The sequence below is a fragment of the Thauera aminoaromatica genome, from assembly GCF_000021765.1.
Taxonomy (GTDB): Bacteria; Pseudomonadota; Gammaproteobacteria; order Burkholderiales; family Rhodocyclaceae; genus Thauera; species Thauera aminoaromatica.
Window position 1 is genome coordinate 3,210,782 of record NC_011662.2, and the last position, 56,165, is coordinate 3,266,946.

General features: G+C 70.4%; 48 protein-coding genes, 1 tRNA gene and 1 pseudogene (2 of these 50 running past the window's edge). 26 read left to right on the forward strand and 24 right to left on the reverse strand.

Going from position 1 to position 56,165, the window contains the following annotated elements; genetic code table 11:
- The 3 genes from paaK to TMZ1T_RS14165 all read left to right on the forward strand — a co-directional run.
- Positions 1-890, forward strand: partial view of a phenylacetate--CoA ligase PaaK gene (gene paaK / locus TMZ1T_RS14155; RefSeq protein WP_012585761.1) — the 3' portion only. Its footprint begins 430 nt before the window's first position; the window shows 890 of its 1,320 coding nt (coding positions 431-1,320); the start codon falls outside the window, past its left edge; its stop codon occupies positions 888-890.
- A 50-nt stretch (positions 891-940) separates the two neighbouring features.
- Complete coding sequence (locus TMZ1T_RS14160; protein WP_012585762.1) at positions 941-3,031, forward strand: CoA-binding protein; 2,091 nt, start codon at positions 941-943, stop codon at positions 3,029-3,031.
- A gap of 64 nt (positions 3,032-3,095) precedes the next feature.
- Positions 3,096-3,503, forward strand: coding sequence for a thioesterase family protein (locus TMZ1T_RS14165; RefSeq protein ID WP_012585763.1), 408 nt, complete (start codon positions 3,096-3,098; stop codon positions 3,501-3,503).
- Between the two features lie 211 nt (positions 3,504-3,714).
- Here the strand turns inward: TMZ1T_RS14165 and TMZ1T_RS14170 are convergent, their stop codons facing one another.
- The 7 genes from TMZ1T_RS14170 to TMZ1T_RS14200 form a co-directional block, all read right to left on the reverse strand.
- Complete coding sequence (locus TMZ1T_RS14170; protein WP_012585764.1) at positions 3,715-4,746, reverse strand: WD40/YVTN/BNR-like repeat-containing protein; 1,032 nt, start codon at positions 4,744-4,746, stop codon at positions 3,715-3,717.
- 13 nt (positions 4,747-4,759) lie between these two features.
- Positions 4,760-7,153, reverse strand: a complete 2,394-nt coding sequence (locus TMZ1T_RS14175; protein ID WP_012585765.1) for an efflux RND transporter permease subunit — start codon at positions 7,151-7,153, stop codon at positions 4,760-4,762.
- A gap of 75 nt (positions 7,154-7,228) precedes the next feature.
- The gene (locus tag TMZ1T_RS14180) at positions 7,229-8,956 is read right to left on the reverse strand and encodes a DUF1302 domain-containing protein (protein ID WP_004303214.1); all 1,728 of its coding nucleotides are present in this window, start codon (positions 8,954-8,956) and stop codon (positions 7,229-7,231) included.
- Between the two features lie 92 nt (positions 8,957-9,048).
- The gene (locus tag TMZ1T_RS14185) at positions 9,049-10,416 is read right to left on the reverse strand and encodes a DUF1329 domain-containing protein (protein WP_004303212.1); all 1,368 of its coding nucleotides are present in this window, start codon (positions 10,414-10,416) and stop codon (positions 9,049-9,051) included.
- A gap of 223 nt (positions 10,417-10,639) precedes the next feature.
- On the reverse strand, positions 10,640-11,014 hold the full coding sequence (locus TMZ1T_RS14190) for a c-type cytochrome (protein WP_012585766.1): 375 nt from the start codon (positions 11,012-11,014) through the stop codon (positions 10,640-10,642).
- A gap of 14 nt (positions 11,015-11,028) precedes the next feature.
- Positions 11,029-12,471 (reverse strand): flavin monoamine oxidase family protein, encoded by a 1,443-nt coding sequence (locus TMZ1T_RS14195; RefSeq protein WP_012585767.1) that lies wholly within the window; start codon positions 12,469-12,471, stop codon positions 11,029-11,031.
- A gap of 165 nt (positions 12,472-12,636) precedes the next feature.
- Complete coding sequence (locus TMZ1T_RS14200) at positions 12,637-13,674, reverse strand: helix-turn-helix domain-containing protein (RefSeq protein ID WP_012585768.1); 1,038 nt, start codon at positions 13,672-13,674, stop codon at positions 12,637-12,639.
- Positions 13,675-13,872: 198 nt separating this feature from the next.
- Between TMZ1T_RS14200 and TMZ1T_RS14205 the strand changes: the two genes are divergently transcribed.
- The gene (locus TMZ1T_RS14205) at positions 13,873-14,349 is read left to right on the forward strand and encodes a MarR family winged helix-turn-helix transcriptional regulator (RefSeq protein ID WP_004303204.1); all 477 of its coding nucleotides are present in this window, start codon (positions 13,873-13,875) and stop codon (positions 14,347-14,349) included.
- Positions 14,350-14,372: 23 nt separating this feature from the next.
- Here TMZ1T_RS14205 and TMZ1T_RS14210 read toward each other — a convergent pair whose 3' ends face one another.
- From TMZ1T_RS14210 to peaA, 5 genes are all read right to left on the reverse strand, one after another.
- Complete coding sequence (locus tag TMZ1T_RS14210; protein WP_004303202.1) at positions 14,373-15,407, reverse strand: M12 family metallopeptidase; 1,035 nt, start codon at positions 15,405-15,407, stop codon at positions 14,373-14,375.
- 135 nt (positions 15,408-15,542) lie between these two features.
- Positions 15,543-16,673, reverse strand: coding sequence for a quinohemoprotein amine dehydrogenase subunit beta (peaD, locus tag TMZ1T_RS14215; RefSeq protein WP_012585769.1), 1,131 nt, complete (start codon positions 16,671-16,673; stop codon positions 15,543-15,545).
- Between the two features lie 15 nt (positions 16,674-16,688).
- Positions 16,689-17,015, reverse strand: a complete 327-nt coding sequence (gene qhpC / locus TMZ1T_RS14220) for a quinohemoprotein amine dehydrogenase subunit gamma (protein ID WP_004303198.1) — start codon at positions 17,013-17,015, stop codon at positions 16,689-16,691.
- Complete coding sequence (gene peaB / locus TMZ1T_RS14225) at positions 17,012-18,445, reverse strand: quinohemoprotein amine dehydrogenase maturation protein (protein WP_004303196.1); 1,434 nt, start codon at positions 18,443-18,445, stop codon at positions 17,012-17,014. Before peaB ends, qhpC begins: the two co-directional genes overlap by 4 nt.
- Before the next feature lie 16 nt (positions 18,446-18,461).
- Complete coding sequence (gene peaA, locus TMZ1T_RS14230) at positions 18,462-20,054, reverse strand: quinohemoprotein amine dehydrogenase subunit alpha (protein WP_012585770.1); 1,593 nt, start codon at positions 20,052-20,054, stop codon at positions 18,462-18,464.
- Between the two features lie 252 nt (positions 20,055-20,306).
- Between peaA and torR the strand changes: the two genes are divergently transcribed.
- The 5 genes from torR to TMZ1T_RS14255 all read left to right on the forward strand — a co-directional run bounded on the left by torR (position 20,307) and on the right by TMZ1T_RS14255 (position 31,015).
- A complete protein-coding gene (gene torR / locus TMZ1T_RS14235; protein ID WP_004303192.1) occupies positions 20,307-21,035 on the forward strand; it encodes a two-component system response regulator TorR in 729 nt (242 codons plus the stop codon).
- Between the two features lie 19 nt (positions 21,036-21,054).
- Positions 21,055-27,384, forward strand: coding sequence for an AAA family ATPase (locus TMZ1T_RS14240; protein ID WP_012585771.1), 6,330 nt, complete (start codon positions 21,055-21,057; stop codon positions 27,382-27,384).
- 168 nt (positions 27,385-27,552) lie between these two features.
- Complete coding sequence (locus tag TMZ1T_RS14245) at positions 27,553-28,974, forward strand: aldehyde dehydrogenase family protein (protein ID WP_004303188.1); 1,422 nt, start codon at positions 27,553-27,555, stop codon at positions 28,972-28,974.
- A complete protein-coding gene (locus TMZ1T_RS14250) occupies positions 28,975-29,949 on the forward strand; it encodes a hypothetical protein (RefSeq protein ID WP_012585772.1) in 975 nt (324 codons plus the stop codon).
- 10 nt (positions 29,950-29,959) lie between these two features.
- A complete protein-coding gene (locus tag TMZ1T_RS14255; RefSeq protein ID WP_004303184.1) occupies positions 29,960-31,015 on the forward strand; it encodes a U32 family peptidase in 1,056 nt (351 codons plus the stop codon).
- Here TMZ1T_RS14255 and TMZ1T_RS14260 read toward each other — a convergent pair.
- Positions 31,009-31,617: a NifU family protein gene (locus tag TMZ1T_RS14260; protein ID WP_004303183.1), complete on the reverse strand. Its 609-nt coding sequence runs from the start codon at positions 31,615-31,617 to the stop codon at positions 31,009-31,011. The genes TMZ1T_RS14255 and TMZ1T_RS14260 overlap by 7 nt on opposite strands.
- A gap of 186 nt (positions 31,618-31,803) precedes the next feature.
- On the opposite strand from TMZ1T_RS14260, the gene rsxA reads away from it, so the two are divergent.
- From rsxA to TMZ1T_RS14295, 7 genes are read left to right on the forward strand one after another with little or no spacing between them, the layout of a single operon-like run.
- Positions 31,804-32,385, forward strand: a complete 582-nt coding sequence (rsxA, locus tag TMZ1T_RS14265; protein WP_004303181.1) for an electron transport complex subunit RsxA — start codon at positions 31,804-31,806, stop codon at positions 32,383-32,385.
- Between the two features lie 32 nt (positions 32,386-32,417).
- Entirely contained in the window at positions 32,418-32,957 is a 540-nt protein-coding gene (locus tag TMZ1T_RS14270) for an RnfABCDGE type electron transport complex subunit B (protein ID WP_004303179.1), read from the forward strand.
- Positions 32,958-32,992: 35 nt separating this feature from the next.
- Positions 32,993-34,438, forward strand: coding sequence for an electron transport complex subunit RsxC (rsxC, locus tag TMZ1T_RS14275; RefSeq protein WP_004303177.1), 1,446 nt, complete (start codon positions 32,993-32,995; stop codon positions 34,436-34,438).
- Positions 34,435-35,508 carry an RnfABCDGE type electron transport complex subunit D gene (locus tag TMZ1T_RS14280; protein ID WP_012585773.1) on the forward strand — a complete coding sequence of 358 codons (1,074 nt, stop codon included), beginning with the start codon at positions 34,435-34,437 and terminating at the stop codon, positions 35,506-35,508. The genes rsxC and TMZ1T_RS14280 overlap by 4 nt, the downstream gene beginning before the upstream one ends.
- The gene (locus TMZ1T_RS14285) at positions 35,505-36,161 is read left to right on the forward strand and encodes an RnfABCDGE type electron transport complex subunit G (RefSeq protein WP_012585774.1); all 657 of its coding nucleotides are present in this window, start codon (positions 35,505-35,507) and stop codon (positions 36,159-36,161) included. Before TMZ1T_RS14280 ends, TMZ1T_RS14285 begins: the two co-directional genes overlap by 4 nt.
- Complete coding sequence (locus TMZ1T_RS14290) at positions 36,158-36,838, forward strand: electron transport complex subunit E (protein ID WP_004314920.1); 681 nt, start codon at positions 36,158-36,160, stop codon at positions 36,836-36,838. Before TMZ1T_RS14285 ends, TMZ1T_RS14290 begins: the two co-directional genes overlap by 4 nt.
- A 38-nt stretch (positions 36,839-36,876) precedes the next feature.
- Positions 36,877-37,191: an RnfH family protein gene (locus tag TMZ1T_RS14295; protein ID WP_012585775.1), complete on the forward strand. Its 315-nt coding sequence runs from the start codon at positions 36,877-36,879 to the stop codon at positions 37,189-37,191.
- 29 nt (positions 37,192-37,220) lie between these two features.
- Here TMZ1T_RS14295 and TMZ1T_RS14300 read toward each other — a convergent pair whose 3' ends face one another.
- Positions 37,221-37,679: a MerR family transcriptional regulator gene (locus tag TMZ1T_RS14300; protein ID WP_004314923.1), complete on the reverse strand. Its 459-nt coding sequence runs from the start codon at positions 37,677-37,679 to the stop codon at positions 37,221-37,223.
- 213 nt (positions 37,680-37,892) lie between these two features.
- On the reverse strand, positions 37,893-38,534 hold the full coding sequence (locus tag TMZ1T_RS14305) for a TetR/AcrR family transcriptional regulator (RefSeq protein WP_012585776.1): 642 nt from the start codon (positions 38,532-38,534) through the stop codon (positions 37,893-37,895).
- 455 nt (positions 38,535-38,989) lie between these two features.
- Between TMZ1T_RS14305 and paaY the strand changes: the two genes are divergently transcribed.
- Positions 38,990-39,598, forward strand: a complete 609-nt coding sequence (paaY, locus tag TMZ1T_RS14310; RefSeq protein ID WP_004314927.1) for a phenylacetic acid degradation protein PaaY — start codon at positions 38,990-38,992, stop codon at positions 39,596-39,598.
- Between the two features lie 27 nt (positions 39,599-39,625).
- Here paaY and TMZ1T_RS14315 read toward each other — a convergent pair whose 3' ends face one another.
- Positions 39,626-40,564 carry a LysR family transcriptional regulator gene (locus tag TMZ1T_RS14315; protein WP_083768703.1) on the reverse strand — a complete coding sequence of 313 codons (939 nt, stop codon included), beginning with the start codon at positions 40,562-40,564 and terminating at the stop codon, positions 39,626-39,628.
- A gap of 210 nt (positions 40,565-40,774) precedes the next feature.
- Here TMZ1T_RS14315 and TMZ1T_RS14320 point away from each other — a divergent pair, with 210 nt between their 5' ends.
- Positions 40,775-42,208: an AMP-binding protein gene (locus TMZ1T_RS14320; RefSeq protein ID WP_012585778.1), complete on the forward strand. Its 1,434-nt coding sequence runs from the start codon at positions 40,775-40,777 to the stop codon at positions 42,206-42,208.
- A gap of 33 nt (positions 42,209-42,241) precedes the next feature.
- On the opposite strand, the gene TMZ1T_RS14325 is transcribed toward TMZ1T_RS14320, so the two are convergent.
- Positions 42,242-42,565: an MTH1187 family thiamine-binding protein gene (locus TMZ1T_RS14325; RefSeq protein ID WP_012585779.1), complete on the reverse strand. Its 324-nt coding sequence runs from the start codon at positions 42,563-42,565 to the stop codon at positions 42,242-42,244.
- 36 nt (positions 42,566-42,601) lie between these two features.
- Positions 42,602-43,198, reverse strand: coding sequence for a pseudouridine synthase (locus TMZ1T_RS14330; protein ID WP_041589678.1), 597 nt, complete (start codon positions 43,196-43,198; stop codon positions 42,602-42,604).
- A gap of 184 nt (positions 43,199-43,382) precedes the next feature.
- Between TMZ1T_RS14330 and TMZ1T_RS21810 the strand changes: the two are divergent.
- Together TMZ1T_RS21810 and TMZ1T_RS21815 are read left to right on the forward strand one after the other, a co-directional pair.
- Positions 43,383-43,691, forward strand: a pseudogene (locus TMZ1T_RS21810) (IS66 family transposase); the annotation flags it as partial.
- Complete coding sequence (locus TMZ1T_RS21815; RefSeq protein ID WP_407083908.1) at positions 43,677-43,859, forward strand: transposase domain-containing protein; 183 nt, start codon at positions 43,677-43,679, stop codon at positions 43,857-43,859. The pseudogene TMZ1T_RS21810 and the gene TMZ1T_RS21815, both read left to right, overlap by 15 nt.
- Positions 43,860-43,938: 79 nt before the next feature.
- Here TMZ1T_RS21815 and TMZ1T_RS14340 read toward each other — a convergent pair.
- Together TMZ1T_RS14340 and rlmD are read right to left on the reverse strand one after the other, a co-directional pair.
- A tRNA-Ser gene (locus TMZ1T_RS14340) sits at positions 43,939-44,026 on the reverse strand.
- 117 nt (positions 44,027-44,143) lie between these two features.
- Positions 44,144-45,469 carry a 23S rRNA (uracil(1939)-C(5))-methyltransferase RlmD gene (rlmD, locus tag TMZ1T_RS14345; protein WP_012585781.1) on the reverse strand — a complete coding sequence of 442 codons (1,326 nt, stop codon included), beginning with the start codon at positions 45,467-45,469 and terminating at the stop codon, positions 44,144-44,146.
- A 243-nt stretch (positions 45,470-45,712) separates the two neighbouring features.
- Here rlmD and TMZ1T_RS14350 point away from each other — a divergent pair, with 243 nt between their 5' ends.
- Complete coding sequence (locus TMZ1T_RS14350) at positions 45,713-46,138, forward strand: hypothetical protein (protein WP_004314941.1); 426 nt, start codon at positions 45,713-45,715, stop codon at positions 46,136-46,138.
- A gap of 125 nt (positions 46,139-46,263) precedes the next feature.
- Here TMZ1T_RS14350 and bamC read toward each other — a convergent pair whose 3' ends face one another.
- The 3 genes from bamC to TMZ1T_RS14365 all read right to left on the reverse strand — a co-directional run bounded on the left by bamC (position 46,264) and on the right by TMZ1T_RS14365 (position 49,377).
- Positions 46,264-47,409: an outer membrane protein assembly factor BamC gene (bamC, locus tag TMZ1T_RS14355; RefSeq protein WP_004314942.1), complete on the reverse strand. Its 1,146-nt coding sequence runs from the start codon at positions 47,407-47,409 to the stop codon at positions 46,264-46,266.
- A gap of 26 nt (positions 47,410-47,435) precedes the next feature.
- Positions 47,436-48,314 carry a 4-hydroxy-tetrahydrodipicolinate synthase gene (gene dapA, locus TMZ1T_RS14360; RefSeq protein ID WP_004314943.1) on the reverse strand — a complete coding sequence of 293 codons (879 nt, stop codon included), beginning with the start codon at positions 48,312-48,314 and terminating at the stop codon, positions 47,436-47,438.
- Between the two features lie 136 nt (positions 48,315-48,450).
- On the reverse strand, positions 48,451-49,377 hold the full coding sequence (locus TMZ1T_RS14365) for a histone deacetylase family protein (RefSeq protein ID WP_004314944.1): 927 nt from the start codon (positions 49,375-49,377) through the stop codon (positions 48,451-48,453).
- Between the two features lie 153 nt (positions 49,378-49,530).
- Here TMZ1T_RS14365 and TMZ1T_RS14370 point away from each other — a divergent pair, with 153 nt between their 5' ends.
- The 5 genes from TMZ1T_RS14370 to TMZ1T_RS14390 are packed head-to-tail and all read left to right on the forward strand — an operon-like array spanning position 49,531 to position 55,322.
- Positions 49,531-50,448 carry an AAA family ATPase gene (locus tag TMZ1T_RS14370; protein WP_041589882.1) on the forward strand — a complete coding sequence of 306 codons (918 nt, stop codon included), beginning with the start codon at positions 49,531-49,533 and terminating at the stop codon, positions 50,446-50,448.
- Complete coding sequence (locus tag TMZ1T_RS14375) at positions 50,448-51,449, forward strand: DUF58 domain-containing protein (RefSeq protein ID WP_004330407.1); 1,002 nt, start codon at positions 50,448-50,450, stop codon at positions 51,447-51,449. Before TMZ1T_RS14370 ends, TMZ1T_RS14375 begins: the two co-directional genes overlap by 1 nt.
- Complete coding sequence (locus tag TMZ1T_RS14380) at positions 51,446-53,464, forward strand: transglutaminase family protein (RefSeq protein ID WP_012585783.1); 2,019 nt, start codon at positions 51,446-51,448, stop codon at positions 53,462-53,464. The genes TMZ1T_RS14375 and TMZ1T_RS14380 overlap by 4 nt, the downstream gene beginning before the upstream one ends.
- Complete coding sequence (gene mltB / locus TMZ1T_RS14385) at positions 53,461-54,525, forward strand: lytic murein transglycosylase B (protein ID WP_012585784.1); 1,065 nt, start codon at positions 53,461-53,463, stop codon at positions 54,523-54,525. The genes TMZ1T_RS14380 and mltB overlap by 4 nt, the downstream gene beginning before the upstream one ends.
- An 11-nt stretch (positions 54,526-54,536) precedes the next feature.
- On the forward strand, positions 54,537-55,322 hold the full coding sequence (locus TMZ1T_RS14390) for a DUF2189 domain-containing protein (protein ID WP_004299109.1): 786 nt from the start codon (positions 54,537-54,539) through the stop codon (positions 55,320-55,322).
- A gap of 34 nt (positions 55,323-55,356) precedes the next feature.
- Here the strand turns inward: TMZ1T_RS14390 and rpoS are convergent, their stop codons facing one another.
- On the reverse strand, positions 55,357-56,165 hold the 3' portion of the coding sequence (rpoS, locus tag TMZ1T_RS14395) for an RNA polymerase sigma factor RpoS (protein ID WP_012585785.1). Its footprint extends 130 nt past the window's final position; the window shows 809 of its 939 coding nt (coding positions 131-939); its start codon lies beyond the right edge, outside the window; the stop codon is at positions 55,357-55,359.

A 56,165-nucleotide genomic window follows, 5' to 3' on the forward strand; every position in this document is an offset into this window, starting at 1 on the left:
TCGGCGCCCACTACGGTGGCGAGGCGCTCGGCGCCACGGTGATCCCGATGGGCGGCGGCAACACCGAGAAGCAGATCCAGCTCATCCAGGAGTTCCGCCCCACGGTGATCATGGCCACGCCGTCCTACATGCTGACACTGGCCGACACGATGCAGCGCATGGGGCTCGACCCCTCGGCGACCACGCTGCGGCTGGGCATGTTCGGCGCCGAGCCGTGGACCAACCAGATGCGCGCCGAGATCGAGCGCGTGCTGGGCATCGACGCGATCGACGTGTATGGCCTGTCCGAAGTGATGGGCCCGGGGGTGGCCTGCGAGTTCGTCGGTCACAAGGACGGCCCGCACATCTGGGAAGACCACTTCTATCCCGAGATCATCGACCCGGTCACCGGCGAGGTGCTGCCCGACGGCGAGCGTGGCGAGCTGGTGTTCACCTCGCTCACCAAGGAAGCGATGCCGGTGATCCGCTACCGCACCCGCGATCTCACCCGCCTGCTGCCCGGCAGCGGCTGCGCGATGCGCCGCATCGACAAGATCACCGGGCGCAGCGACGACATGCTGATCATCCGCGGCGTCAACGTCTTCCCGACCCAGATCGAGGAGGTGCTGCTGCGCCACGACAAGCTGTGCGGCCACTACCAGCTCGTGCTCACCCGCGAGGGTCACCTCGACCAGCTCACCGTCCGCGCCGAGCTGCGCCCCGAGCTCGCCGACGGCATCGGCCAGGGCCTGCGCCGCCAGATCGGCGAGGAGGTCCGGCACGCGATCAAGAGCTTCGTCGGCATCAGCGCCGAGATCGAGATCCTCGACCCCGACAGCATCGAGCGCACCCAGGTCGGCAAGGCAAAGCGCGTGATCGACCGCCGCAACGCCGCAACCAGCACCGCCTGAGGGCGCGCCGGGAACGCATCACCCCACAAGAACAGACACGGAGACACCCGATGACCGAAGTCCGAAGCCATGCCGCCAGCCGCGCAGCAGGGGAGGCCGCGCAGCACTACCGCACGGCCCTCGCAACCGGGCGCGCGACGCTGGACGCCGACGAGCTCGCCCGCCTGCTCGCCGCCGCAGACCTGCACACCACGACCGCGCCAGCGGACGCGATCGAACTGTCGATCCGCGTCCATGCCACGCGCGAGTTCGGCCTGGTGCTCAGCGCCGGCGCCGGCGGCCTCGACGGCGCGCTCGACCCCGCCAACTTCGCGCGCGACCGCGCGGCAGTGCATGCCGCGGTCGAGCTCACCGACGGCGAGGACTTCCTCGAGCGTTTCCGTCGCACGATCGCCTGGCAGCGCATCACCGCCCTCGCCGCCCGTCGCGGCGTGCAGCCCCCGGACGCGGCGCTCGCCCGCCTCTTCGAGGCCGCGCTGCAGCTGGCCGCGGGCGGCCTGCCCGACGCCCCGGGCGCGCAGGCCGCGCTGCAGGAGCTGGCGCTGGACTGCGCCTGCGACGGCGAGGCTGTCCGGGTTGTCGCGGCACGCTGCAGCGTCGGCGCCCCTCCGCCGCTGCGCGTGGCACGACCAATCCACAAGATCGACCGCCTGCTCCACCCCGAGCGCATCGGCATCGTCGGCGCTTCGGCCAGCGGCATGAACTTCGGTCGCATCATCCTGCGCAACCTGCTCGGCAGCGGCTGCGCGCCCGAGCGCCTGTGCGTGATCCGCCCGGGCGGCGGCGAGATCGACGGCGTCGCCTGCATCGAGAACCTCGCCGCGATCGAGGGCAAGCTCGACCTGCTGATCGTCGCGGTCGCCGCCGACGCGGTCTACCCCCTGGTCGACGAGATCATCGCGGCCGGCACCGTCGAGGCCGTCATGCTGATCCCGGGCGGCCTCGGCGAGACCGCGAAGAGCCGCGCGCCCGCCGCCGACCTGGCGGCCCGCATCAACGCCGCGCACGCGTGCGGCGACGGCGGGCCGATCTTCCTCGGTGCCAACTGCCTCGGCGTGGTCTCGCACCCGGGGCGCTACGACTCCTGGTTCATTCCGCTCGAGCGCCTGCCCAAGCCGCAGAAGGCACCCGAACGCCGCGCGGTCATGCTGAGCCAGAGCGGCGCCTTCATGATCACCCGGCTCTCGCACAACCCCTGGCTCGACCCGCGCTACATGATCGCGATGGGCAACCAGACCGACCTCACCCACGGCGACCTGCTGTCCTGGTTCGCCGCGCGCGAGGACGTCGACAGCATCGGCATCTACGTCGAAGGCTTCCGCGACCTCGACGGCCTGGCCTTCGCGCGCGCGGTGCGGCGCGCGGTGCTCGCCGGCAAGCAGGTCGTGGTGTACAAGTCGGGCCGCAGCGAGGCCGGCCAGGCCGGCGTGATGGGCCACACCGCCTCGATCGCGGGCGACCCGGTGCTGTTCGCCTCGGTGCTCGCCCAGGCCGGCGCCACCGTCACCGACGACGTCGAGGTCTTCGACGACCTCTTCTACATGGCCGGCACCCTGCACGCCAAGCGCATCGGCGGCGACCGCCTCGCCGCGGCGAGCGGCGCCGGCTTCGAGGCGGTGAGCGCCGCGGACGCGATCGTCGGCGAGACCTTCTCGATGCGCATGGCCGCGCTGTCCGCCGACACCGTCGGCCGCATCGAGGCGGTGCTGGCCGAGAAGAAGCTCGCCGCCCTGGTCGAGGTGCGCAACCCGCTCGACATGAACCCGGGCGCCGACGACGACGCCCACGTGCGCATCACCGCCGCGATGATCGAGGATCCCGAGGTCGACGCGGTCGTGGTCGGCCTCGACCCCACCGCCCCCATGGTGCGCGCGCTCGAACAGAGCAGGCTGCGCCCCGGCTACGACCTGTCGGACCCCGAGAGCACGGTGCACACCCTGCCGCCGCTGGTGGCGCGCACAGACAAGCCGATCGTCGCGGTCGTCGACGCCGGCCGCCTCTACGACGCCATGGCCGCCGGCCTGATGGATCGCGGCGTATGCGTGTTCCGCAACGTCGCGCGCGGCACCCGCGCGCTGGTGCGCCACGTCGAGGCCCGCCTGGACGCCGAGCGTATCCGCCGCCATTTCGGCCAATCGTGATTCCAGCCCGCAAGCACCCCGCAGCACGAACACACACCCAACCACCCGCAGACGGAGACAGACGATGAGCGACACCCTTCAACCCGGCCTCAGCCTCACCCGCAAGTACGATATCGACGCCGCCCGCACGATCGCCTTCATGGGCGACGAGTGCCGCGTCTATTCCACCCCCGCGCTGCTCTACGACATCGAGGTGTGCTGCCGCGACCTGCTGCTCCAGCACATCGGCGAAGGCAAGGACTCGGTGGGCACCCGCATCGAGCTCGACCACGTCGGCGCCACCCTGCTCGGCATGTGGATCGAGATCACCGTGAAGCTGGTCGAGGTCAACGGACCCGCGGTGGTTTTCGAGTTCAGCGCGCGCGACGCCCTCGAGGAGGTCGCCCGCGGCCGCCACAACCGCTTCGTGGTCGGCGTCGACAAGACCCGCCAGCGCCTGCTCGGCAAGCTCGCCAAGGCGCAGGCGGCCTGAGCGGGCCAGCGTTCGCGCCTTGCGGCGCTCCTACAGGGCGTAAGCGGTTCTCCGTAGGAGCGGCGCAAGCCGCGATACGGCGCATGGATCCCGCGTCATCGCTGCTGCAAGCCACCGTTCGCGCCCTGCGGCGCTCCTGCACGGCGGAAGCGGTTCTCCGCAGGAGCGGCGCGAGCCGCGATACGGCGCCTGAATTGCGCGCCCACCCGTTTCAGCGCACCAGGCCAGCGCGTGAAAAATGCAGCACACCACCGGCCGTCGCCACCGCGGCGGTCAGCGACAGGCGATCCGCCCGCCGCTCCACCGCGAAGCTCGCCCCGCCATCGCGGCTGTCGAGGCTGACACCGTCGAGGCCGACCGCATGCACGCGACCGTCGAAGGCGACGAGGTCGGTGACCGAGCTCTGCGAGCCGGTCTCGACGCGCTGCCAGTGTTCGCCGTTGTCGGTGCTGCGATAGACGCTGCCGCGCAGGCCACCGACGATCAGCGTGCCGTCGGCGAGCGCGGTGCCGCTCCAGAACGTGCCGCGATAGCCGGTCGGATGATAGCTCCAGGTCGCGCCGCCATCGAGCGAGCGCAACACCAGGCCGCGCTCCCCGGCGATGAATAGTCGCCCCTCCCCATCGCCGAACACGCTCATCAGGTTGGCGTCGGCGCGCGTGTCGCCCGGCGGCGGCGGCAGCTCCGCCGCCTCCCAGGTCCGGCCGCCGTCGCGGGTGCGCAGCATCAGCGACCACAGCCCGACCGCGACTCCGTTGCGTGCGTCGGTGAACGCCACAGCGAACAGCGGCCTGTCCTCGACAGGGTCGATGCGCTGCACGCTCCAGGTCTCGCCGCCGTCGGCGCTGTGCAGGATCACGCCGAGATGCCCCACCGCCCAGCCCTCGCGCGCGTCGGCGAAGCTCACCGCGGTCAGGGTCGCGTCGACCGGCACCGTGCCCGCCTGTCGCCAGTGCGCGCCCTCGTCATCGGAGAGCAGCACGACGCCACGCTCGCCCACCGCGACCAGGCGTGTGCCGGCCCGGGTCGCGTCGAGGATCATGCTGTGCTCGGCGAAGGGCGAGCGCACCGCGGGGCGCGGCACGAAGGCGGCAGGCTCGGCGGCCGCACCCTGGGCGAGCACATCGCCCACCGCCAGCACGAGGCTTGCGGAGAGCGTCATGGACAGCGTCGCGGAGAGGGTCGAGCGGCCGGTGGGGGAGAACAGCGCGCGCAGCGGGCGCGGCGTCGGCAAGGGGTTCATTTCCACTCCAGACTCAATGCGCCAGGATGCCCGGCGCACGCACCGGCCCCTTGCGCGGGAAAATTCGCTCCAGCCACACCGCGAAGGCCGGCAGCGCGGTCATGGCCATCACCATGTTCACCATGAACATGAAGGCGAGCAGCTTGCCCATGTCGGCCTGGAACTTGAGCTCCGAGAACATCCAGGTCGCCACGCCAGCCGCGAGCGTGATCGCGGTGAAGATGGTCGCGGTGCCGACCTCGAGGATGGAGTGCTCGAGCGCCTTGACGATGTTCTCGCCGCCCGCCAGGTGAAGCTGCAGGCGGTTGTAGATGTAGTAGGCGTAATCGACGCCGATGCCCACCGCCAGCACCATCACCGGCAGGGTCGCCACGGTGAGCCCGATCTCGAGCTCCTTCATGAACCAGTAGCCGATGAAGGTGCCCACGGTGAGCGGCAGGCAGCACGCGATCACCGCACGGAAGTCGCGGTACATCAGCGCCACCAGCACCATGATCGCCGCGTACACATAGAGCATCATCGGCAGCTCGGACTTGTGCACCTCCTCGTTCACCGCGGCCTGCACGCCGGCGTTGCCGGAGGCCAGCCGGATCGTCAGCCCGGGCTCGCGGTCGCGCTCGCGGAAGGCCTTCACCGCCGCGATCACGCGGTTGATCGTGGTCGCCTTGTGATCGGACAGGAACAGGTGCACCGCGGTCATGCTGCAGTCCTTGTTCATGAAGCCGCGCACGCGGCCGATCTCGGTGGCGAGCGCGGCGTAGTTGCCGGGGTCGCCCGGTACCACGGACATCTTCGGGTTGCCCTCGTTGTAGCCCTCGTTGTAGGTGCGCAGCTGGCCGGAGAAGGACAGCGCCGACAGCACGCCCGGCACATACTGAATCTCGGCGACGAAGCGGTCCTGATAGCGCCCGACCGCGACGTCGTCGCAGGCGTCGGGCGGCGCCTCGAAGATGACCGTGAGCCAGTCCAGGCCGGTGTCGTAGCTGGAGGCGATCGACACCGCGTCGCGGTTGAAGCGCGCCTCCGCACGCAGCTCCGGGGCGCCCGGCTGCACCGTGCCGATGACGCGGTCGTGGCTCTGCCACACCGCCACCGCGAACACCGCCAGGGTCGCCAGGATCACGATCGCCGCGTTGCGCGGCTCGGCCACGCGCGCCAGCGTGCGCAGCCAGGCCGAGCGCTGCTCGCGCTTGAGCACGGCCTTGTCGGCGTATTCCTTGGTGAAGGTGAACAGCGAGGCCGCCAGCGGCAGCATCACCAGGTTGGTGACGATCTTGTAGCCGACGCCGAGCGAGGCGGTGATCGCCAGCTCGCGCACCATCGGGATCGGGATCAGGATCAGCGTGATGAAGGACACGAAGGCGGTGACCAGCGCCAGCGTGCCCGGGATCAGCAGCCCGGTGAAGCTGGCGCGCGCGGCCTCGTCGCTCGATTTGCCGTGCGAGAGCTCGCGCACGATGAAGTTGATCTGCTGCACGCCGTGCGAGACGCCGATCGCGAACACCAGGAAGGGCACCAGCACCGCGAGCGGGTCGAGCCCGTAGCCGAGCAGCCTGAGGGTGCCGAACTGCCACACCAGCGAGGTCAGCGAGCAGGCGATCGGCAGCAGGGTGAAGCGCACCGAGTGGCAGTACCAGTACACCGCGAGCGCGGTCAGCAGCAGCGCGATCGCGCAGAACTCGAGCACCGCCGAGGCGCCGTCGGCGATGTCGCCGATCTGCTTGGCGAAGCCGATGATCTGGACCTCGAACTGCGCGTCCTCGAATTTCGCGCGCAGCTCCTCGAGGATGCGGTTGTAGGCGACGTAGTCGAGCGCCTTGCCCTCGCGGTCGCGCTCGTGCAGCTCGGCGACGATCATCGCGCTGGTCTGGTCGCGCGCCACCAGGGTGCCGATGAAGCCGCCCTGGCTGGCCGCGCGCTGGATGCCGGCGATGATCTCGGGCGTGAGGTCGCGCGGCATGATGGTGCCCGAGATCAGCGGATCGGCGCGAAAGCCCTCCTCGGTGATCTCGTTGACGAAGGAGTTGGGCGTCCACAGCGACTGCACGCCGAGGCGGTCGACGTTGGGCAGGAAGCTCACCGCCTGGGTGACCTCGTACAGGCGTTCCAGCCCGGCCTGGGTCCAGATGTCGCCGCTGCGCGCCTTCACGACGAAGTTCAGCCGGTTGGCGCCGAGCACGTCCTCGCGATACTTGTCGAAGGTCTGGATGTACTCGTGGCCGATCGGCATCTGCTTCTCGAAGCCGGCGTCCATGCGCAGCTGCAGGGCAAAGTAGCCCATCAGCGCGGTGAACAACATGAGCGCGACCAGGATGGTGCCGCGGAAGCGGAAGCACACCGCCTCGAGCAGGCGCAGGTAGCGGGTCAGGAAGGTGTCGACCTCGCTGACGCTGAAGGGATTGAGCATGGGCGGGTGCTACCGATCGGGATTGGAACGGGACAGCGGGCCGGAGGCGGCGCTCGCCGCCCCCGGGGGTGCTCCTCAGAAGTTGCGCGAGATGAAGCCGCCGACGAAGTCGCGATCCTTGTAGGGCGCGCTGAAGCTGTAGTCGCCGCCCCAGAACCGGGTGTAGTTGATGCCGGCCTGCCAGGTCATCGGGTTGCGGTTGAACAGCACATAGAAGTTGGCCGACTTCGCCCCCTCCATCCAGTTGGCCATGAAGTTGGGCGTGTTGCCATTGACCGCATGCGAGAAGAACACCCCCGGGATCACCTGCCAGCCCGGGATCAGGGTGCTGTCGTAGGTCAGGCTGAAGTCGAACATGTAGCCCCAGGACAGCTTGTCGCCGACGCCGCTGTCGTGCGTCCATGCGCCGGCGGCGGGGAGTTGCTGGTAGGTCACGCCGTTGCGGGTGCGCACGTAGGCCTTGTCCTTGCTCACCCCCGGATAGGCGATCGCCACCGCCTCGCCAAGGAAGGTGCCGGTCTGCGCGCCCATCAGGTCGAGGAACCAGCCGTGGTCGCCGGGCGTCAGGCTGAGGATGCCGGTGAGGTGGAACTGGTAGCGCTCCTCGTCGATCGAGCCGTCGCACTGATCGGGTGACCCGAAGCCGATGTCCTGGCAGGCCCCGAGCGAAACCGCATCCTCCGGCCGATACGACAACTCGGCGCCCACCGCCCAGTTGCCCACCGAGGTGTTGGCGCTGATGCCGTAGAGCTCGCGGTCCTCCAGAAAGTACATGCGAGCCGCACCGTTCGCGTTCCAGTATTGAAGGTTGGGGGTCTTGTCGTGGAAGCGCTGGTAGTAGAGGCCGAGATCGACGTCCATGCCCTCGGGCCGGTACTTCAGCGAGACGCCGAACTGGCCGGAGTCGCCCGGCTCGTCGTCGGCGTCGACCGGGATCGCCGTGAGTTCACTGTTCAGCATTTCTTCCCGAGCCGCGGCGAGGGTCTTGCCGTAAAGCGGATCACCCGGCGTACGAATCCGGCTGGCGGCATCCGGCGTGAAATAGATCAGGCTGTCACGCCCCTTGTCGAAGAAATCGCTCTGCGAGAAATACGTCCCCGCCGGCGGGAAGCTGTACGGCTTCCACTGGAACTGGTAGTAGGCCTCGACGTTCACTCCGCTGCCGAGGTTGGCGGCGACCGACAGCGCCGGCGAGGGCAGGAAGGCCTCCTTCAGCTGCACGCCGGGCGAGGACAGGCGCTGCAGGTCCATCGCCACGTTGGAGTTGATGCCGCCGATCATGAACAGGCTCTCGCCCCAGCTCACCACCTGGTTGCCGAAGCGCACGCGGCCGCGGCGCTCGCCGAGGTCGAATTCCTTGCTCACCCACAGGTCGTAGAGGCGCACGTACTGGCCGACCGCCTGCTTGGCGTCGCCGTCGAGCGGGGTGCGCGCGGTGTCGTCGGCGACGAAGTCGTACAGCCAGCCCACCCGGCCCATGAACTTCCACTCGTCGGGAAAGCTCAGCAGCAGCTCGTGCGAGCCCTTGAGGTGGGTGGTGAACAGGTCGCCCTTGTCGTAGTTGAGATTGCCGTCGTCGCCGTTGCCCCATACCGCGGTGTTGGCATCGGCGCCGCAGGGGGTGGATTGATCGCCGTGGTGGCTGCACTCGCGGCCCTCGACGCGCTTGCCGAAGCCCGCGGTCAGCGTGGAATCGAGCGAACCGCGCACCGAGCCGGCCTCGAACTGGAAGGCGTACGCCGCCGGCGCACAGATGCCGGCCATGGCCAGCCCCAGCACCAGTTTCTTCAGATGTGTCGTCATGATCGTTCTCCGCAGGACGCCCCGCCCGGGCCGCATGACGGCCCGGCGCACGCGCCCGGGTGATGGTCGGGAAGAAAGAGGAGGGAGCGGGCTCAGCGGTCGCTGATCGCGCGCAGGTTGTCCGGGGTGTAGAAGGCGTCCTTGTACTTCGGATCGTCGGCCTCGACCGCCCAGACCATGTCCTTGCCGGCACCCATGCCCGCCTGGTCGAAGAGCACACGGCCGGAGACGAGGTCGTACTGCACGAAGGCCGGGTTGTCGCAGGCGCCCGTTTCGGCGACCGGAATCAGGAAGCTCTCGCGGACCTTCCACAGCTTGCCCTGGGCGTCGTAGTCCTCCGCGCCCATCAGCGCCCAGGAGTCCTCGTCGAAGTAGAAGCGGCGCTTGGGCGCGACGTGGCGCACACCGTCCTTGGCGGTGGCCTCGACCACCCAGACGCGGTGCAGCTCGTAGCGCGTCGCCTTCGGATCCACGCCGTCGGGCGTCACCACCTTGCGGCGGTCGGCAGCGGGGTCGTACATGCCGAAGCTGCCGTAGCCGATGAACATTTCCTTCTTGCCCACCAGCTTCCAGTCGAAGCGGTCGGGCGTGCCGTTGAAGACGCGCGGCTCATCGAGCGTGTACTGGTTCTCGAAGCCGACCTGGGGGGCGTCGTAGGAGTAGCTCGGCATGCGGCGCACGCGGCGCTGGCCGGGGAAGTAGTAGAAGGTGTCGCTGGTCTTGTTCAGGTACGAGGTGATCACCAGCGCCTGGCCGGCCAGTGCGGTGGGCGAGGTGTAGTTGAAGTAGGTGTGGTACTCGACCGGCGGCAGCTCGCTGAGCTTGTTCGAGCCTTTCTTGCCCCAGGGGTAGTAATAGGTCTGCGTGGACCCGGCCTCGATCCAGTCGCTGCCGCCGCTGCGCGGCGACAGCATCACCCACAGCGCCTTCATGTCGAGGGCGACGCCGGCGTACTTCATCTTGGCGTTCCACAGCACCTCGATGCCGCTCTGCGGCAGCGGGAAGGGAATGCCGGGCACGGTGGCCTCGGCCAGGCTCCAGCCGTCGGCGCCGATCTTCGCCATGCCCACGTTGGCCTTGGTGTTGGCCTGCACGAAGTCGGGCGCGGAGCAGTAGCGGCGGCTCGGATAGACCTCGAGCTTGTAGTTCTTGAAGCCCTTGATCACCGCGACCTGGCCCTCGGTGAGCTTGCCGGCGTATTTGTCGACGTTGGCGGCATCGATCGTAAACAGCGGCTTGTCGCCCTTGTGCTTGAAGTAGTCGGCGCGCGGCTTGCCGTAGCTCCAGCCCGGCTCGAGCGCCGAGCCTTCCGTCCAGGCCGGGATGCTGCCGTCGGCGTTGCCCGCGCGTTCGCCGCCGAGCGGGGTCAGCGTGGTGCCCAGGCTCGCCGCGTCGGCGGCCAGGGCGGCGTGGCTGGCCAGCAGGGCGCCGGCGAGCGCAGTCAGCTTGCAGAACCTCATGAGTGTCTCCTCCACGTTTCTGATTTTGTCGGCAGCGGCAGGCGGTCACCGAGGACGCCACCGCTGCGCAGCGGCCGACCGGGCCCGCCTTCCCGCCAGCCTTGCAGGCCTATGGTGTGTCGAGCATAGCGACGCGGTGTAAACCGCATTTCCGCGAAATGTGCCGATTTGTGCGCAGTTGTAGCGGAGGCCACCACGGCCCTGCCCCACCGGCCCGCCTTCCTCAGCGCAGCGTCTTCAGGTACTCGATCACCGCCCGGCGCTGGGCCGGGTCCTTCAGGCCCGCATAGGCCATCTTGGTCCCGGGCGCGTAGGCCTGCGGATCGGCGAGCCAGCGGTCCAGCTCCGCCTCCGTCCACACCCCCTCGCGCTTCCGGAGTGCGCGGGAAAAGACGAAACCCGGGGTGCCCGCGATCGCCCGTCCGAAGCGACCGTGCAGGTTGGGCCCCACGCCGTGGGGCTGCCCTGCAGCGGCGGGATGGCAGGCGGCGCACTGGACGAAGCCGGACTCGCCGATGTCGGCGGCAAGCGCCGGTGCCGGCACGGCGAGCACGCCGAGGATCGCGACCACGGCGCGCAGCGGGACGGATCTGCTCATGATGCCGGCTCCCATCACGCGCGACCGCGCAGCTCGGCCGCGACCGCCTGTCCGACCTGCAGGCCGGACTCGATCGCACCGTCGATGAAGCCGCGCCAGCCGGTGGCGATGTCCGCCCCGGCGAAGAACACCCGGCCTTCGCGGGCACGCAGGTCCTCCAGGTGCTTGCCGAACTGCCCCGGACGCAGCGTGCACCAGGTGCCGCGCGAATACGGATCCAGCCCCCAGTCGTAGCCGAGCACCTGTTCGACCGCAAGGTGGGGCAGGAAGCGGCGCACGAAGGGCTCGACCGCCTTCGGGTCGTTGAGATCGACCCTGCCGTCGACTGGCGGACCGAAGGCGACCAGCACGCCGCCGTCCTCGCCCGGCTGGTCGGTGAACACCATCGTGAACAGCTCGGTCTCGGGCGCGAAGAAGATCAGCGTCTCCAGCCGGCCCTTCACCTTCAGATAGAGCTTGTGCCCCTTGCCCGCGTGGTGCTCCTTCGCCATCGCGGTCTTGCCGGGCAGCAGCGGCGGCGAGAACTCGATCTGGCCGGTCGTGTTCACCGGCACCGCGACGACCGCGAAGCGGGCGGAGATGCGTTCGTCCGCCTCCGTCACCAGGCTCACGCCTGCGGCGTCCTGACTCAGCTCCACCACCGCGGTCGACAGGCGCACGTCGAAGCCGCCGTCCTCGGCCATGCGCTCGATCAGCGTCGAGGTCCCGTCCTTGAGCTTGTAGCGCGCGCAGCTGTAGAGCAGCCGCGCCGCATCGCCATCGACCAGCGACCACCAGCGCAGCATCTCGGTGTAGGCGCCGCTCGCGATCGGGCCGTGACAGTTGGTGGCCATCATCGCGTTCATGAGGTCGCGCTGCGCCGGACTCATCTCGATTGCCGCCATGCGGTCGGCGATCGACAGGTGATCGAGCTTGCGCCCGGCGGCCGACAGGCCCGCCATGAACGGTCGTTCGAAGACCTCGCCCGCCTCGGCATGGAAGCGCTTGAGCGCGTCCTCGAGCAGCGCCCAGTTCTCCATCACCGGGATCTCCAGCACCTTGCCCTCGGACATCCACAGCACGCGGTCGGGATGGGCGACGCCCGGCGTCTCGGCGATCTCCATGCCGTAGCGCATCACCTCGGCCCACACGTGGGGCTGGGTGTAGTGGATCCAGGTGCCGCCCAGTTCCACCTTGCGCTCGCCGAAGTTCGCATGGAAGGTGCGCCCGCCGAGACGATTGCGCGCCTCGAGCAGCAGCACCCTCGCGCCACGGTGGGCGAGTTCGCGCGCGGCGGTGACGCCGGCGAAGCCGCCGCCCACCACCACCACGTCGTAGCCGGGCTGCGCGGGCGCCGCCGCGCCGACGCCCACCGGCAACACCGAAGCGGCCGCAGCCGTCGATGCCAGCTTCAGGAACCGTCGCCGCGCACTGTCGTCGGCGCCCGCGGCCGACGCCGCAGAGGTCTTGTATTCCATGATCTCCGATCTCCTCCGTCGCCGCTGTCCATGCTCTGGAATGAGCGTCCGCGGCGTGTTGCGCTCGCACCAGCTGGCCGAGTCGTGATGTGGAGATTAGGAAGACCGATGCATGGGACGGTATCCGCAATCGGCATGGAAATGCCGACGCAGTGCAGCAAACGCTCAACCGGGACCGTGCGGCGTGCTGCCACCCTCTCGCCGACGCGTCTCCGAGGGCAGCTCTCCGAACAGGGCCCGGTAGTACGCCGCGAACCGCGGCATGTGCCAGAAGCCCCAGCGCGCCGCGATCGCGGCGATCGGTTCATCGGGGCTGCCGGTCGCAACACGGAGCTCGCGCCGCACGGCGTTCAGGCGCACGTTGCGCAGGAACTCCACCGCCCCCATCCCGACGAGGTCCTCGAACGCGTACTGCAGCGAGCGCCGCGACACCGCGAGGCTGCGGCAGATGTCGGCGATCTGGAGGGGCTCGCTCGGGCGCTCGAGCGCCAGCTCGCGCACCTTGCGCACGATCCAGGCCTTCACGCTCGGACGCAGGTCCGCCGTCGGGCGCTCCGAGGCCCGATCCAGCGTATCGAGCATCAGCGACAGGACGCAGTCGCGCATCGCCGCCCTGCTCGCCGGAATCTCCAGCAGGCCGGGCTGGCGGCGGGCCACGACGACGATCTCGATCAGCGCGCGGCGCAACATCCCGGCACGCCTCGGCTGCTGCTGGAGAAACGGGCGCTGCAGCGATGCCTCCGCGGTCCGCGGCGAGTCGCTGGCGGCAAATCCGCACAGCAGGGATTCGGACACCGTCGCCGAGACGATATCCATGCGCTCGCGGGAGAAGATCTCGAAATCTCCGCCGCCCGGAAGCCACGACACCGCCCCGTCCTGGATCGGAACGCCGCAATACATGCCGGCGCCGCCGCCTGCCACCGGAATGCCGAGCGACACCATGCCCGCCCGATTGCTGCCTGCGGTCCACACCGAGCGGTTGCCCGTCTCCCACAGGACCTCGAGGCCGTCGTCGATCCACAACTCCTCCGCGCCGCCCTCGAAGCAGCCCGGTGCGAGCTGCTCGTAGGTCGCATTCCAGGCAAGCAGCCCCCTGCCGAAATCGCTCACGTCGCCCACCTGGACAGGCCCGGGCAGGCCCGCCGATACCGGGGCCGCATCGGGTGCCGCGGGCGGCAAGGGCGAGCAAGCGGGTGTGGGCATCGGCGCTCACCAGGCGGTGGGGCGAACAGACGGTGGCGGGGCGGGATGAGGTGCGCCGGCGGGCCGCGTCCCCACGCCTGCCGCGCATCGGCAAGCGATCCGCGCGCCCTCGTCCTGGCGCGGGCCGCCAGGTTTGCCCGCGCCGCGCGCTCCGCCTGTTAGAATTTCACGCTTGTTCAACCCCGAGTCGAGCGACCGATGGGCCGTGGCAACGACGAAACGAGCGCGCAGACCCCGCCGGAGGGCATCCGCTTCGGGATGCTCCCCGAGCTGATCGGCTACCGCCTGCGCATCGCGCAAATCGGCATCTTCCGCGACTTCTGCACGAGCATGGACGAAGCCGAGATCACCCCCACCCTGTTCGGCGTGCTGGTGTTGATCGATGCCAATCCGGGCATGAAGCAGACCCAGCTCGCCGACGCGATCCAGCTCGACCGCTCCAGCGTGGTGTCGGTGCTCGACAAGCTCGAGGCACGCGGCCTGGTCGAGCGCGTGCGCGCACCGGACAACCGGCGCGCCAACGCCCTGCATCTCACCGCTACCGGCCGGCACTTGCTGCAGCGCCTGATTCCGCAGGTCCGGACCCACGAGGAACGCGTGCTCCAGGATCTCGATCCTGCCGAACGCGTGCAGTTGCGCAAGCTGCTCGGCCGCCTGCTGCTCGCGGCCGGCTGAAACGGCCGGCCGCGCATGCGGACTCAGTTCGCCGTGCGCACCGCCACGGTGTAATCCCCGACGCCGCTGGCGCGATTCCAGTGACGCACCTGCACGAAATACTCGCCTTCGACCAGATCCGTCGCGATGCGCGCGTTGCTGCCCAGGCCGGAGTCGTCGTCCTCCGCGATCAGCGCGGTCGGTGAATCGGGGCCGAAGAGTTTCATGTACACGTCGGTCGGACCGCGCGTGTCGACCACGTAGCGCCCGGGCTGCGTCACGCGGAAGCGGAACACGTCCTCCTCGCCGAACTTGCCGATGCTGGCGGCGGTGCGCCGGCGTGCGTTGACCTTCAGCTCGGTCACCTCGCCCGTTACGCCGGGCTTGGCGCGCGGATACATCTTCGCGCCGGCGATGAACTGCTTGTCGAGCTCCGACAGCACCTCGTTGCGCGAGGTCGCCACGCCGTTGAGGGTCCACTCCGCAGGGAAGAAGTACAGCATCACCGACTTGGGGTCGAAGTCGGTGCCGTTGACCTGGTTTGCGGCGTACTTGCGCAGGATGTTGTGCCGGGTCTGGGTCTCGCTCCAGTGATTGGGCGGCCCCGCCATGGCGCGGATCACCGCCTGCTCGTTCCACTGGATGCCGCCGGCGGGGTTCTGGTGCTCGTGCGCGAGCCCGATCGCATGGCCGAACTCGTGCGCCGCCGTACCGCCGTCGAGGAAGCCGAGGTTCATCGTCGGCTCGTTGACCGGTATGCTCTTCGCGTCGGTGCCGATGTAGCTCCAGGCTCCGTCGTTCTCGTCGAAGGTGATGCGGATCTCGGCCGCGGGGGCGTCGTCGAACACGAACTGCAGGTTGGCGTGCGCCGTCCACCACGCGGCCTGCTCCTGCACCTTCTTCTTGTGCTGCGCGCTTCCACCCATGAAACGCACATGCAGGGTGGAGCCGTTGATCCAGGTCTTGCCGATCGGCGATAGTCCGCGCACCTGGCCCGGCCGGTCGGGCATGGTGGTCTGGAAGCGCATCAGGTCCCGGGGCAGCACCCGGTCGAAGCACACCTTGGGCGTTCGGGTCATGGCGGATCCCTCCCTGACGTGGCCGCGACTCGCCGCAGCAAGCGGCGTTCGCCGAATCCGGTCGCGGCAGCGGCCGGCTCCTGCTGAACATATAGTACGGGCCCCCGTCAGGCGCCAGGGAAACACGCACCGCGACTACGGGCGCCGCCAGGCCACGCGCACGTCGGCGGTCGACATGTCGCCCGGGAGCTGGATCGTGCCGATCTTCTCCAGCGTGCCGCTGTCGTGGATGCTGATCGTGCTGCCCGCCCCGCCGACGTAAACACGCGAGGCGTCGCGCGACAGTTGCAGGCTGTAGTAGGTGTGGTCGAGCTCCACCACCTTCAGCGTCTCGCGCTTTTCGATGTCGTGCCTGGAGAGCGTATTGAAGGCGCCGTAGAGGATGTTGCGATCGCGCGGATCGGCGACAAGCGAGAAGATCACGAACTCGAAGGGGAAGATCTCGCGCGCCTCGGCCTTGCCGGTCGCGAGGTCCACCCGGCTCATGCCCCACCACCATTCGGCGCTCGCCATGTCCTGGCGGTCGTCGGCGAACTTCGCGGTCACGTAGGGCATCACGTACTCGTTCAGATGCTCGCCCTGCGAGTGCATCGCGAACGCGTCCGGCGTCAGCCAGCGCGGACCGCGGTCCCAGCTCGCCAGCGCCGACACGGTGCGCACCGCGCCGCTGCGCACGTCGATCGCCTCCACGTCGGCACCGCCGAGGATCACCTCGCCGCCGGCGGTGGCGGCGATCTTGGTGATGCGGCGCTTGACCGGGAAGCTGCGCACCGGCTTGGCGTCCAGCCCGTCGGCGATGCGATATACCGCGAGGCGCGGCGGCAGCACCTCGAAGCGGTCGGCACCGCGGCGCACCGGGTTCTGCACGGTGTACAGCTCGCTGCCGTCCGCGCTCACCGCGAGCGACTGCACCGTCTTGACGGTGACGTCGCCTTCCGACTGGCGGGCGGAGAACACCAGCTTGCAGGTCTCGAGCTCGAAGCCGTACACGTCCTCCCACAGGTTGCCGAGCACGAAGGCGTGACGGCCGTCGCGCGTCGGCACCAGCGCGCCCGAGCCGAACTTGCCGGGCAGCTCGCAGCTGCGCGCGATGCGGTCGGTCTTCATGTCGATGACGTGGAGCAGGCCGGGCCGGGTGACGGTGAGCAGGTACTCCGCGTCGCTCGTCGCGGATTTCTGCGCCGGGGTCGCGCACGCGGTCGCGAGCGCCGCGGCGGCGATCGCGCCGGCTGCCCGCAGCGCACGCAGGTCGGGGATGAGGCTCATGAGGATCGCTCCCATTCAGATCTTGTCCTCGAAGATGCCGTCCAGCTTGCGCCAGTCCCTGGTCGCATCGGCCTTGCCGTCGCCCCAGTCCGGGTAATGGCTCATGGTGTCGGGCACCTGCGCCGGCCACCAGCACGAGTCGGCGCAACCGTAGAGGTCGGCCTCCATCGGCTGGCACAGCGAGGCGGCGCCGCCGAAGGCGTCGATCTCCCAGCCCGGGTCGGTGGTCGCGGTGCAGCCGACCACCGTCTGCATGGCGACGACCTCCTCGATCGCCTCGGGCTTGCCCTCCGCGGCGTCCAGGCGCTGCGCCTTCTTGTTGAGCGACTTCAGGTGCTTCATGCGGTCCTCCGCGGGGAAACGTGTGCGGCGAAAAAGCCGGGGTTCTCGGTGACGATGCGCGCGTAGGTCTCGATGCCGAAGTCGATCCAGTCGCGCAGCAGTTCGCAGTAGTGATAGGAAGGCGCGGCGGCATCGCCGTACTTGGCGTAGCTCTCGTGGTAGCAGCCGCCGGAACAGAGGTTGCGGATGCGGCAGGTCGCGCAGCCGGTGCCGTTGCGGTCCAGGCGGCGGCCGATGAAGGCGCCCAGGCGGGCGCGGTCGATGCCGGCATCGACGTCGCCGAAGGTGGGCAGCGCGGAGCCGGTGAAGCGATGGCAAAGGTTGAGCCCGCCCTTGCCATCGACCGCGAGCAGCCCGACCCCGGCGCCGCAGGGCAGCCGCTTCTTGTTGCCCTCGTGGAGGTCGGTCATGAGCTGGTGCAGATTGCCGAAGCCGAGGCTGCGGTTGCGCAGCGCCGCGTCGAGATAGCGCCGACCGAGCGCCTTGAGGCCGTGGAACACCTCGGCGAGCTCCTCGGCGGTGAGGTTGAAGGCCTGGATGTCGCCCGAGGTCACCGGGCCGAAGCCGACCTCGGCGAAGCCGACCTCGTGGTGCAGGTGCTCGAAGATCGGCACCACCCCGGTGATGCCGCGGGTGAGCGTGACCCGGCAGCCGACCGGGCGCGCACGGTAGCGCGCGAGCAGCAGGTCGACCTTGCGCCGCACCACGTCGTAGGTACCCTCGCCGCCGAAGCTGCGCCTGTTGCGGTCATGCACCGCGGGCGGCCCGTCCATCGACACGGTGACCCCCACGCGGTGGGCGTCCAGCCAGTCGATGATCTCGGCGGTGAGCAGGGTGGCGTTGGTGGTGAGGGTGAAATCCACGCGCGCGCCGACCTCGGCGAAGCGGCGCTCGGCGAAGTCGACCACCGCGCGGATCAGGCCCATGTTCGACAGGGGCTCGCCGCCGAAGAAGACGAGGGTGTATTTCGGCTTGCCGGGCGACTCGACGAGCATCATCTCGATCGCCTTCGTCGCCGTCTCCAGGCTCATGCGCAGGCCCTTGGCCGGCGCGCTGAGGTCTTCCTTGTAGCAATAGGTGCAGCTCAGGTTGCAGCCCGTATTGACGTTGAGCACCAGGGTGTCGAGGGGAAAGCGCGTCGGCGGGTCCGGCGGCGGCTCGATCGGGCCGTCCTCGCCGTGCTCGGCGAGCACGTGGAGCTGGCGCAGCTCGTCCACCGTCTCGCGCAGGGCGAGCGCATCGTGGCGGCCACCGAGGCGATCGGCCAGGGTCGCGGTCTCGAGCGTGGCCTGCTCGTCGAACAGCGCCAGCACGTCGCGCGCGGCGCCATCGAGCTCGAACAGGCTGCTGCTCGGCACATGGAACAGCAGCTGCCGGCCCGCGCTGTCGACGCGGTGCAGGTTGGGCCGGATCAGGGTCAGGGTCGTCATCGGATCCGCCCCGCGCTCAATCGAGCGCACGCTGAACGAAGTCGGGCACCGCGACGTCGAGCTTGCCGCGCCCCTCGACCGTCGCGCCCGCGGCCTCGACCGTGGCGACCACATTCACCCGGCCGGTGTTGCCGAGCGACTTCGGCCGCGCCGGGTTCGGTCCCGCATCGCCCGGGACGAACACGCCGTCGGCACCGATATGGCCGACGAAGTCCGCATCGTGTGCCTTCTCGGCCTCCTCGTCGGCGGCCTCGATCGACCAGCGTGCAGGCAGGTAACCGAGGCGCAGGTCGTCGGCGGTACCCGCCTTGCCGTCGCGCCCCGCCGCCCAGCCGATGGCGCGGTAGGCGACGCCCACCTTCTGCATCTGCGCATCGCCCGGCCCGCCCACGCGCGCGATCGCGTTGGCCGGCTCGACCTCGACGCGCGCCACCCGCCCATAAACTGCGAGCAGCCCCTTGCCGCGCGCGCTGCCCACCGCCACGTCGTTCAGCCCGTCACGGCCCTCGGCACGCGCACGCACCACCACGCGGTCGGGGCTGCGCGAGACCACCTCGAGCACGCGCACGCCCTTGCCGAGCGACACCGCCCCCGCCAGCCCGCTGCCGACCACGGTCAGCTCGGCGGTCTCGCCGCGGCGCAGCTGCGCGGGCATCACCGCCATCACCATCGGCGCGGCACCCTCGCGCAGCGCGCTCAGCGCCCCGCCCATGCGGCGCGAATCGGCAAAGTGCTGGCGCCCATGCATGCGCTCGCCGCGCGCATCGGCCGCCATCACCTGGCGCAGCGCGACGCCGTCGATGTCGACGCTGCCCCGCCACTCGTAGCCGGTGTACACCGTGGCCACGCCACGCCCCGAGAGCAGGGCCCCGTCGGCGTAGCGGCCCTCGATCGCCAGTTCGTAGCGGTCCTCGCCGGCCGCGCTCGCGCGCATCCGTCCCTCGAACGCGCCCTTGCCGGGCAGGAAGCCGGCGATCCGCCAGCTGCCGTCCAGCGCCGTGCGCGGCGCGGCCTGCCACGCCTTCCATGCGCGCGCATCGAGCGCGAAGTCGCGCGCCAGCGCGGGGGCGACCTCGTTCACCGCGAGCGGGAACCACTGCCGGTCGCGTGCCAGCGAGTGGAACTCGAGCGTCGGGTTGAGGCCGATGTGCGTGTGCATCAGCAGCTTCCACTCGTCCTCGCTGCGCCGCTGCAGCGCGAAGCGGGCGCCGGAGTGGCAGCGCGCGCACATGTCGCGGTAGCGCCCGTCGATGGTCTCGACGCGGTTGTTGTCGTGCTCGAGCAGATAGCGCCAGCCCGCCGTCTCGGCCGGGGCCAGCCCGCGCGTGTCGGCCAGGTACTTGATCAGGCGGCGCTTGTCCTCGGCCGAGACCTTCGCGCCGTGCTGTTCCTGCATCCGGGTGATCGTCATCTGCCAGCCTTCAGGGGTCTTGCGCTGGCCCTCGACGCGGGAAATGCTGCCGCCCTGCGCGCTGTGGCAGGACAGGCAGTTCGCGGCCAGCAGCGCCGCGCCGTCCGCCGCCAGCGCCCGCTCCGGCGCGCCGACCACGGCCGCCAGGGCGAGCAGCCCCGCCGCGATCATCGACGTGATGTTCCTTTCCTTTTCCAAGGCCTTCGCTCCTCGCTCCGTTGCGCATGCGGCCCGGGCGGGTGCCGTGGCGGCCCGCCGGACTTCCGATGACGGACACGATAAGGCCGTCCGGTAAACGAACTTGGCGGCCGATGTGCCGAGTTGTGCGCGAATGTAAACGCCGCGCAACATCCCACGCACGCCCTCTCGCGACGGATTGCCGGTGACGGGGATTCGGGGGATCATCCGCGCACGACAAGCGAACGTTCGACCCCAAACGAAGGAGGATCGATGTCGAAGGAGACACCCGCGATGCCGCACATCATGGTGGTCGAGGACGACCCCGTCTCGCGCGCATTGCTCGTCGGCTATTTCGAGAAGGAAGGCTATCGCGTCTCCGCGAGCGACAATGCCGACGACCTGCTGCAGCGCGTCGAGCAGGAGCGCATCGCGCTCGTGCTGCTCGACATCCGCCTGCCCGGCAAGGACGGGCTCACGCTCACCCGCGAGCTGCGCGCCGCCTCGCGCGTCGGCATCATCCTGGTGACCGCGCGCGACGACGAGATCGACCGCATCGTCGGGCTCGAGCTCGGCGCCGACGACTACGTCACCAAGCCCTTCAACCCGCGCGAGCTGCTGGTGCGCGCGCGCAACCTGCTGTGGCGGGTGGCGCAATGCGCCGGCAGCGAGACGCGCGAGGCCGAGCAAGGCTGCTTCCGCTTCGAAGGCTGGACGCTGAACCCGCACAAGCGCCAGCTGGTCTCCCCGGACGGCCGCATCGAGCGCCTTCCCCAGGGCGAGTTCAAGCTGCTGATGGCCTTGCTGAGCCACGCCGGCCAGGTGCTGTCGCGCGACCAGCTGATGGATGCGATCCACGACCGCGAGTGGACGCCCAACGACCGCACGGTCGACGTGCTGGTCGGGCGCGTGCGCCGCAAGCTCGACGACAACCCCGCCGACCCGCGCCTGATCCTGACCGCGCACGGCGCGGGCTACCTCTTCGCCGGCGAGCTCGACTGAACCCGCGCCGGCCGCCGCGATGAACGCGCCCCCGCTGCAATACCGCCTGCTCAAGCGCCTCTACCAGGGGCGCTGCAGCACGGTGAGCCGCGTGCTGCTGCCGGGACGCGACGCGCCGGTGATCGTCAAGCAGCTCGATCGCGGACGCTGCGCGCCCGGGGCGCCCGCACGCCTGCAGCACGAGTTCGAGCTGCTCGGCACGCTCGAGCTGGAAGGCATTCCGCAGGCGCTCGAGCAGCTCGAGTTCGAGCGCGGCCCGGCGCTGGTGTTCGCCGACCGCGAGGCGCATTCGCTGCGCCAGGCGATGCGGCCCGGCAGCCGCGAATGGCACGACTGGCTGGCGCTGATGATCCGGGTGTGCGAGCTGCTCGGCAGGCTGCACGAGGCCCGCGTCATCCACAAGCAGATCAATCCGGACCACATCCTGGTGACCCCGTCCGGCGCGCCCCTGCTGGTCGATTTCGGCATGGCGACGCGCTTCCTGCGCGAGCAGGCGGACTGGAACACGCCGCAGCTGGCGGGACATCGCCTGCCCTACCTCGCCCCCGAGCAGAGCGGGCGGATCAACCGCGAGATCGACTACCGCACCGACTACTACAGCTTCGGCGCCACCCTGTACGAGCTGCTCACCGGCCAGCCGCCCTTCGCGGGTCGCGAAGGGCTCGAACTGGTGCATTGCCACATCGCCCGCAAGCCGCGCCCGCCGCACCACATCAACCGCCTGCTCCCCGAGGCGGTCTCCGCCGTGGTCCTGAAGCTGCTCGCCAAGGACGCCTCCGAGCGCTACCAGTCGGCGCACGGCATCGTGCACGACCTGCGCGAGTGCCTGCAGCGGCGGGAACAGCCGGCGGCGCACGACTTCGTGCTCGCCAGCCGCGACGTCTCCGCGCGCTTCCAGGTGCCCAGGCGGCTCTACGGCCGCACGGCCCAGCTCGCCGAACTCGAGGGTCGGGTCGAGGCGTGCGCCGCCGGGGGGCGCGCGATCGTGCTGATCAGCGGCTACACCGGGGTCGGCAAGTCCAGCCTGGTGCACGAGTTGCGCCGTGCCGTCCTCGAGCGCCACGGCCACTTCGCCAGCGGCAAGTTCGACCAGTACCGCCGCAACCCACCCCACTCCGCGCTGCTGCAGGCGCTGCGCGAGCTCGTCCGTCAGCATCTCACCGAGCCGGGCGAACGCCTCGCGGCCCTCGGCAGCCGTCTGCGCGAGCAGCTCGGCGGCTACCTCGGCACGCTGGTGCGCCTGCTGCCCGAACTCGGCCTCGTCGTGCCCGACGCCGGCACGTCGCCGGCCGGCCAGCACCGCTTCGACGAGCAGGGCCGCCTGCATCTGTTCTCGCGCCTGATCGACGCGCTCACCGAGCCCGGACAGGCGCTCACGCTTTTCCTCGACGACCTGCAATGGGCCGACCCGGCCTCGCTCGGACTCATCGAGTCGCTCGCGACCCACGCCGGGCTGCCGCGCCTGCTGCTCGTCGGCAGCTACCGGCACAACGAGATCGGGCCGGGCCATGCGCTCGCCGGGTTCATCGAGCACCTGCGCAGGAGCGCGCTGCCGCCGGTGGAACTGCGCCTGCAGCCGCTCGACCTCGCGCAGGTCCGCCAGCTGCTCGCCGACACCTTGCGCTGCAGCCCGATCGAATGCGCGCGCCTGGCCGAAGCCTGCCACGAGAAGACGCAGGGCAATCCGTTCTTCCTCAACCAGCTCCTCGACGCGGTGCACGAGGAAGGCCTGATCCGCTTCCACGGCCAACGCTGGGAATGGGACGAAGCGGCGATCCGCGCGCGCGCGCTCAGCACCGACGTGGTCGAGCTCATGGTCGAGCGCCTGCGCCGCCTGCCCGAACGCACGCGCGCGGTGCTGCCGCTGGCGGCCTGCATCGGCGGCACCTTCGACCTCAAGACCCTGTCCATCGTCGCCGAGGGGCGCGCGCGCCAGCTCGCGCACGACCTCGTGCCGGCGCTCGGCGAGGGCCTCGTGGTGCCGCTCGACGACGGCGACCGCCCCGAGCGCGACCGTCTCGGGCGCGCGCGCTATCGCTTCGCGCACGACCGCGTGCAGCAGACGGCCTACTCGCTGCTCGCGGACGACGCGCGCGAGCAGCTCCATCTGCGCGTCGGCCGCCTGCTGCGCCAGAACCTCGACACGGGCGCGCTCGACCGCCGGGTCTTCGAGATCGCCGGCCACCTCAACCTCGCGCGCAGCGCCATCGACGACCCCGACGAACGCATCGCGCTCGCCACCCTCAACCTGTGCGCCGGGCTGCGCGCGCGCGAATCCGCCGCCTTCGAGTCGGCCCTCGACTATCTCGACAGCGGCCTCCACGCGCTGCCCGCGGACGCCTGGCGCACGCAGCACCGGCTGTGCCTCGACCTGCACCTCGCCGCCGCGGATGCGGCCAACAGCCGCGGCGACGGCGAGCGCATGCAGGCCCTGCTCGATGCCGCCCAGGAGCACGCGCACGCTCCGCTCGACCGCGTACGCTGCGAGCAGATCCGCATCCAGGCGCACGTCGCGCACAACCGCTTCGGCGCCGGGCTGGAGATCGCGCGCGACACCCTCGCGCGTCTGGGCGTACATCTTCCCGCGGCGCCCGGCCGCCTGCGCATCGCGGCAGAACTGCTGCGCACCCGCCTGCTGATCCGCCACACCGCGCCGGAGGAACTGCTGCACATGCCCGCAGCGACCGAGCCACGCGTGCTCGCCGCGCAGGCGCTGCTCGGAGGCATGTTCGGCATCGTCAAGTTCTCCAGCTCCGCCCTGCGCCCGCTGGTGATGGCGCGCCAGGTCGAGCTCGCGCTGCGCCACGGCCACACCGACGCCAGCGCCCAGGCCCTCGCCGGCTTCGGCGGCGTGCTCTGCGGCGTGCTCGGCGCGATCGACGAGGGCTACCGCGCCGGCACGCTGGCACTCGCACTGGAGGCGGCGCGCCCTTCGCGCCAGGGGCGCCAGCGCACCTTGTCGCTGTTCAACTGCTACGTGCGCCACTACCGCGAACCGCTGCAGTGCGCCCTCGACGGCCTGCGCGAGGCACACGCCGAGGCGCTCGCCTGCGGCGATCTCGAGTACGCCGCGTACAGCCTCGCCGCCGCGATCCAGTACGCGGTGCCGCTCGCCGACGATCTCGAGGCCCTCGCCCGGCGCATGCGGGGGCAGTTGGTGCAGCTCGAACAGACCGGGCAGCAGCAGTCCCTGCAATACAGCTACATGGCGCTTCAGGCGGTCACCCGGCTGTGCGAGCCGTCGGCCTCGCCCACCGCGCTCGACGGCGAGCATTACCGCGAGGCGGCGATGCTCGAGGCGCATCGGCGCGGGAACCACCTCACCGCGGTCTGCCTGCACCACTTCTACAAGGCCTTGCTCGCGCTGGTGCATGCGGACTATCCCGCCGCACTCGCCGAATGCACCCTGGGCGAAGCCCACCTGCCCTACGTCGGCGGCACCTATACCGCGACCTGGTTCCGCAGCCTGCATGCGCTCGCGCTGCTGCGCACCCTGCCGCCACCGGGCAAGGCGCGCCGGCGCGCGCTGCACACGCTGCGACGCCTGGTGCGCCACGTGCGCATGCAGGCGAGGCATGCGCCCGCCAACCACGCCCACCGCGTGGCGCTGATCGAGGCCGAACGCCTGCGCGTGCGCGCCCGCCCCGGGGCAGCGGCGGCCTACGATCGCGCCATCGCGCTCGCGGAGCAGGGCGGCTTCTGGCTCGACGCCGCGCTCGCCTGCGAGTTCGCCGCGCGCTTCCACCTCGATGCCGGCGAACGCGCGGTGGCGCGCAGCTGCTTCGACGACGCCTGCCGACGCTACCAGCGCCTCGGCGCCCACTCCCCCGTCGTCCATCTGCACGAGCAGCTCGAGGAATACGGCCTGTGGCCCCGACCGCCGGGGCTCGCGGGCGCGGGCGAAATGCAGGGCGGCCTCGACGAGACCAACCATTCCTTCGACCTCTCCTCGGTCATCGAGGCCTCGCAAGCGATTTCGGACGAGATCGTGCTCGAGCGCCTGATCGAGCGCCTGCTGCAGCTCGCGCTGACGAGCGCGGGCGCCCAGCGCGGCGCGCTCGCCTTGAGCCGCGACCGGCATCTGCGCGTCGAGGCGATCGCCGGGCTGGAAGAGGGCTCGACGCTGATGTGCAGCCTCGCCCTCGAAGCCGCGACGAGCCGCGTGCCGGTCAGCGTGCTCAACTACGTCGCCCGCACCGGCGAGGCGCTGGTGCTGGGCGACGCCCCGCGCCAGCAGATGTTCGCGCACGACCCCTACATCCGCAGCCAGGCGCCGCGCTCCTTGCTGTGCATGCCCATCCTCTACCACGGCGAGCTCACCGCCCTGCTCTACCTCGAGCACCGCCTCGGCCGCGACATCTTCGACCAGCAACGCCTGAAGACGCTGCGCATCCTCGCCGCGCAGGCGGCAATCTCGATCGAGAACGCCAAGCTCTACCTCGGCCTGCAGCAATCCGAGCAGGCCTACCGCTCGCTGTACGAGAACGCGATCGAGGGCATCTTCCGGGTCGATCCCGACGGGCGCTTCCTGTCCGCCAACCCCGCGCTGGTCCGCCTCCTCGGCCACGACAGCGCGGCAGAGTTCCTCACCGGCATCACCGACGTCAGCACGCAGTGCTTCGCCCGCGCCGAGGACCAGCGCCGCTTCCTCGGCCGCCTCAACATGGAGGAGAAGGTGGTCGGCTTCGAGACGCGCTGGCGCCGGCGCGACGGCAGCGAGGTCGAGGTCTCCATCTCGGCCCGCCGCGTGCTCGACGACGGCGGGCGGCTGCGCTGCTACGAGGGCTCGCTCACCGACATCGGCGAACGCAAGGCCAAGGAGCGCGCCGAACTCGCACGCGAGCGCGCCGAGGCCGCCAGCCGCGCCAAGAGCGACTTCCTCGCCGCGATGAGCCACGAGATCCGCACGCCGATGAACGGCATCCTCGGCATGGCGCAGCTGCTCGCGCGCTCCGGGCTGGCGCCGGGCCAGGCCGAATGGGTGGACGCGATCCGGGCCTCGGGCAGCACGCTGCTCGGGATCCTGGACGACGTGCTCGACTTCAGCAAGATCGAGGCCGGGCAGCTCACGCTCGAGTCCGCGCCCTTCTCGCCGGCCGAGGCGCTCGCCGCCCTGCGTCCGATGCTGGCGACGATGAGCGCACAGAAAGGGCTAGTGCTGCGCCTGGAGATCGATCCGGCGCTCCCCGGAGGGGTGCTCGGCGACCGTCGCGCACTGCACCAGATCGTGCTCAACCTGGCCGGCAACGCGGTGAAGTTCACCGCGCGCGGCTTCGTCGCGGTGCGCGCGCGGTGCCTGCCGGCGCGCGCGGGGCGCTGCCGCCTGGGCCTGGAGGTCGAGGACAGCGGCATCGGCATCGCCGAGGAGGCGCAGCGCCGCATCTTCACCGAATTCACCCAGGCCGACGGTTCGATCACCCGCCGCTTCGGCGGCACCGGCCTGGGGCTGGCGATCTGTCGGCGCCTCGTCGACCTGCAGGGTGGAAGCCTGGGCGTGCGCAGCCGCCCGGGAGAGGGCAGCACCTTCTCCTGCGAACTGGAATACCCCCTCGCAACCCCGGCGCCACGGGCATCGCCGCGTCCGCACGCTGCCATCGGCGAGGCGCGCCTGCACGTGCTGGTGGTCGAGGACGTGGAACTGAACCGCTGCATCGCCGGCACGCTGCTCGAGGACGAGGGCCACACCGTGCGCTTCGCGTCCGACGGCTACGGCGCGCTCGAGCTGCACGAGCGCGAGGATTTCGACACGATCCTGCTCGACATCCACCTTCCCGACCTCGACGGCATGGAGGTCGCACGCCGCATCCGCCGCCACCCCGACGCGCGCAAGGCGCGCGCGCGCATCGTCGCGCTCACCGCTTCGATCACCACCGACGAGGTGGCGCGTTACCGCGCGGCCGGCGTGGACGCGGTCGTCGGCAAGCCCTTCGACTTCGACGAGCTGATCCGCAGCCTGCGCGAGCCCCCCGTACCGCCCGCCGCGGCACCGGGGAGCGCCCTGATGGACACGCGCCTGCTCGCCACCCATTTCGCCCGCCTCGGCGACGAGCGCGTGCGGCCGATGATGGACATGCTCGCCACCCAGGGCCGCGCCGGGCTCGCCGAGTTCGCCGCGAGCGCCGACCCCGCGACCCAACGCGAGCGCCTGCACCGGCTCGTCGGCATGGCCGCGAACCTGGGCCTCGCCGCCTTCGCCACGCGTTGCCGGGAGCTCGAGGCGACGCCCCTCCCGGCCGACCTGCGCGCACAGGCCGGCGCGCTGCGGACGCTGTTCGAGGACAGCATCGCGGCGCTGCACGCGTTCGCCCCCCGGGACGCGCAAGCTGCGCTCGAAGCCGCGGCGCGCTGAGGCCGCCCGCCTCGCGCCGCGCACGCTACAACTGCGCACAATTCCGCACAAATCGTGAAAAGCTGGTTTACAGCGCCGGGCTAGTCTTCCCATCGACGCAGGCAGGGCCGCGGCAGCCGACCCGCGAGCCCGTCACCACGCCTTCCAACTCCTGCCAGGATCCGATCCATGAACAAGACGCCCTCCCTCGTCATCGGCGGCCGCAAGGTCGCCGGCGACCGCGGCACCCTGCCGGTCATCGACCCCGCGCTCGGCGAGGCCTTCGCCGAGTGCCCGAACGCCTCCCCCGCGCAGCTCGACGAGGCGGTGGCGGCGGCCGCGCGCGCGTTCGAGCAGTGGCAGCACAGCTCCTGCGCGGAACGCCGCGCCCTGCTCGAAGCGATCGCCGCGCGCATCGAACAGAACGCGCCCGAGCTCGCCGAGATCATCGTCCGCGAGCAGGGCAAGCCGCTCGCGCTCGCGCACATGGAGGTCGGCGGCGCGGTCGCATGGACGCGCGCCACCGCCGCGCTCGAGCTGCCGGTCGAGGTGATCGAGGACCGCCCGGGCAAGCGCATCGAGCTGCACCGCAGGCCGCTCGGCGTGGTGGGATCGATCACGCCGTGGAACTGGCCGCTGATGATCGCGGTGTGGCACATCATGCCCGCGCTGCGCGCCGGCAACGCGGTGGTGATCAAGCCCTCGGAGCTGACCCCGCTCAACACCCTGCGCCTGGTCGAGCTGATCGACGAGGTGGCGCCGCCCGGGCTGGTGAATGCGGTGGCCGGCGGCGCAGCGCTCGGGCGCGGGATCTCGGGCCACCCCGGCATCCACAAGATCGTGTTCACCGGCTCGACGCGCACCGGCCAGGACATCATGCGCAACGCCGCCGACACGCTGAAGCGGCTCACACTGGAACTGGGCGGCAATGACGCCGGCATCGTGCTGCCGGGCACCGACATCGGCGCGATCGCCGAGGGGGTGTTCGGCAGCGCCTTCCTCAACATGGGACAGACCTGCGCCGCGCTCAAGCGCCTCTATGTGCACGAGTCCCAGTACGAGGACATGTGCCGGCACCTGGTCGCCATCGCCGCGCGGCAGAAGCTCGGCAGCGGCCTGGACGAGGGCACGAGCTTCGGGCCGATCCAGAACCGCGACCAGTTCGAGCGCGTATGCGAGCTCGTCGAGGATGCACGCGCCGCCGGCGCCCGCATCCTGTGCGGCGGCGAGCCGCTGCCCGGCAAGGGCTACTTCTACCCGCCGACCATCGTCGCCGACATCGCCGACGGCACCCGGCTGGTCGACGAGGAGCAGTTCGGCCCGGTGCTGCCGGTGATCCGCTACCGCGACGTGGACGAGGCGCTGCGGCTCGCCAACGCCAGCACCAACGGTCTCGGCGGCTCGGTGTGGTCGGGCGACCTGGAGGCCGCGCGCGCGCTGGCGAACCGCCTCGAGTGCGGCACGGTGTGGATCAACGGCCATGCCGAGGTATTGCCGCACTGCCCCTTTGGCGGCTGCAAGATGTCGGGCTTCGGCGTCGAGTTCGGCCTCGAGGGGCTGCTCGAATACACCCGCCCGCAGCTCTTCAACATCAACCTCCCCGCCGCCTGAATGTCCGCACCGCTCGGCTTCCTGCGCCGCCCGTCCGCGCCGGCAAGCGCGAGCGTTGCTGCGAGCACGGCGTCGCCTCCGTCCCTGGCTGCGCTGCCGGCGACCGGGGTGGCGATCGCGGTGGCGATGGTGCGACCGCGCGCACTGGAGCACCTGGGTGCGGACACGCCCGCACGCGCGGCATTCTGGTCCGCCACCCTGCACGACGAGGCGCTCGCGGCCTGGCTGGCACCGCTGCGCCCGACGCGGCTGCGCGTCGGCAGCGAATTCTGCGAGCGCCTGCTGCCCGAGCCCGCGCAGCTCGCGCGCACGCTCGCCGAGGCGTCCGTGGCCGGGCTGGAGGTCTGCCTGCTCACGCCGGTGGCCTCGCCCGAGGTCCTGCGCGCCCTCGATGCGCTCTTCGCCCTGCTGCCGCCGGGCGCGGAGGTGGTGGTCAACGACTGGGGGGTGGCGCTGCGCCTGCGCGAGCGCCATCCGCTGCTGCAGGCCGTCGCCGGCCGCATCCTGTGCCGCATGCTCAAGGACCCGCGCCTCGGCAACCCGCAGTACGCACCGCCCGCCGCGCACGGCTTCGCCTCGCCCTGGACCCGGCGCCTGCTCGCCCGCCTGGGGATCGCACGCGTCGAGATCGACCTGCCGCTCTTCGCGTCCGCCGACAGCTTCGCGGGCGTGCCGCTGCCGCTCGGGGTGCACCTGCCCTTCGCCTTCGTCGCCAAGGGACGCATGTGCCGCACCGCAGGTCTCGCGCGCGAGGGCCCGGAGCGGTTCGCGGCGCGGCCCTTCTGCCACCACGAATGCCTCGGACTCGCCGCCCGCACCGAGCGCACACGCGACGGTACACACGACGCCTGGGAGACCCTGCACGTGGGCAACACCGTGTTCTGCCGCCACTCCGCCGCCAACCTCGCCACGCTCGCCAGCGCGGTCGCGGCGGGCCGGGTGGCGCGCCTGATCGTGCCCGGCGAGACCTTGTGAGGAAACGCGCATGAAGATCGTCGCCCCCATCCGGCAACTCGACGAGATCGCCGCGCTGGCGCGCGCCGGGGCGGACGAACTCTATTGCGGGGTGACGCCGCGCGAGTGGGCCGAGCGCTTCGGTGGCGCCAGCGCCAACCGCCGTCCCGGAGGCAACCTCCCCTCGCTGGCCGCGCTCGCCGAGGCGGTGGCGCTCGCCCACCGCAATGGCGTACAGCTCTCCCTGGTGCTCAACGCACAGCAGTATTCGGTCGAACAGATCGAGTTCGCGCTCGCGATCGCGCACCGCTACGTCGACATGGGGGGCGATGCGGTGATCGCGAGCGACCCCGGCCTGCTCCTGGCGCTGGCCGAAGCCGAGCCGGAGCTGCGCATCCACGTCAGCTCGGTGGCCACCTGCCGCAATGCCGACGGCGCCCGCCTCTACCGCGAGCTCGGCGCGCGCCGGCTGATCCTGCCGCGCGACATCACCCTCGACGAGGCCGCGGAGATCGCCGCCGCAGTGCCCGACCTGGAGATCGAGGCCTTCGTGCTCAACGACGGCTGCGTCTACGAGGAAGGCAGCTGCAACACCCTGCACCTCCCGGGCGCGCTCGGCGGGCCGATCTGCCTGGACCGCTACGCCTACGCGCACCGCCACCGCGACGGCCGGCCGCTCTCGGCCGCGCTCGCGGCCCGCCTGCAGGAGAACGACGAGGCCTATCGGCGCTGGCTGTGGTACCGCTTCTCCTGCGGCTTCACCACCACCGCCGACGGCCTGCCCTTCGGCCCCTGCGGCCTGTGCGCGATCCCGGCGTTCGGGCGCGGCGGCATCCACGCGCTCAAGATCGCCGGCCGCGAGGGTCCGCCCGAGCGCAAGCTCGCCAGCGTGCGCATGGTCCGGCGGATCCTCGACGCCCACGACAACGGCGAAGCCCCCGCGGCGGTGATGGCCCGTGCGCGCAACCTGCGGCCTGCGCACGAACACTGCGCGACCGGCTTCATGTGCTACTACCCGGAGGTCGTCTCCCGCGCATCCGAAGCGGCGCAGCCGCTGTGCGACGGTCGCGCAGCAGGTGCTCAGTAGATCGGCTCCACGAGCAGGCGGTCGTCCACATAGTTCTGCAGCAGGTTGTTGATCGCGAACAGCGTCCCGGTCGAGGACGACGGACAACCTCCGCAGGCGCCCTTGTAGCGCACCGTCAGGGTGAATTCCTTGAGCTTGACCACGTCGAGGCCGCCGCCGTCCTGGTCGAGGAAGGGCCGGATGTGCTCGTCGAGGATCTGGTTGATGCGCATCAGCAGTTCGGCATCGTCGGCCTCGACCTCCACCGGCTCCTCGGCCACGGCCTCGCCGGCGCCGATCGCGGCGCCCGCCGCCCCACCCGGTCCTGCCGGGTTGGCGATGCCGATGACGCGGCGCGCCTTGTGCCCCTCGATCAGCTCCGTGACCGCGGGCTCGATCGCCGACCAGGGCGTGCCCGGGTCGCGGGTGATGGTGATGAAGCCACCGGTGCAATAGATGTCGACGACGCCGGGCACCGCCAGCAGGCTCTCGCCCAGGGTGTCGCCGACGACCGCGACACCAGCGCTGAAATGACGCGGCGCGCCCGTATACAGCGGCGCATCGAGCATGAACTTGTTCGCCAGCGGGTTGGGCGTGGACATGACGGCGGTGACATTGGGCATGGCGGACTCCTCCGGCTTGGTAGGGCTGTGCTGCGACTGGGGGAAGCGATCCGTGAGCACCGGGACAAGGCGGAGTGCGGGACGGATTGCGACACTGCGGAACGAATTCTACTTGTCGTTAACGTCAACGTCAATTAAGATGAACTTGCATGCCACTCGAACCGCTTGCAGGAACCTGATCCCGACATGAAGGAATATCTGCTGCTACTGCTCGGCACGGCCCTGGTGAACAACGTGATCCTGGTCCGCTTCCTCGGCCTGTGCCCCTTCCTCGGGGTCTCGGGCAAGCTCGAGACCGCGCTCGGCATGGGGCTCGCCACCACCTTCGTGCTCACCCTCACCTCGGGCGCGGCGTGGGTGGTCGAGCACGCCCTGCTGCAGCCGCTCGACATGCTGCACCTGCGCATCCTGACCTACATCCTGGTGATCGCCGCGGTGGTGCAGTTCACCGAGATGGCGATCCAGAAGGCCAGTCCGGTGCTGCACCACACCCTGGGCATCTACCTGCCGCTGATCACCACCAACTGCGCCGTGCTCGGCACGGCGCTGCTCAACACCCAGCAAGGCAACGGCCTGGTCGCAAGCATGCTCTATGGCGCCGGCTCGGCGCTCGGCTTCACGCTGGTGATCCTCCTCTTCGCCGGCCTGCGCGAGCGCATCGCGCTCGCGAACGTGCCCGCCGCCTTCGCCGGCGCGCCGATCGCGCTGATCACCGCCGGCCTGCTGTCGCTGGCCTTCATGGGTTTCGCCGGCCTGCCGGTGCGCTGAAACCTCCCCACGAACGCGCAAGGAGCACGACGATGACGATGATTCTCTCGGTAGTGGCGGTCGCCGCCCTGGGCCTCGCCCTGGGCTGGCTGCTCGGTCTCGCCTCGCAGTGGCTGGGAGCGACCACCGACCCGGTGGTGGAGCGCATCGCCGAGGCCCTGCCCGGTTCGCAATGCGGCCAGTGCGGCTTCGCCGGCTGCGCACAGGCGGCCGCCGCGGTGGCCGCGGGCGACGCGCCCGTCACGCTGTGCCCCCCGGGCGGGCGTGCGGTCGCCGAGAAGCTGGCGCAGATCCTCGGCGCCACCTTCGACCCGGGCAACCTGCCCGACCGCGGCCCGCTGCTGGCGCGCGTGCGCACCGACGCCTGCATCGGCTGCTCGCGCTGCATCAAGTCCTGCCCGACCGACGCCATCCTGGGTGCGACCAAGCAGCTCCACGTGGTCCTCGAAGAGGCCTGCATCGGCTGTGGCGCCTGCGCCGAGGTCTGCCCCACCGGCGGCATCGATCTCGAGGGCATCCCGGTCACCCTGCGCAACTGGCGCTGGCACAAGCCGGGCGTGGGACACGCCTGAACGCCCGCCGCAAGCACACCGGAACCCCACGCACCATGAAGATCTTCCGCTTCCGCGGCGGCATCCATCCCGAAGGGAACAAGGACCCCACCGCCTGCCATCCGATCGCCCGCCTGCCGCTGCCGCAGCGCCTGTACATCCCGCTGCAGCAGCACATCGGCGAACCGGCCGCACCCGAGGTCGAGGTCGGCGACCACGTCCTCAAGGGCCAGCGCCTCGCCCGCCACCAGGGTTCGGTTTCGGCGCCGGTGCATGCGCCCACGTCGGGCAGGGTGATCGCGATCGGCGACCACATGGCGCCGCACCCCTCCGGCCTGCCGGTGCAGACGATCACGCTCGAGCCCGATGGCGAGGAGCGCTGGATCGAGACCGAGCCGGCGGTCGACCCCTTCGCGCTCACCCGTGCCGAGGTCTCCGCACGCGTGCGCGACGCGGGCATCGTGGGCCTGGGCGGCGCGGCCTTCCCGGCCGCGGTCAAGCTGGACGCCGGCAACCGCCACCCGATCGACACGCTGATCCTCAACGGCGGCGAGTGCGAGCCCTATCTGACCTGCGACGACCGCCTGATGCGCGAGGGCGCCGGCTACGTGGTCGAGGGTGTGCGCCTGATCGCCAACGGCCTGGGCGCGAAACGCACCGTGATCGCGATCGAGGACAACAAGCCCGAGGCGCTCGAGGCGATGCGCGCGGCCGCCGCGGCCCATCCCGGCATCCACGTGCTGCGCGTGCCCTCGCGCTACCCGATGGGCTCCGAGAAGCAGCTCGTCACCACCGTGACGGGGCGCGAGATCCCCGCCGGCAAGCTCTCCGCCGAGATCGGCGTCAGCGTGCACAACGTCGGCACCGCGCTCGCGGTGTGCCGCGCGGTGCGCTTCGGCAAGCCGCTGGTGTCGCGCGTGGTCACCGTGGGCGGCGGCGCGATCCGCAACCCGCGCAACGTGGTGGTGCCGATCGGCACGCCGGCCGGGGACCTCATCGACTTCTGCGGCGGCTTCACCGAGCCCCCCACCCGCGTGCTGATGGGCGGGCCGATGATGGGCCAGGTCCTGCCCGGTCTGGAGGCGCCGGTGGTCAAGGGCACCAGCGGCATCATCGCGCTCACCGCCGCCGAGGCGCATGCGGCGAGCGAACGTGCCTGCCTGCATTGCGGGCGCTGCGTGGATGTCTGCCCGGTCGGCCTGGTGCCGCTCGAGCTCGCCGCGCGCGTGCGTGCCGGGCGTATCGACGACGCCGCCGAGCTCGGCATGGGCGACTGCCTGTCCTGCGGCTGCTGTGCCTACGTGTGCCCGGCCCACCTGCCGCTGGCCCACCTGTTCAACTATGCCAAGGGCGAGATCGCCGCCCGCCGCGAAGCCCAGCGCAAGGCCGAGGAGACACGCAAGCTGGCCGAGGCGCGCCGGCTGCGGCTGGCCGCCGAAGCCGCCGCCAAGGCCGCGCGCCGGCCCGCCCGTCCGGCCGAGACGGTGGAGACCGAATCATGACGAGCTGGACCCCGAACCGCTCCCCGGTGGCGGCGCCCCACGTGCATGGGCGCAGCAATATTCCGCAGGTCATGCGCACGGTCCTGCTCGCCCTGCTGCCGGCGACCGCGACCGGCGTGTTCCTGTTCGGCTGGCCGGCGCTCGCCACCGTGCTGCTGGCGATCGCCGGCTGCGTGGCGGCCGAGGCGGCGGCCCTGGCGATCGGCAAGCGCCCGCTGCGCCACACGCTCGCCGACGGTTCGGCCGTGGTGACCGGGCTGATCCTCGCGCTCTGCCTGCCGCCGTGGGCACCGTGGTGGCTGCCCCTGCTGGGCGGCGCGTTCGCGATCGTGGTCGGCAAGCAGGTGTTCGGCGGCCTCGGCCAGAACGTGCTCAACCCGGCGATGCTGGCGCGGGTCGCGCTGCTGGTGTCCTTCCCGCTCGAGATGACCGCCTGGGTGGCGCCGCAGCCGCTGTTCTCGCCCACGGCGCCCGGCCTGCTGGACGGCCTCGCGATCACCTTCGGCGGTGGCGCGGTGCCGGACGCCATGAGCGCGGCGACCGCGCTCGCCCCGCTCAAGCACGGCGGCGACTTCGCCGCCGGCGAGGCGCTGCTCGCGCTCGCGCTCGGCACGGTGCCGGGCAGCCTGGGCGAGACCTCCGCGCTCGCGCTGCTCGCTGGCGGCGCCCTGCTGGTGGCGCGCCGCATCGTGCCCTGGCAGATCCCCGCGGCCTTGCTCGGCACGCTCGCGCTGCTCGCGGCATTGTTCAACCAGATCGACCCCGCGCACTACCCGCCGCCGCTGCTCCACCTGCTCGGCGGCAGCGCGGTCATGTGCGCGTTCTTCATCGCCACCGATCCGGTGGGCGCCCCGGTCACCCCGCTCGGGCGGGCGATCTTCGGCGCGGGCATCGGCGCGCTGATCTACGTGATCCGTACCTGGGGCGGCTATCCCGAGGGGGTCGCCTTCGCGGTCCTGCTTATGAACGCGGCGACGCCGCTGATCGATCGCCTGGTGCGTCCGCGCCGCTACGGCCGCCTGCGCACGGGCAACCCGATCCCCCTGGCCCCGAAGGAGGATGGCCGATGAGCTCGATCGCTGCCGGCGGCCTGCGCCAGCGCCCGGGGCTGCTGCTCGGGGCATTCGCCCTCGGCTGCAGTGCCATGCTGGGCATGGGCGACCTCGCCACCCACGAGGAGATCCGCTTGCGCCAGGCCGAAGACCTGCGCAACGCCCTCGACCAGACCCTCTCCGCCGTGCCCCACGACAACAATCCGGCCGCGGACACGGTCGCGGTCGAGGACGAGGGCCGCGCGGTCACGGTGTATCGCGCGCGCCTGGCGGGCGAGGTGCGCGGTGTGGCCTTCAACTGGGTGAGCGAAGCCGGCTACGGCGGACCGATCACGCTCACCGTCGGCATCGGCCGCGACGGGCGCATCGCCAGCGTGCGCGTGCTCTCGCACAGCGAGACGCCGGGCCTGGGCGACAAGATCGACGTGCGCAAGTCGGACTGGATCCGCGGCTTCGACGGCCGCGGCCTGGACACCGGCACACGCTGGGCGGTGCGCAAGGACGGCGGCGAATTCGACCAGTTCGCCGGCGCCACCATCACCCCGCGCGCGGTGGTGGGGGCCGTCCATGCCAGCCTGAAATTCTTCGCCGGAAACCGCGCGCGCCTGCTCGCCGCGCCGGCCGGCCCCGGTGGCGACGCCGCGGCAACTCGATCGGAGACCCCGTCATGAGCGAAGTGCGCAGGGTCGTCCGCGACGGCCTGTGGGACAACAACGTGGTGTTCGCGCAGATGCTGGGCATGTGCCCGACCCTGGCCACCACCGGCAGCGCCACCAACGGGCTCGGCATGGGCTTGGCCACCACCGTGGTGCTGGTGAGCTCCGGTGTGCTCGTCTCGCTGTTCCGCAACGTCATCGCGCGCGAGGTGCGGATCGCGATCTACGTGCTCCTGATGTCCACCGTGGTCACCCTGGTCGACATGGCGATGAACGCCTGGCTGCACGAGCTGCACAAGGTGCTCGGCCTGTTCATCCCGCTGATCGTGGTCAACTGCGCGATCATGGGGCGCGCCGAAGCCTTCGCCTCCAAGCGCGCGCCCGGGATGGCAGCGCTCGACGGCCTCATGATGGGGATCGGCTTCACCCTCGCGCTGATGGTGCTGGGCGGGGTGCGCGAGGCGATCGGCCAGGGCACCTTGTTCGCCGATGCCTCGATGCTGCTCGGCCAGCACTTCGCCTTTCTCGAACTGCGCCTCGAGGGCTACCGCGGCGTGCTGCTGATGATCCTGCCCCCGGGCGGCTTCCTCGCCCTCGGCTTTCTGGTCGCGGCACGCCAGCGCATGCTCGCCCGCGCCCGCGCGCGCAGCCTCGGCGCCAGCGCAGGTGCCGGGATCACCGCGGGCACCTGATCGAAGCGCAATCGCACACTGCACTGCAGGAGGGAAGGATGAAGATCAGCGTCAGCTACGCGCACCCCGCGAAACCGGCGTGGATGCGCCTCGATGTGGACGAAGGCTGCACGCTGCGTGCGGCGATCGAGCGCTCGGGCATCCTCGCGCGTTACGAGGACATCGACCTGGAGCGCAACAAGGTGGGGATCTTCGGCAAGATCAAGCCGCTCGAGACCGTGCTCGCCGAAGGCGACCGGGTGGAGATCTACCAGCCGATCGTGATCGACCCCAAGACCGCGCCGCGCCGCAAGCGCACGGGCGCGGACGGCGGCGACGGGACCGAGGGGGCCGAGCGGCCTGAAGGGGACTGATCGGGCGGCCCGGATGCGGGCGCGCGCCGCTAGGCGCTCGGGCTCGTCGCCGCCTTCGGATGCGGTGCCCGCGCGGCGATCGAGCGCAGCGCCTCCTTCTCGGCCGCGCCGATCTCGTCGAGGATGGCGCGGATGTCTTCCATCTGGCGTTCGAGCATCGCCCTGCGCGCACCGAGCAGTTCCATGAAGTGCGACATCTGTGCCTGCTCGCCGGGTGCGTTGTCGTAGAGGTCGAAGAGTTCGCGCGTCTCCTGCAGCGAGAAACCCAGCCGCTTGCCGCGCAGGATCAGGCTCAGGCGCACACGGTCGCGGCGGCTGTAGATGCGCCGGCTGCCGCGACGGGCCGGGCTGATCAGGCCCTGGTCCTCGTAATAGCGGATCGCGCGCGTGGTGATGTCGAACTCCTTGGCGAGATCGGATATCGTATACGTCGTCGCATTCGCCGATTCGCGCACCCGGCCAGCCCTTCCGGCGATCTCTTGATTCATTTCATTCTCCGTTCTGCGATGTCCGCCCATGCCCCATTCTCACGCCGCTCGCACGACGGGGCTCGCACCGGGCTCGCATGCAATCGCATCCGACCTGGATGATTGCACAGAAGTTCCGCTAACGTAAACGTCAACGAACGTCCGCGCAAGGACTTGCGCAGCCGTGTGATCCGGGCGCCACCGGGAAGTCGTTGTCCGCGGCGACCCGGGCCTTCAAGGCAGCGCGATCTCGACCGCCGCGGCGGACGGATGGCCCGCCTGCGCGGCGAAGCCCGCGACGCCCTGCAGGAAGATCCGCGCCACCACCCGGGCCATGTCCTCGTAGGACAGCGGACCATCCGGGCGCAGCCAGGTGAAGGTCCAGTTCATCATCCCGAACAGCGCCATCGTGACCGCCTTGTCGAGCGCCACGACGCGCAGGCCGGGCTCGACCGCCTCGATCGCGAGCGCGAAGGCGTGCACCACCCGGCGTTCCTGTTCGTGGATGCGCGCGCGCTGCTCGGGGCTGAGGAACTTGACGTCCTGGATCAGCACGACGTGCTGCCGCCGCCCGCCCTCATATGCCTGCATGAAGCGCAGGATCAGGCGCTCGAGACGCTCGCGCGGCGACTCTGCCGCGGCCTCGACATCCGCCACGATCGCCAGCAGATCCTCGACGTGGCCCGCGGCGATGTCGTAGAGGATGTGTTCCTTGTCGCGGTAGTAGTGATAGAGCAGCGCCTTGGAAACCCCGCACGCGCGCGCGATCTCCGCCATCGACGCGTTATGGAAGCCTTCGGCCGCGAAGAGGCCCGCGGCGGCGTCGAGGATCGTCGCGCGCTGCAACTGGAAGGTCGGCGCCTTGCCTCTGGCCATCGGGGTCTCGCTCCTGTGCTGCGGCCGCTCCGTGGTGCGCAGGCGCACGCACGCCGACCGGGTTGTCCGGGGCACACCGAGGGGGCACGCCGCACGCCCTCGGCGCCTGTCGTCGCCGATCGAGAGGATCGTCCGCATCGCCTCGCCCCTGCATCCTTGCGGGTCGCGGGCTCGTGCTTGCGCTCGATCGCCGTTAACAGGATTGTGCCCGGCAACAGATCCGACCAACCAGTCGATCAATAACAATGTTGCGCTACATCAAGACACGAGTGGTTTTCTTGCACCCCTGCTTGCGTGCCGCGCCCTTCCCATGCACTCACGCGCGCCCTGCACCGCAGCCGGGACCGGGGCCCGTCCTCGATCCGCAGGCCGCGCATCGACGCGAGGGGCGACGCGCCCCGCGCACCGGCATGCTACTGTCGGCCGCACGAATTCCATCCCATCGGAGCCCAGCCATGCCCTGCTACGAAATCGACGGCGTCCGCCCGGTCGTCCATCCCACCGCCTACGTGCATCCCGACGCCGTGCTGATCGGCGACGTGTTCGTCGGCGCCGGCTGCTACGTCGCCCCGCTCGCCTCGCTGCGCGGCGACTTCGGCCGCATCGTGCTCGAGGAGGGCAGCAATGTGCAGGACGCTTGCGTGCTGCACAGCTTTCCCGGCATCGACACCGTGGTCGAGGTCAACGGCCATGTCGGCCATGCCGCGGTGCTGCACGCCTGTCGGATCGGGCGCAACGCGCTGGTCGGCATGAACGCGGTGGTGATGGACCATGCGGAGGTGGGCGAAGGCAGCATCATCGCCGCCGCCGCCTTCGTGAAGGCGGAAATGAAGATCCCTCCCGGCGTGCTGGTGGCGGGTGTGCCGGCCAAGGTGCTGCGCGAGCTCACCGAGCAGGAGCGCAAGTGGAAGGTGATCGGCACCGACTGCTACCAGAACCTCGCCCGCCGCAGCCTCGCCAGCCTGAAGCCCTGCGAACCGCTGCGCGAGGGCGACCGCGAGCGCGCGCGCTTCGAGATGCCCGACGTCATGCCGCTGAGCGACGCGCGCCGGCGTGCCGGCTGAACGCTCGACGCGGCTGCGCCGGACCGCTCACGCGAAGGGATAGGGCCACTCGTCCTGTCCGTCGGAGAACAGCCCCGCGACCAGCGTGCGCAGCCAGCGGTTGCGCGGGTCGTGGTGGAAGCCACGGTGCCAGTGCTGGTACAGCTCGATATGCGGGATCGCCAGCGGCGGCTCGGCCATGCGCACCTTCTCGCCCACGCGCGTGAAGTAATGACCGATCGCATGCGGCAGCGTCACCACCAGGTCCGAGCGCCCGATGATGCCGGGCAGGCTCATGAAGTGCGGGGTGCGCAGCACGATGCGGCGCTGGATGCGCAGACGCTCGAGGTATTTCTCGAAGATCTCCTGGCTGCGCCCCTTGGCACGGACCGCGGCGTGCTCGAGCGAGAGGAAGCGCTCGAGCGACAGCTGACGGTCCTGCACCGGATGATCGGCACGCAACAGGCACACGAAGCGGTGATCGAGCAGCTTCTCGCGGTAGAAGCCGGCGGCGTCGAGGTCGGGGTAATAGCCGATCGCCAGATCGACCTCTCCATCCTCCATCGCGCGCATCAGCTCTCCCGGCGCGAGCGTCACCGAATCGAGCATGGCCAGCGGCGCGAGGCGGCGCACGCTGTCGAGGATGCGCGGCAGGAAGACCAGCTCGCCCACGTCCGAGAGGGCGACGGTGAGGTTGCCCTCGTATTTCGCCGGGTCGAAGCGGTCGGCGACGAAGAAATCGGTTTCCAGCCGCGCCAGCATCGCCCGCGCGCTGCTCGCCAGCGCATGCGTGCGCGCGGTGGGCGTGACACCCGACGCCGTCTTGATGAACAGCGGCTCGCCGAGCGCGCGGCGCAGGCGGCCGAGCGCACTGCTCACGGTCGGCTGGCTCAGGCCGAGGTGCTCCGCGGCACGACTCACGCTGCCGGCCTCATAGACCGCGAGCAGGACACGCAGCAGGTTCAGGTCGAAGTCGCGCAGACTCATGCGGGCCCGAGTGTTATTGATAGGGTCAATAAAGGTAATCCATTCATTGGTATTGTGCAGCATCGCCCGGGGGAATTTAATGGTCCGGACAAACAGATGACGTCCCCGCCCGCGAGGGGAGTCCTGCCGAGGAGACACACCGATCATGTCCACCCATCCCATTTCGGGCCACGCGCCCGCGCTGCGAACCACCGTCTGCGGAGCGACATCATGAACGCCGCCGAATGGCTGCTCGCCGGCGATCCCGCGCGGATCGCGCTGATCGAGGGCGATGTCCGCATCGACTACGCCGGCCTGCGTGCCGATTCCATCCGCAGCGCCGCGGCCCTGCTCGACGCCGGGCTGCGCCCCGGCGACGCCTGCGTGCTCGCGCTGCCCGACGGCATCGAATGGGCCGCCGCCTTCATCGGCATGCTGTGGGCGGGGGTGCGGCCGATCGCGATCAACCCGCGCACCGCCACCACGCAACTCGCCGACCTGATGCTGGACTCGGGCGCCGCCGCGGCGCTGCTCGAGGACGAAGCCGCGCGTGCGCTCGGCGACAAGCGCGCGATCGACCTCGGCGAATGGCGCCGCCGGGTGGAGCGCGCCACCGCGACGCCCGCAGCCGCGCAGGCAGCCGACGACGATCCGGCGTTCCTGCTGTACTCCTCCGGCACCACCGGCCGCCCCAAGGGCATCCTCCATGCCCACCGCGCGATCCGTTATGCCCACGTGTTCGCCCGCGACCTTCTCGGTGCGCGCCCGGAGCACCGCTTCTATTCCAGCTCCAAGCTGTTCTTCGCCTACCCGCTCGCCAACGCCTTCTTCGCCGGCCTGCGCCTGGGCGCCACCGTCGTGCTCGACCCCGAATGGCCCGACCCGGCGCGCGTCGCGGCGATGGTCGAGCGCCACGAGCCGCACATCTTCTTCAGCGTGCCCACCCTCTACCGCCGCCTGATCGATGCCGGCGTGCGTTTCCGCGGCGTGCACGCCGCGGGCTCCGCCGGTGAAGCCTGTCCGCCCGCGCTTGCGCGCGACTGGCAGGCGATGACCGGAGTGCCGCTGGTCAATGGCTACGGCACCACCGAGACGCTGTCGCTGGTGCTCTACCGCACGCCGGAGATGGACGCCGCGTGCCCCACTCCACTCACCGAGATCCATCCGGAGCAGCTCACCAGCGGCGAGCTCGAGACCTGGCGGCTGTGGTTCTCCCACCCCGCAGTCGCGCTCGGTTATACGCGCGTGGTCACCCACGACAGCGCGCGCTTCGCCGACGGCCGCTTCGCCCCCGGCGACGTGTTCCGCCGTGCCCCCGACGGGGAAGGCTGGCTGTTCGCCGGCCGCAGCGACCAGCTCGTCAAGGTGTTCGGCCGCTGGGTGGACGTGGTCGCGGTCGAGCAGGCCGTGCAGGAACGCATGCGCGGCAAGGCCGAGGAGGTGTGCGTGATCCCGGCGCAGGGCGAGGACGCGGACATGATCCGCCTGCACCTCTTCGCCATTCCCGGCGACCTGCCGCCACCGCAGGTGCTGGCCGCCGCGCAGGCCGCGATCGAGAGCCTGCCGCCCTACCAGCGCCCCGAGAAGATCCACCTCGTGGACCACTTCCCGCGCACCGACACCGGCAAGCTGCGCCGCAACGAGCTCGCGCGCAGCACCGGCTGAAGCGCGTCCTTGCCGAGCGCGGCCCCGGACCTGTCAGGCACCGGGGCCGCTCGCCGCCCGGTCGAGCGCCCGCTCGACGCTGTCGATCTTGTCCTGCATCGTCTGCTCGCGGTCGGTGCGCGTGCCCAGGCGGATCGAGGTGGTGATGCGCGGCGCGCCCATCGCATGGACGATCTCGTGGCAGCGCTTGACCGCGGCCATCACCTCGTCCCACTCGCCCTCGATATTGGTACCGTAGGCATGGAGCTGCGACACGAGGCCCGCCTCGCGGATCACCCGCTCGCAAGCCGCCACATAGGATGAAACCGACAGCCCCACGCCGAGCGGAACCACGCACAGATCGAGAATGACTTTCACGGACGCCTCCACCAGCGCTCTTCGAAACGCCCGATTCTAGCGCCGCAACCGGCCCCTGCGCGCCGCCGCCGGAGCACCAGCGGGCAGGACCTCCGCAATTTCCGCGCCCGCCAGCTCGCGCCACTCGCCCACGCCCAGCCCGGCCAAGGTCCAGGGCCCGATTGCGACCCGAACCAGCCGCAACGTGGGATGGTCGACCTTGGCCGTCATCCGGCGTACCTGGCGGTTCTTGCCCTCGCACAGCACGATCTCGATCCAACTCGTCGGCACCGACTTGCGAAAGCGCACGGGGGGATCGCGCGGCCACAGCCAGTCGGGCGCCGGCATGCGGCGCGCGGCGCACGGCAAGCTGCGGAAGTCCCCCAGATCTACCCCCGCACGCAGGATCGCCAGCGCGGCCTCGTCGATCTCCCCCTCCACCTGCACCAGATAGGTCTTGGCCAGCTTGTGGCGCGGATCGGCAATGCGGTGCTGCAGGGCACCGTCGCCGGTGAGCAGCACCAGGCCCTCGCTGTCGGCATCGAGGCGGCCCGCGGCATAGACACCGGGCACCTCCACGTAGTCCTTCAGCGTGCGGCGACCGGCTTCGTCGGTGAACTGGCACAGCACGCCGAACGGCTTGTTGAGCAGCAAGAGGCGTGTCTCAGCTCGTCCTTCGGCAGAAGTGTCGGATTTTTTTACACCCGATGAAGGCTCGCACTTGGGCACTCGTTTCGGCAAATCCATGAAATTCCTGTGTTTCCTCATTCCAGGGGCTTCTTAGGCATGTCGGCAAGAATTCCATAACCATGAATTTGGCCGGGAGCATGCGCAATGCCGTTTCGTCGATGTCAGCAAGGGGCTGCCCGCCGGCAAGCACCGCCGCGCCCACGAAGTGCTGGTCCTGATCGGCAAGCTCTACGCCATCGAGAAGAACACGCGCAAACTCAAGGCCACCGAGTGGCTCGCGCTACGCCAGGGCCGAAGCCGCGCTGTCATCAATGAACGGCGCTGCTGTCGTGACCAAGTGCTCCCTACCGTGCCACCGTCCTCGGTGCTCGGAGGTGCGCTGGGCGACTTGCATCGGCAGTGGCCGCGTCCGACGCGCTACCTCGAGCGCGGCGATCTGCCGATCGACAACAACCCGGCCGAAAACGCCAAGGCCAACGGCGTCGAGCCGTACCTGTGGCTGCGCCAAGTGCTGCGCGCCTTGCCCACCACGACCACCGTCGAACACTTCGAGGCCCTCCTGCCTTGGAATCTCGAGGCGGAGCAGTTGATCACATACGGAGTGAGAATTCTCCACAAACAATAAAGCCCCGGCTAGCGGGGCTTTTTGTCGCCATCTTCAAGCTGCTGCGCGCTCAATGGAATGCGCTGAATGCCTTTATCATTGGCGGAAGCTCAGGGATTCGAACCCTGGAACCCTTGCGGGTTGCCGGTTTTCAAGACCGGTGCAATCGACCACTCTGCCAAGCTTCCTGCGTACTACCTAAAACAAATTTCAAGACCGTTGCATTCGACCGCTCTGCCAAGCTTCCGCAAGACTGCAAAGTATACCACCGCGACGCACCCACATCGGAGGGCGAGCGCCCCCGCTCAGCCCGGCCCGACTTCAGTCCCCGGGGTGCGCTCGAAGAGCGCCACGGACTCGACGTGCGAGGTCTGCGGGAACATGTTGGCGATCCCCGCCGCGGCGAGCCGATAGCCCTTCTCGTGCACCAGCACCGCGGCGTCGCGCGCCAGGGTCGCCGGGTTGCACGACACATACACGATCCGCGATGGCCCGCGTGACGGGTCGATCGCCTTCACCACCGCGATCGCGCCCTCGCGCGGCGGATCGATCAACAGCTTGTCCAGCCGGCCGAGCGCGGCCAGGCTGTCCTCGGTGGTCTCGAACAGATTCGCGGCGTGGAACTCACAGCGCGCCGCGAGCCCATTGCGCGCCGCGTTGGCATGGGCGCGCTCGACCAGGGCCTCGCTGCCCTCCACACCCACCACCTCGGCGCCGAGGCGCGCGATCGGCAGGCTGAAGTTTCCCAGCCCGCAGAACAGGTCTGCGATACGCTCGCCCGGGCGCGGGTCGAGCAGTTGCATCGAACGCCGGATCAGCAGTCGATTGATGTCTGCGTTCACCTGGGTGAAGTCGGTAGGGCGGAAATCCAGCCGCAGGCCGAACTCGGGCAAGGTGTAGAACGGTAGCTGCGCGTTCGCCGGGTGCAGAGGCCGCGCCGAATCGGGGCCCGCGGGCTGGACCCAGGCCTGGATGCCCTCGGCATCGGCGAAGGCGGCGAGCTGCTTCTCGTCCGCCGCGGAGAACGGCAGCAGGTTGCGAAACACGAACACGGTGCTGTCCTCGCCCACCGCGATCTCGACCTGAGGCAGGCGATCCGCGATCGACAGCCCGGCCAGCATCGTGCGCAGGCGCGGCAGCAGCGCCGAGATCGCCGGCGGCAGCACCGGGCAGGTGCGCATGTCGACGATGTAGCTCGAGCGGCGCTCGTGAAAACCCACGCGCAGCCCACCCTTGCTCGGCACCAGGCGCACGCCCAGGCGCGCGCGGTAGCGGTAGCCCCAGGCGGGACCGTGGATCGCCGGCAGGATGCGGTCGGCGTGCAGCTTGCCGATGTGGCGCAGCGCGTCCTCGAGGAGGCGCTGCTTCACCGCGGCCTGCGCATCCGCATCCAGATGTTGCATGGAGCAGCCACCACACACGCCGTAATGCGGGCAGCGCGGCGCCACGCGCTGCGCGCTCGGGCGCAGCACGCGCACCACCTCACCCTGCTCGTAACTCGGTTTGGCACGCCGCACGACGTATTCGACGCGCTCGCCCGGCAGGGCGCCCTCGACGAATACCGCCTTGCCCTCGACGCGGGTCACGCCACGGCCTTCGTGGTCCAGGGAATCGATCTTGGCTGTCGGCATGGTCGTGCGAGAGGGTTCGGGAAGCGCGCGATTCTACCGCGCCACGCCTGCGCGGATGTCCGCTTCAGGCAATGTCTCCTTACCTTTGGGCCCCACTTGCGCGCCGCCACCTCATCCGGACGACATGATCCCCCATGCTAGAATCTTTGTGCATTGCGGCATCCAGCGCGGAAGACGGGGTCTCCCGGCGTCCGCCGAAACAAGCCGTACGCACCCCGACCCCCAGAACAAGGAAGACAGACCATGAAGCATTCCATCCTCGCCGCCGCCCTCGTCGCCCTCGCCGTGTCTGCCTGCGGCAAGAAGGAAGAGCCGGTCGCGGTTCAGCCGGCACCCTCGGCCCAGGAACAGATGAAGGAATCGGCCGCCCAGGCGGTGGAAGCGGCCAAGGAGAGCGCGAAGGCCGCCGGCGACGCTGCCGCGGCCGGCGCGCAGGCCGTCAAGCAAGAGGCCGCCGCGGCGGTCGAGGCGACCAAGGAAGCCGCCGCTACCGCGGCCGCCAAGGCGGACGCTGCTGCCGACGCGGCTGCGAAGAAGGCCGACGCCGCGGTCGAGGCGGTCAAGGACGCCGCCGCCGAAGCCAAAGCCGACACCGTCGATGCCGCGGCCCAAGCCAAGGCGGCCGCCGAAGCTGCCGTCGGCGCCGCCAAGGAATCGGCTGCGAAGTAAGCGCCCGCTGCACGACGCGGAAAAAAGCCGGCTTCATGCCGGCTTTTTTCATGCTGTCGCTTCGCAGAAGGCCGCTCCCGCGGTCGGGGGACACGGCCTCGTTGAGGCCCTCTCCCCCTTGTAGTTCAGCGCAGTTGTTCGCGCAGCAGGCCCAGCATGCGGCGCGCAGTGTCGGAGTTGTCGAGCCCGCCCTCGCGGGTGAGCACACTGACCCGCGAAGCCTCGCCCTGCCCCTGCACGCGCAGACGGTATTCGCTCCCCCCGGCGGCCGGCTTGGCGTCGCTGCGCCAGAAGGCAAGCCGCGACAGGAAGCCCTTCTCGGGGCTGCGGTTGTCCGCATCCGGGTCGACGTAGCGCACGAAGTACAAGCCCTGCGCACGGTCGCGGTCCTCGACCGTGAAGCCGATGCGGTCGAGCGCGAGGCCGACGCGACGCCAGGCACGATCGAAGGCCTCGTCCATCACCAGCATTACCTGGCCGTCGGGCGCGGCGGCGATACGCGCCCGCTCCGACGCCTGCTGCGGCGTGGCGATTGCGGCCTCCGCGCGCGCTTCCTCCGCGCCGAGGCGGACCATCAGGCGGCGCAGCATCTCGGCCTCGAGTTCGGGGTCGGCCGGACGCGGTTGCCAGATCGTCGAGTCCTTGGCCTCGGTCGGGTAGATCTCCATCATGCCGCGGTGCGAGATGTAAACCTCCACCGTGCCCGTCTCCTTGCCCTGCTCGAGGCGGGTGCGGAACTTGTCGCGCTCGGGGGTCGAGAACAGGCCGTCGAGCACCTTGCCGATGCTGGAACGGAGAAAATCCTGCGGGATCTTGGCGCGATCCTCGGCCCAGTCGGTCTCCATGACGCCGATTTCCGGGCTGTCGATGTTGAGGATGAAGCCGAGTTCGAGCCAGAAATCCTTGATCTGCGGCCACAGCTCCTCGGGCGTGCCACCCACCACCAGCCAGCGCTGGCTGCCCGCGCGCTCGATGCGCATGGTGTCGGACTTGGCGAGCACCGCAGGACCACTGGAGGCCTGCGCCGGCTGGCCGGCACGATCGGCCGTGTAGGCGGAGTAGGTGGCGACGCCGCGCGGGGCGACATCGGGCACGGCGAAGCGGTCGTCGCGCTGCGGCGCGGTGAGATCGGGCGGGATCTCGAGGGGGCGTTCGATCTGTTTCGCGCTCTTGTAGTCGATGCGCTTGGATTCGAGCAGCGATCCTGAACAACCGCCGAGCGCGATCGAGAGCGCGAGCAGGGACAGGGAGGTGCGCTTGGAGCGGATCATGGAAGTCCTGGGCAGAGAGGTTCGGATCAGGCCTGGATGCCGGCCTTGCGCATCGCCGCGCGCACGCGCTCGTGATGGGCTGCGGACAGCGGGGTGAGGGGCAGGCGGAGGCCGTCGCCGATCAGCCCCATGCGCGCCACCGCCCACTTCACCGGGATCGGGTTGGCCTCGCAGAAGAGGTCGCGATGCAGGCCGGTGAGCCCGGCGTTGGTCTCGCGCAGCGTGCGCATGTCTCCCGCGGCGGCGGCCGCGCACAGCGCATGCATGGCGCGCGGCGCGACGTTGGCGGTCACCGAGATGACGCCGTGGCCGCCGAGCATCAGGAAGGCGGCAGACGTCATGTCGTCGCCGCTGTAGAGCCCGAAGTCCGCCGGCGCACGCTCGATGAGGTCGCAGGCGCGGTCGAGGTTGCCGGTGGCGTCCTTGAGGCCGACGATGTTGGGCACCTCGGCAAGGCGCATCACGGTTTCGTTGGCGAGGTCGGCGACGGTGCGGCCAGGCACGTTGTAGAGGATCAGCGGCAGCTCGACCGCCTCGGCGATGGTGCGGAAGTGGCGGTAGAGGCCTTCCTGGGTGGGCCTGTTGTAGTAGGGCACCACCGAAAGATGCGCGTTCGCACCGGCCTGCGCGGCGAAGCGTGCGAGTTCGACCGCCTCGGCGGTGGAGTTGGCACCGGTCCCGGCGATCACCGGCACGCGCCCCGCGCAGTGCTCGACGGCCACACGGATCAGCTCGCAATGTTCGTCCACGGTGACCGTGGGCGACTCGCCGGTCGTGCCGACGATCACGATGCCGTCGGTACCTTCGGCGATGTGCCAGTCGATGAGGCTGCGCAGGCGGGGGAAATCCAGGCTGCCGTCGTCGTGCATGGGCGTGACGATGGCGACAAGCGATCCGGTAATCATGGCATCCGACAGTGAATTAAAGCTGGGATTCTAACCGATCGCCGCGCGCGGTCGAGCCCGCCGCTGTTACAGGACGCGGCCGGCAGGCCCTTTGCGCGGGCGTGCCGGCCGGCGGCGGCGGCTCGGCGAGCGGGGCTCAGAGATCGGCCAGGGTCTTGATGTGGGCCACCACCGAGCGCGCCAGCGAGGACAGCGAATAGCCGCCTTCGAGCACGGAAACGATGCGCTTGTGGCCACAGGACTCGGCGACGCCCTTGATCTGCTGAGTGGCCCAGATGTAGTCGGCCTCGAGCAGGCCGAGCGAACCCATGTCGTCCTCGTAGTGCGCGTCGAACCCGGCGGAAATGAAGATCATCTGCGGGCTGTGGCTGCGCAGCGCGGGCACGACGATGTCGCCGAAGACCTGTCGGAAGGCATCGCCCCGCGTACCCGCCGGCAGCGGCACGTTGCACATGTGCGCGGGGGGATTCTCGGTGCCGCAATACGGGTAGAAGGGATGCTGGAAGATCCCCGCCATCATCACCCGCGGGTCGTTGCGGAAGATGTCCTCGGTGCCGTTGCCGTGGTGCACGTCGAAGTCGACCACCGCGACGCGCTCCAGCCCGTGTGCCTCGAGCGCATGACGGGCAGCGATGGCAACATTGTTCATGAAGCAGAACCCCATCGCCTTGGCGCGTTCGGCATGGTGGCCGGGCGGACGCACCGCGCAGAACGCGTTCTCGATCTCGCCCTTCATCACCAGGTCGGTGGCGTACACCCCCGCACCCGCCGAACGCAGCGCCGCCTTCATCGTGCCCGGGCTCATCGCGGTGTCGGGGTCGAGGTGGCGAATGCCGTGCTCCGGCACGCTCTCGATCAGGTTGTCGAAATACTCGGCCGGATGCACGCGCAGGATGTGCTCGCGCTCGGCGAGCGGCGCATCGAAAAAGGACACGTACATATCCAGCCCCGACGCGATCAGGCGATCGTTGATCGCCGACAACCGGTCGGGGCACTCGGGATGCATCGCGCCCATGTCGTGCAACCAGCAGTCACGGTGAGTAATGAATGCTGTCGTGGTCATACTCCTCCCTCTCGCCTCGCGGACGACGGACGCGGGGCGAAACGCACCCCGCGCCGACTCTGGCGGCCGCCAACCGTGTTGAGCCCGATCGTCGGGCCGCTCGCCTTTGTCGTCTATTATCACCGCTTCCAGGCCAATTTCACAGTGCGCACGATGACCCTGCACCATGCGAATCGTCTGCTCGAGGCCGCCTCGCGCATCATCCTCGGCAAGGAGCGCGAGTTGCGCCTCGCGCTCGCCTGCCTGATCGCGCGCGGCCACCTGCTGATCGAGGACGTACCGGGCGTCGGCAAGACGACGCTCGCGCATGCGCTCGCCCGCCTGATGGGGCTGCAGTTCCAGCGCATCCAATTCACCAGCGACCTGCTGCCCGCGGACATCCTCGGCGTCTCCATCTTCGACCGCGACACCGCCGCCTTCCGGTTCCACCCCGGGCCGGTGTTCGCCCAGCTCGTCCTCGCCGACGAGATCAACCGCGCCACGCCGAAGACGCAAAGCGCGCTGCTGGAAGCCATGGAGGAGCGCCAGGTCACCGCCGACGGCCAGACCTGCGCGCTGCCCGAACCCTTTTTCGTGATCGCCACGCAGAACCCCGCCCACCAGATCGGCACCTTCCCTCTGCCCGAGAGCCAGCTCGACCGCTTCCTGCTGCGCATCCGCCTCGGCTACCCGGACCCGCTGGCCGAGCGCGCACTGCTAATGGGCGAAGACCGGCGCGGGCTGCTCGAGCGCCAGCCGGCGGTGATCGGCCCGGCCGAACTGCTCGCCATGCAGCAGGCGGCGCAGGGCTTGCATGTCACCGGGGCGCTCGTCGCCTATGTCCAGGCCCTGCTCGCCGCCACCCGCAACAGCGCGGAGCTCGCCGGCGGACTGAGTCCGCGCGCCGGCCTCGGCCTGCTCGCCGTGGCGCGTGCCTGGGCGCAGCTCGACGGCCGCGACCACGTGCTGCCGGAGGACGTGCAGGCCCTCTTCCCCCACGTCGCCGCGCACCGCCTGCACCTCGCCGGCGACGGCCGCCCGGCGCCGCAGGCGACGCTGCTGCGGCTGCTGCAGGCCGTCGCCGTGGGCTGATGGCGCGCCCCGCCGCATCGCTCGCCACGCCGCTGCGCCACGCCGCCGACCGCTGGCTGTTCCGCATCGGCGCCCCGGAGCCCGCGCCGATCCGCCTCGGCCAACGCCGCATCTACGTGCTGCCGAGCGCCGCGGGCATCGGCTTCGCCTTCGCGCTGCTGGTGATGCTGATCGCGGCGATCAACTACAACCTGAGCCTCGGTTACGCGCTCGTGTTCACCCTCGGCGGCAGCGCCGCAGCGAGCATGGTGCACGCCTTCCGCAACCTCCATGGCCTGTCGATCCGCCCGGGGCGCTGCGCACCGGTGTTCGCGGGCGAGACTGCCGTGTTCTCCCTCCTGGTCGATAACCCCGCCCCGCGACGACGTCCTGCCTTGCGCCTCGCCGCGCACGGGCAATGGAGCGCATTCGCGCTCCCCCCCGCACAGGAAAGCGCCGTCACGCTGGCCTGCCCCGCGCTCCGGCGCGGCCGGCTCGCGCTCGGGCGCAGCGTGCTCGAGACGCACTGGCCGCTCGGCCTCATCCGCGCCTGGAGCGTGTTCGTCCCCGAGGCCGAGTGCCTGGTGCTGCCCACGCCGGAGTCCGATCCGCCGCCCCTGCCCCTCGATGCAGGCGGCGATGCCGACGGCGGCCGGCGCGCACGCGAGGGCGACGACGACTTCGCCGGCCTGCGCGCGCATCGCAGCGCCGACTCGCCGCGCCATGTGGCGTGGAAGGTGCTCGCGCGCGGAGGTCCGATGCTGACCAAGGAGTTCGCCGCCGGACAGGAGCGCGCGCTCCTGCTCGACTGGGAGCGTCTTCCAGCCGGACTCGACGACGAACGCCGGCTGTCGCGGCTCACCGCCTGGGTGCTCGCCGCCGAGCGCGAAGGCCTGCGCTACGCGCTCGCGCTGCCCGGCGTGCGCGTGCCTGCGGCGAACGGCAGCGCCCATCACGCACGCTGCCTGCGCCTGCTCGCACTCCATGGGCTTGCCGACGCAGCGGTGGAGGACGCAGCGTGAGCGCGGAGCGCCCGCCGCGCCTGGGCGGCCTCCTGCACCGCAGCGGCCCGCCGCGCCGCACGCGCGCCGCGCGCCCGACGCCGACGCTGCGGCGCGACCAGGGTGTCTGGCTGCTCGCCGCGGCGGCGCTGGCGATCGCCCCGCATGCGGTCTGGCTGCCGGGATGGGTCGCGGCGCTCGGGCTCGGCCTGCTCGCCTGGCGCGCGCTGCTGCTGTGGCGCGGCAGCCGGCCGCCTCCGCGCGCGCTGCTGTTCGCGCTCGCGCTCGCCGCCGCCGCGGGGGTGCGACTGGAGTTCGGGCACTTCTTCGGCCGCGAGCCGGGCGTGGCGGTACTGGTCCTGCTGCTCGGCCTCAAGCTGCTGGAGACGCGCGCGGCGCGTGACATCCGCGCCGGGGTGCTGCTGTCCCTGTTCCTGCAGCTCGCGATCTTCTTCGAGGATCAGTCCCTGCCGGTGGCCGTGCCGGTCCTCGCCGGCACCCTGCTCGCACTCGGCGCCCTGGTGGCGCTCGCCGACCCGGACGGTGGCGAGCGCGAGCGCCTGCGCACCGCGGCCACCCTGCTCGCCCAGGGCCTGCCCTTCATGCTCATCCTGTTCGTGCTCTTCCCGCGCATCCAGGGCCCGCTGTGGGGCCTGCCGGCCGACGCCTTCTCGGCGCGCACCGGGCTATCGGACACGATGCGACCGGGCTCGATCAGCGCCCTCGGACAATCCGACGAGATCGCCCTGCGCGCCGCCTTCGCCGGCGCGCCGCCACCACCCGCGCAGCGCTACTGGCGCGGCCCGGTGCTCACCCGCTTCGACGGCCGCGAGTGGCACGCCGAGGCAGCCGCCGAGTCCTTCGCACCCAGCTACACACCACAGGGCGAACGCATCGACTACCTGATCACCATCGAGCCGCACCTGCGCCGCTGGCTGCTCGCCCTCGAACACCCCGGGCCTGCGCAGCCGCCGATCCGCTACACCGGCGACCTGCGCGCGCTCGCCGCAGAGCCCCTGCGGGCGCGAGCGCGCTTCACGCTCGGCGCGTATCCGCACACGCCGGTCGGCATGGACGAGGCGCCCGCGGTGCTTGCCGCGGCCACCGCCCTGCCCGCGGAGAGCAACCCCCGCAGCCGCCGGCTCGCCGCCGAACTCGCCGTCGGTGCGCGCGACCACGCCGAGATCCTGGAGCGCGTGCTCGCCCGCCTGCGCGCCCTGCGCCTGGGCTATACGCTGCGTCCACCCATGCTCGGCCGCCACGCCGCCGACGAGTTCCTGTTCGACACCCGGCGCGGCTTCTGCGAGCACTTCGCCTCCGCCTTCGCCGTGCTGATGCGCGCCGCAGGCGTGCCGACGCGGATCGTCACCGGCTACCAGGGCGGCGACATCAACCCGATCGACGGTCAGCTCGTGGTTCGCCAGTCCGACGCCCACGCCTGGGCCGAAGTCTGGCTGCAGGGACGCGGCTGGTTGCGAGTCGACCCAACCGCCCTCGCCGCCCCCGAGCGCATCGATGGCGGGCTGGCCGCGGCGCTCGCCGACGCGGGCGAGCTACCGTTCATGCTGCGCGCCGACATGGCCTGGCTGCGCGGCCTGCGCCACCGCTGGGAGGCCGTCGCGAACCTGTGGAACCAGCACGTCCTTGGCTACAATCCCGAGCGTCAGCGCGAACTCCTCGCCCGCATCGGCCTCGGCACGGGCAGACTGGCGCCGCCCCTGGGGGCGCTCGTCGCCACAGCGGTGCTGTTGTTCGCCGCCCTCTATGCCTGGAGCCTGCGCCGCCCGCACGTGCGCGACCCGCTCACGTGCACCTGGGAACGCTTCTGCGCGAAGATGGCCGCCGCTGGCGCGGCCCGTCCGGCCTGGCAGGGACCGCAGGACTATGCGGACGAACTGGCCGCACGCTTCCCGGCGCATGCCTCGGAACTACGCGGCATCTGCATGCTCTATGCCCGCCTGCGCTACGGACCGCCCGCCCCGGAGGAGCAACTCCGGCTCCTGTACAACCGCATCGCCTCACTGCGCCTCGAATGATTCCGACCCCACCCCTCCCCGCCCGCCCTTCCTCGCCCCCGCGCCAGCCCCGCACGCTCGGCGGTCTCCTCGCTGCCCTCGTGATCGCGCTGGGCACGCCCGCGCACGCCTCTTACGCCGAGCGCGAGGACGTGCGCGCCTTCGCCGCAGAGATCGCCAGCCGCCATGCGCTCGACGCCGGCGAAATCGAGCGCGCGCTCGCGGGTGCCCGCCACGATCCCGAGGTGATCCGCCTGATCACCCCCCCCGCGCGCAAGGGCGCGCGATCGTGGCAGACCTATCGTGCGCGCTTCCTCGACCGCACCCGCATCGACGGCGGGATGCGTTTCTGGCACGAGCACGCCGATACCCTGGAACGCGCCGAGCGCGAGACCGGCGTCCCCGCCGAGGTCATCGTCGCGATCATCGGGGTGGAGACGATCTACGGGCGCAACACCGGCAACTTCGAGACCCTCTCCACGCTCGCCACGCTGGCCTTCGACTACCCGCCGCGCGCCGAACTCTTCCGCCGCGAACTCGAGGCCCTGTTCCTGCTCGCGCGCGAACAGGGACGCGACCCGGCGAGCTATTACGGCTCCTTCGCCGGCGCGCTCGGCTACCCGCAATTCCTGCCGAGCAGCATGCGCGCCTATGCGGTGGACTTCGACCGCAACGGCGCGATCGACTTCGACGGTGATCCGGTGGACGCGATCGGCAGCGTGGCCAACTACCTGCGCGCGCATGGCTGGCAGGCAGGCGCACCGGTCGCAGAGCGCGCTCGCCTGTCGCCCGCGACCGATGCTGCCGGCCTGGTGGCGGCCGGCATCGAGCCGACGCTCGCGCCCGCGCTGCTCGCCGACAACGGCATCACCACCGCCGACGGCCGCCCTGTCGCCGCCGCGGCGACCCTGGTGGACCTGGAGACGCCGGGCGCCGACACCGAGTACTGGCTCGGCTACCGGAACTTCTACGTCATCACGCGCTACAATCGAAGCAGTTTCTACGCGATGTCGGTGTTCGAGCTCGCCGAGGCGCTGCGCCTGGGCCGGCTGGTGGAGGAAATCCGCGCCGAACGCCGCTGAAGGATCCGCCCATGCCCGCAAGCGCCCCGCCGTCGTCCTCCGACCCCTCCTCCCTCCGTCCGGCGCCGCTCGGCCTCGCCGACCTCGGCGGCGCGCTGCGTTTCGGCATCACGCAGTTCCGGGCCATTCCGCTCCTGAGCATGGCCTTCGCACTACTCTTCGTGGTGATCGGAGCCCTGCTCTTCGGCATTCTCGAGTTCGGCGCGATCGCGCCGATGAGCCTGTCGCTCGCCGGGGGCTTCATGCTCGTGGGTCCGGTACTGCTGGCCGGCTTCTTCGGTGTCTCCGACAAGCTGCGCAAGGGCCGCCAGCCGAGCTTCGGCGACATCTGGAGCGGTTTTCGGCAGATGCCGCGCGGCGGCTGGGTGGTGTCCTTCGTTTGCGGGCTGCTGTTCCTGATCTGGATCACCGACGCCGGCATCCTCTACGGCTTCATGGTGGGCCGCGAGCCGATCGGCTTCGTGCGCCTGCTGCGAATCGAGCAGGTCGTGATGGACTACGCCGGTTACAGCGCGATCATGGGTGGAGTGCTGGCCTTCATCCTGTTCGCCGTGTCGGCGTTCTCGATCCCGCTGATCTACGATGGCCGCGCGACGCTGGTGTCGGGCGTGGTGGCGAGCGTGCGTGCGGTGTTCGGTCGCTTCGGCGTGATGATGTGCTGGGCCTTCCTGCTCGCCGCGGTGATCATGGGCAGCGTTATGGCCCTGCCGCTGCTGCTGGTCAGCCTGCCGGTGATGGCCTACGCGAGCCGGGAACTCTACTTCCGCACCTTTCCCCCTGCCGCGCCCGCGACATGACGGGACTCCTGCGCGCACCTGCCGTTGTGCTTGCCTAGAGCAGCGCGTCGCGCGAGATTCCGCGCCGGCGCAGGATCCGGCGCAGTTGGCCCAGCGCCTCGAGCTGGATCTGGCGCACGCGCTCGCGGGTGAGTTCGAGGCGTTCGGCGAGTTCTTCGAGCGTGAGCAACTCGCACTCGTCGATGCCATAGCGGTGACGAATCACCATGCGCTGCTTGTCGTTGAGGATCGCGAGCCATTCGCGCACGAGTTGCTCGACTTCCGAGCACTGTATGCGAAGGTCGGCGGAGATGTGCTGCTCGTCCGCGAGCGACTCGCCGATCGACAAGGACGGGTCGATGTCGAGGGGTGCGTCGAGCGAGGCGGTGTGCTCGCCGAGCGCGAGGATGCTGCGCACCTCCTCGATCGTCTTGCCTAGCCGATTGGCGATCTGCTCGAGCGAGGACTCGCCGTTGCAATCGGCCTCGATGTGGCGCTGCGCGCGCAGGACCTGGTTGAGTTCCTTCACCACGTGGACGGGCAGGCGGATCGTGCGCGACTGGTTCATGATCGCACGCTCGATGTTCTGCCGAATCCACCACGTCGCGTAAGTCGAGAAGCGGAAGCCGCGCTCGGGGTCGAACTTCTCGAGCGCGTGCATGAGGCCGAGGTTGCCCTCCTCGACCAGATCGAGCAAGGGAATCCCGCGATTGAGGTAGTGCTTGGCGATATTGACGACCAGGCGCAGGTTGCGCTCGATCATCGTCTGCCGGGCATCGAAGTCGCCCATCCGCACGCGGCGGGCGATCACCAGCTCCTCCTCGGCGGTCAGCAGCGGATTGGCACCGATCTCGTTGAGGTAGA

Bases quoted from the DNA above. Each gene is read 5' to 3' on its own strand.
- TMZ1T_RS14200 (WP_012585768.1), bottom strand. From the start codon at position 13,674: ATGCCCACACCCGCTTGCTCGCCCTTGCCGCCCGCGGCACCCGATGCG.
- TMZ1T_RS14205 (WP_004303204.1), top strand. From the start codon at position 13,873: ATGGGCCGTGGCAACGACGAAACGAGCGCGCAGACCCCGCCGGAGGGC.
- TMZ1T_RS14185 (WP_004303212.1), bottom strand. From the start codon at position 10,416: ATGAGGTTCTGCAAGCTGACTGCGCTCGCCGGCGCCCTGCTGGCCAGC.
- TMZ1T_RS14170 (WP_012585764.1), bottom strand. From the start codon at position 4,746: ATGAACCCCTTGCCGACGCCGCGCCCGCTGCGCGCGCTGTTCTCCCCC.
- qhpC (WP_004303198.1), bottom strand. From the start codon at position 17,015: ATGAAGCACCTGAAGTCGCTCAACAAGAAGGCGCAGCGCCTGGACGCC.
- TMZ1T_RS14250 (WP_012585772.1), top strand. From the start codon at position 28,975: ATGTCCGCACCGCTCGGCTTCCTGCGCCGCCCGTCCGCGCCGGCAAGC.
- peaB (WP_004303196.1), bottom strand. From the start codon at position 18,445: ATGACGACCCTGACCCTGATCCGGCCCAACCTGCACCGCGTCGACAGC.
- TMZ1T_RS14300 (WP_004314923.1), bottom strand. From the start codon at position 37,679: ATGAATCAAGAGATCGCCGGAAGGGCTGGCCGGGTGCGCGAATCGGCG.
- TMZ1T_RS14195 (WP_012585767.1), bottom strand. From the start codon at position 12,471: ATGGAATACAAGACCTCTGCGGCGTCGGCCGCGGGCGCCGACGACAGT.
- TMZ1T_RS14365 (WP_004314944.1), bottom strand. From the start codon at position 49,377: ATGACCACGACAGCATTCATTACTCACCGTGACTGCTGGTTGCACGAC.
- TMZ1T_RS14260 (WP_004303183.1), bottom strand. From the start codon at position 31,617: ATGCCCAATGTCACCGCCGTCATGTCCACGCCCAACCCGCTGGCGAAC.
- dapA (WP_004314943.1), bottom strand. From the start codon at position 48,314: ATGATTACCGGATCGCTTGTCGCCATCGTCACGCCCATGCACGACGAC.
- rsxA (WP_004303181.1), top strand. From the start codon at position 31,804: ATGAAGGAATATCTGCTGCTACTGCTCGGCACGGCCCTGGTGAACAAC.
- TMZ1T_RS14280 (WP_012585773.1), top strand. From the start codon at position 34,435: ATGACGAGCTGGACCCCGAACCGCTCCCCGGTGGCGGCGCCCCACGTG.
- TMZ1T_RS14320 (WP_012585778.1), top strand. From the start codon at position 40,775: ATGAACGCCGCCGAATGGCTGCTCGCCGGCGATCCCGCGCGGATCGCG.
- mltB (WP_012585784.1), top strand. From the start codon at position 53,461: ATGATTCCGACCCCACCCCTCCCCGCCCGCCCTTCCTCGCCCCCGCGC.
- rlmD (WP_012585781.1), bottom strand. From the start codon at position 45,469: ATGCCGACAGCCAAGATCGATTCCCTGGACCACGAAGGCCGTGGCGTG.
- TMZ1T_RS14285 (WP_012585774.1), top strand. From the start codon at position 35,505: ATGAGCTCGATCGCTGCCGGCGGCCTGCGCCAGCGCCCGGGGCTGCTG.
- TMZ1T_RS14190 (WP_012585766.1), bottom strand. From the start codon at position 11,014: ATGAGCAGATCCGTCCCGCTGCGCGCCGTGGTCGCGATCCTCGGCGTG.
- TMZ1T_RS14375 (WP_004330407.1), top strand. From the start codon at position 50,448: ATGGCGCGCCCCGCCGCATCGCTCGCCACGCCGCTGCGCCACGCCGCC.
- paaY (WP_004314927.1), top strand. From the start codon at position 38,990: ATGCCCTGCTACGAAATCGACGGCGTCCGCCCGGTCGTCCATCCCACC.
- peaD (WP_012585769.1), bottom strand. From the start codon at position 16,673: ATGAGCCTCATCCCCGACCTGCGTGCGCTGCGGGCAGCCGGCGCGATC.
- TMZ1T_RS14210 (WP_004303202.1), bottom strand. From the start codon at position 15,407: ATGACCCGAACGCCCAAGGTGTGCTTCGACCGGGTGCTGCCCCGGGAC.
- TMZ1T_RS14370 (WP_041589882.1), top strand. From the start codon at position 49,531: ATGACCCTGCACCATGCGAATCGTCTGCTCGAGGCCGCCTCGCGCATC.
- bamC (WP_004314942.1), bottom strand. From the start codon at position 47,409: ATGATCCGCTCCAAGCGCACCTCCCTGTCCCTGCTCGCGCTCTCGATC.
- TMZ1T_RS14270 (WP_004303179.1), top strand. From the start codon at position 32,418: ATGACGATGATTCTCTCGGTAGTGGCGGTCGCCGCCCTGGGCCTCGCC.
- rsxC (WP_004303177.1), top strand. From the start codon at position 32,993: ATGAAGATCTTCCGCTTCCGCGGCGGCATCCATCCCGAAGGGAACAAG.
- TMZ1T_RS14295 (WP_012585775.1), top strand. From the start codon at position 36,877: ATGAAGATCAGCGTCAGCTACGCGCACCCCGCGAAACCGGCGTGGATG.
- TMZ1T_RS14255 (WP_004303184.1), top strand. From the start codon at position 29,960: ATGAAGATCGTCGCCCCCATCCGGCAACTCGACGAGATCGCCGCGCTG.
- TMZ1T_RS14305 (WP_012585776.1), bottom strand. From the start codon at position 38,534: ATGGCCAGAGGCAAGGCGCCGACCTTCCAGTTGCAGCGCGCGACGATC.
- TMZ1T_RS14180 (WP_004303214.1), bottom strand. From the start codon at position 8,956: ATGACGACACATCTGAAGAAACTGGTGCTGGGGCTGGCCATGGCCGGC.
- torR (WP_004303192.1), top strand. From the start codon at position 20,307: ATGTCGAAGGAGACACCCGCGATGCCGCACATCATGGTGGTCGAGGAC.
- TMZ1T_RS14350 (WP_004314941.1), top strand. From the start codon at position 45,713: ATGAAGCATTCCATCCTCGCCGCCGCCCTCGTCGCCCTCGCCGTGTCT.
- TMZ1T_RS14315 (WP_083768703.1), bottom strand. From the start codon at position 40,564: ATGAGTCTGCGCGACTTCGACCTGAACCTGCTGCGTGTCCTGCTCGCG.
- TMZ1T_RS14175 (WP_012585765.1), bottom strand. From the start codon at position 7,153: ATGCTCAATCCCTTCAGCGTCAGCGAGGTCGACACCTTCCTGACCCGC.
- TMZ1T_RS14240 (WP_012585771.1), top strand. From the start codon at position 21,055: ATGAACGCGCCCCCGCTGCAATACCGCCTGCTCAAGCGCCTCTACCAG.
- TMZ1T_RS14290 (WP_004314920.1), top strand. From the start codon at position 36,158: ATGAGCGAAGTGCGCAGGGTCGTCCGCGACGGCCTGTGGGACAACAAC.
- TMZ1T_RS14245 (WP_004303188.1), top strand. From the start codon at position 27,553: ATGAACAAGACGCCCTCCCTCGTCATCGGCGGCCGCAAGGTCGCCGGC.
- TMZ1T_RS14165 (WP_012585763.1), top strand. From the start codon at position 3,096: ATGAGCGACACCCTTCAACCCGGCCTCAGCCTCACCCGCAAGTACGAT.
- TMZ1T_RS14390 (WP_004299109.1), top strand. From the start codon at position 54,537: ATGCCCGCAAGCGCCCCGCCGTCGTCCTCCGACCCCTCCTCCCTCCGT.
- TMZ1T_RS14160 (WP_012585762.1), top strand. From the start codon at position 941: ATGACCGAAGTCCGAAGCCATGCCGCCAGCCGCGCAGCAGGGGAGGCC.